This is a genomic window from Streptomyces sp. NPDC002643 (assembly GCF_053592555.1).
In genome coordinates, this window is the sequence record NZ_JBSFVY010000026.1 from 1 (window position 1) to 57,671 (window position 57,671).

At 71.4% G+C, this 57,671-nt stretch carries 45 protein-coding genes (1 of these 45 running past the window's edge); 23 read left to right on the top strand and 22 right to left on the bottom strand.

Features of this window, described 5'->3' with window-relative positions; genetic code table 11:
- Window positions 1-238: 238 nt before the first annotated feature.
- The 4 genes from ACWD4G_RS32490 to ACWD4G_RS32505 all read right to left on the bottom strand — a co-directional run bounded on the left by ACWD4G_RS32490 (window position 239) and on the right by ACWD4G_RS32505 (window position 5,730).
- Window positions 239-1,468 (bottom strand): phosphodiester glycosidase family protein, encoded by a 1,230-nt coding sequence (locus ACWD4G_RS32490; RefSeq protein WP_451299804.1) that lies wholly within the window; start codon window positions 1,466-1,468, stop codon window positions 239-241.
- A gap of 75 nt (window positions 1,469-1,543) precedes the next feature.
- Window positions 1,544-1,900 (bottom strand): DUF779 domain-containing protein, encoded by a 357-nt coding sequence (locus ACWD4G_RS32495; protein WP_451299806.1) that lies wholly within the window; start codon window positions 1,898-1,900, stop codon window positions 1,544-1,546.
- Window positions 1,901-1,979: 79 nt separating this feature from the next.
- The gene (locus ACWD4G_RS32500) at window positions 1,980-3,479 is read right to left on the bottom strand and encodes an alginate lyase family protein (protein ID WP_451299999.1); all 1,500 of its coding nucleotides are present in this window, start codon (window positions 3,477-3,479) and stop codon (window positions 1,980-1,982) included.
- A gap of 184 nt (window positions 3,480-3,663) precedes the next feature.
- Entirely contained in the window at window positions 3,664-5,730 is a 2,067-nt protein-coding gene (locus tag ACWD4G_RS32505) for a pectinesterase family protein (RefSeq protein ID WP_451299808.1), read from the bottom strand.
- Between the two features lie 396 nt (window positions 5,731-6,126).
- On the opposite strand from ACWD4G_RS32505, the gene ACWD4G_RS32510 reads away from it, so the two are divergent.
- The 5 genes from ACWD4G_RS32510 to ACWD4G_RS32530 all read left to right on the top strand — a co-directional run bounded on the left by ACWD4G_RS32510 (window position 6,127) and on the right by ACWD4G_RS32530 (window position 11,215).
- Window positions 6,127-7,125 carry a substrate-binding domain-containing protein gene (locus tag ACWD4G_RS32510; RefSeq protein ID WP_451299810.1) on the top strand — a complete coding sequence of 333 codons (999 nt, stop codon included), beginning with the start codon at window positions 6,127-6,129 and terminating at the stop codon, window positions 7,123-7,125.
- A 250-nt stretch (window positions 7,126-7,375) separates the two neighbouring features.
- Entirely contained in the window at window positions 7,376-9,811 is a 2,436-nt protein-coding gene (locus tag ACWD4G_RS32515; RefSeq protein ID WP_451299812.1) for a nitrate- and nitrite sensing domain-containing protein, read from the top strand.
- 46 nt (window positions 9,812-9,857) lie between these two features.
- On the top strand, window positions 9,858-10,289 hold the full coding sequence (locus ACWD4G_RS32520) for a roadblock/LC7 domain-containing protein (protein WP_451299814.1): 432 nt from the start codon (window positions 9,858-9,860) through the stop codon (window positions 10,287-10,289).
- 1 nt (window position 10,290) lies between these two features.
- Window positions 10,291-10,647: a DUF742 domain-containing protein gene (locus tag ACWD4G_RS32525; protein WP_451299816.1), complete on the top strand. Its 357-nt coding sequence runs from the start codon at window positions 10,291-10,293 to the stop codon at window positions 10,645-10,647.
- The gene (locus tag ACWD4G_RS32530) at window positions 10,634-11,215 is read left to right on the top strand and encodes a GTP-binding protein (RefSeq protein ID WP_451299818.1); all 582 of its coding nucleotides are present in this window, start codon (window positions 10,634-10,636) and stop codon (window positions 11,213-11,215) included. Before ACWD4G_RS32525 ends, ACWD4G_RS32530 begins: the two co-directional genes overlap by 14 nt.
- 16 nt (window positions 11,216-11,231) lie before the next feature.
- On the opposite strand, the gene ACWD4G_RS32535 is transcribed toward ACWD4G_RS32530, so the two are convergent.
- The 3 genes from ACWD4G_RS32535 to ACWD4G_RS32545 all read right to left on the bottom strand — a co-directional run bounded on the left by ACWD4G_RS32535 (window position 11,232) and on the right by ACWD4G_RS32545 (window position 15,347).
- Window positions 11,232-11,837 (bottom strand): TetR/AcrR family transcriptional regulator, encoded by a 606-nt coding sequence (locus tag ACWD4G_RS32535; protein ID WP_451299820.1) that lies wholly within the window; start codon window positions 11,835-11,837, stop codon window positions 11,232-11,234.
- A gap of 27 nt (window positions 11,838-11,864) precedes the next feature.
- A complete protein-coding gene (locus tag ACWD4G_RS32540) occupies window positions 11,865-13,925 on the bottom strand; it encodes a galactose-binding domain-containing protein (RefSeq protein ID WP_451299822.1) in 2,061 nt (686 codons plus the stop codon).
- A 306-nt stretch (window positions 13,926-14,231) separates the two neighbouring features.
- Window positions 14,232-15,347: a LacI family DNA-binding transcriptional regulator gene (locus ACWD4G_RS32545; RefSeq protein WP_451299824.1), complete on the bottom strand. Its 1,116-nt coding sequence runs from the start codon at window positions 15,345-15,347 to the stop codon at window positions 14,232-14,234.
- Window positions 15,348-15,843: 496 nt separating this feature from the next.
- Here ACWD4G_RS32545 and ACWD4G_RS32550 point away from each other — a divergent pair, with 496 nt between their 5' ends.
- Complete coding sequence (locus ACWD4G_RS32550) at window positions 15,844-16,386, top strand: ABC transporter substrate-binding protein (RefSeq protein ID WP_451299826.1); 543 nt, start codon at window positions 15,844-15,846, stop codon at window positions 16,384-16,386.
- Entirely contained in the window at window positions 16,370-16,714 is a 345-nt protein-coding gene (locus ACWD4G_RS32555; protein WP_451299828.1) for a hypothetical protein, read from the top strand. The genes ACWD4G_RS32550 and ACWD4G_RS32555 overlap by 17 nt, the downstream gene beginning before the upstream one ends.
- A 451-nt stretch (window positions 16,715-17,165) precedes the next feature.
- Here ACWD4G_RS32555 and ACWD4G_RS32560 read toward each other — a convergent pair whose 3' ends face one another.
- A complete protein-coding gene (locus ACWD4G_RS32560; protein WP_451299830.1) occupies window positions 17,166-17,546 on the bottom strand; it encodes a hypothetical protein in 381 nt (126 codons plus the stop codon).
- A gap of 215 nt (window positions 17,547-17,761) precedes the next feature.
- Between ACWD4G_RS32560 and ACWD4G_RS32565 the strand changes: the two genes are divergently transcribed.
- From ACWD4G_RS32565 to ACWD4G_RS32580, 4 genes are all read left to right on the top strand, one after another.
- On the top strand, window positions 17,762-18,631 hold the full coding sequence (locus ACWD4G_RS32565; protein ID WP_451299832.1) for a carbohydrate ABC transporter permease: 870 nt from the start codon (window positions 17,762-17,764) through the stop codon (window positions 18,629-18,631).
- Between the two features lie 13 nt (window positions 18,632-18,644).
- Window positions 18,645-19,043, top strand: coding sequence for a hypothetical protein (locus ACWD4G_RS32570; protein WP_451299834.1), 399 nt, complete (start codon window positions 18,645-18,647; stop codon window positions 19,041-19,043).
- A 109-nt stretch (window positions 19,044-19,152) separates the two neighbouring features.
- Window positions 19,153-19,311: a hypothetical protein gene (locus ACWD4G_RS32575; protein WP_451299836.1), complete on the top strand. Its 159-nt coding sequence runs from the start codon at window positions 19,153-19,155 to the stop codon at window positions 19,309-19,311.
- Window positions 19,312-19,355: 44 nt separating this feature from the next.
- Entirely contained in the window at window positions 19,356-19,880 is a 525-nt protein-coding gene (locus ACWD4G_RS32580) for an alpha/beta fold hydrolase (protein WP_451299838.1), read from the top strand.
- A 14-nt stretch (window positions 19,881-19,894) separates the two neighbouring features.
- Here the strand turns inward: ACWD4G_RS32580 and ACWD4G_RS32585 are convergent, their stop codons facing one another.
- Entirely contained in the window at window positions 19,895-20,266 is a 372-nt protein-coding gene (locus ACWD4G_RS32585; RefSeq protein ID WP_451299840.1) for an HGxxPAAW family protein, read from the bottom strand.
- 125 nt (window positions 20,267-20,391) lie between these two features.
- Between ACWD4G_RS32585 and ACWD4G_RS32590 the strand changes: the two genes are divergently transcribed.
- On the top strand, window positions 20,392-20,874 hold the full coding sequence (locus ACWD4G_RS32590) for a MarR family winged helix-turn-helix transcriptional regulator (RefSeq protein WP_451299842.1): 483 nt from the start codon (window positions 20,392-20,394) through the stop codon (window positions 20,872-20,874).
- A gap of 120 nt (window positions 20,875-20,994) precedes the next feature.
- Here ACWD4G_RS32590 and ACWD4G_RS32595 read toward each other — a convergent pair whose 3' ends face one another.
- Window positions 20,995-23,907, bottom strand: coding sequence for a glycoside hydrolase (locus ACWD4G_RS32595; protein WP_451300001.1), 2,913 nt, complete (start codon window positions 23,905-23,907; stop codon window positions 20,995-20,997).
- Between the two features lie 325 nt (window positions 23,908-24,232).
- Between ACWD4G_RS32595 and ACWD4G_RS32600 the strand changes: the two genes are divergently transcribed.
- Together ACWD4G_RS32600 and ACWD4G_RS32605 are read left to right on the top strand one after the other, a co-directional pair.
- Complete coding sequence (locus ACWD4G_RS32600; protein ID WP_451300003.1) at window positions 24,233-24,832, top strand: hypothetical protein; 600 nt, start codon at window positions 24,233-24,235, stop codon at window positions 24,830-24,832.
- 182 nt (window positions 24,833-25,014) lie between these two features.
- The gene (locus tag ACWD4G_RS32605) at window positions 25,015-26,745 is read left to right on the top strand and encodes a hypothetical protein (RefSeq protein WP_451299844.1); all 1,731 of its coding nucleotides are present in this window, start codon (window positions 25,015-25,017) and stop codon (window positions 26,743-26,745) included.
- A gap of 87 nt (window positions 26,746-26,832) precedes the next feature.
- Here the strand turns inward: ACWD4G_RS32605 and ACWD4G_RS32610 are convergent, their stop codons facing one another.
- From ACWD4G_RS32610 to ACWD4G_RS32660, 11 genes are all read right to left on the bottom strand, one after another.
- Complete coding sequence (locus ACWD4G_RS32610) at window positions 26,833-27,483, bottom strand: cutinase family protein (protein ID WP_451299846.1); 651 nt, start codon at window positions 27,481-27,483, stop codon at window positions 26,833-26,835.
- A 93-nt stretch (window positions 27,484-27,576) separates the two neighbouring features.
- Entirely contained in the window at window positions 27,577-28,890 is a 1,314-nt protein-coding gene (locus ACWD4G_RS32615) for a helix-turn-helix domain-containing protein (RefSeq protein ID WP_451299848.1), read from the bottom strand.
- Window positions 28,891-29,012: 122 nt separating this feature from the next.
- Entirely contained in the window at window positions 29,013-30,095 is a 1,083-nt protein-coding gene (locus ACWD4G_RS32620) for an alpha/beta hydrolase (protein WP_451299850.1), read from the bottom strand.
- Window positions 30,096-30,150: 55 nt separating this feature from the next.
- Window positions 30,151-34,470, bottom strand: coding sequence for an acyltransferase domain-containing protein (locus tag ACWD4G_RS32625; RefSeq protein WP_451299852.1), 4,320 nt, complete (start codon window positions 34,468-34,470; stop codon window positions 30,151-30,153).
- The gene (locus ACWD4G_RS32630) at window positions 34,467-36,233 is read right to left on the bottom strand and encodes a fatty acyl-AMP ligase (RefSeq protein ID WP_451299854.1); all 1,767 of its coding nucleotides are present in this window, start codon (window positions 36,231-36,233) and stop codon (window positions 34,467-34,469) included. Before ACWD4G_RS32630 ends, ACWD4G_RS32625 begins: the two co-directional genes overlap by 4 nt.
- A 138-nt stretch (window positions 36,234-36,371) precedes the next feature.
- Window positions 36,372-37,847: an acyl-CoA carboxylase subunit beta gene (locus ACWD4G_RS32635; RefSeq protein WP_451300005.1), complete on the bottom strand. Its 1,476-nt coding sequence runs from the start codon at window positions 37,845-37,847 to the stop codon at window positions 36,372-36,374.
- 379 nt (window positions 37,848-38,226) lie between these two features.
- Window positions 38,227-39,162 (bottom strand): dioxygenase family protein, encoded by a 936-nt coding sequence (locus ACWD4G_RS32640; RefSeq protein WP_451299856.1) that lies wholly within the window; start codon window positions 39,160-39,162, stop codon window positions 38,227-38,229.
- Window positions 39,159-40,256, bottom strand: coding sequence for a maleylacetate reductase (locus tag ACWD4G_RS32645; RefSeq protein WP_451299858.1), 1,098 nt, complete (start codon window positions 40,254-40,256; stop codon window positions 39,159-39,161). Before ACWD4G_RS32645 ends, ACWD4G_RS32640 begins: the two co-directional genes overlap by 4 nt.
- Window positions 40,253-41,548 carry an MFS transporter gene (locus ACWD4G_RS32650; protein WP_451299860.1) on the bottom strand — a complete coding sequence of 432 codons (1,296 nt, stop codon included), beginning with the start codon at window positions 41,546-41,548 and terminating at the stop codon, window positions 40,253-40,255. The genes ACWD4G_RS32645 and ACWD4G_RS32650 overlap by 4 nt, the downstream gene beginning before the upstream one ends.
- Window positions 41,545-43,134 carry a bifunctional 3-(3-hydroxy-phenyl)propionate/3-hydroxycinnamic acid hydroxylase gene (locus tag ACWD4G_RS32655; protein WP_451299862.1) on the bottom strand — a complete coding sequence of 530 codons (1,590 nt, stop codon included), beginning with the start codon at window positions 43,132-43,134 and terminating at the stop codon, window positions 41,545-41,547. Before ACWD4G_RS32655 ends, ACWD4G_RS32650 begins: the two co-directional genes overlap by 4 nt.
- 8 nt (window positions 43,135-43,142) lie before the next feature.
- Window positions 43,143-44,141 (bottom strand): amidohydrolase family protein, encoded by a 999-nt coding sequence (locus tag ACWD4G_RS32660; protein WP_451299864.1) that lies wholly within the window; start codon window positions 44,139-44,141, stop codon window positions 43,143-43,145.
- Between the two features lie 308 nt (window positions 44,142-44,449).
- On the opposite strand from ACWD4G_RS32660, the gene ACWD4G_RS32665 reads away from it, so the two are divergent.
- On the top strand, window positions 44,450-45,250 hold the full coding sequence (locus ACWD4G_RS32665; RefSeq protein WP_451299866.1) for an IclR family transcriptional regulator: 801 nt from the start codon (window positions 44,450-44,452) through the stop codon (window positions 45,248-45,250).
- 122 nt (window positions 45,251-45,372) lie between these two features.
- Here ACWD4G_RS32665 and ACWD4G_RS32670 read toward each other — a convergent pair whose 3' ends face one another.
- On the bottom strand, window positions 45,373-46,170 hold the full coding sequence (locus tag ACWD4G_RS32670) for a PaaX family transcriptional regulator (protein ID WP_451299868.1): 798 nt from the start codon (window positions 46,168-46,170) through the stop codon (window positions 45,373-45,375).
- 217 nt (window positions 46,171-46,387) lie between these two features.
- On the opposite strand from ACWD4G_RS32670, the gene ACWD4G_RS32675 reads away from it, so the two are divergent.
- The 8 genes from ACWD4G_RS32675 to ACWD4G_RS32710 all read left to right on the top strand — a co-directional run.
- On the top strand, window positions 46,388-47,923 hold the full coding sequence (locus ACWD4G_RS32675) for an FAD-dependent monooxygenase (RefSeq protein ID WP_451299870.1): 1,536 nt from the start codon (window positions 46,388-46,390) through the stop codon (window positions 47,921-47,923).
- A complete protein-coding gene (locus ACWD4G_RS32680; protein ID WP_451299872.1) occupies window positions 47,920-49,983 on the top strand; it encodes an acetate--CoA ligase family protein in 2,064 nt (687 codons plus the stop codon). The genes ACWD4G_RS32675 and ACWD4G_RS32680 overlap by 4 nt, the downstream gene beginning before the upstream one ends.
- A gap of 172 nt (window positions 49,984-50,155) precedes the next feature.
- Window positions 50,156-51,802: a (2,3-dihydroxybenzoyl)adenylate synthase gene (locus ACWD4G_RS32685; protein ID WP_451299874.1), complete on the top strand. Its 1,647-nt coding sequence runs from the start codon at window positions 50,156-50,158 to the stop codon at window positions 51,800-51,802.
- A complete protein-coding gene (locus ACWD4G_RS32690) occupies window positions 51,792-52,952 on the top strand; it encodes a cupin domain-containing protein (RefSeq protein WP_451299876.1) in 1,161 nt (386 codons plus the stop codon). Before ACWD4G_RS32685 ends, ACWD4G_RS32690 begins: the two co-directional genes overlap by 11 nt.
- On the top strand, window positions 52,949-53,782 hold the full coding sequence (locus ACWD4G_RS32695; RefSeq protein WP_451299878.1) for a fumarylacetoacetate hydrolase family protein: 834 nt from the start codon (window positions 52,949-52,951) through the stop codon (window positions 53,780-53,782). Before ACWD4G_RS32690 ends, ACWD4G_RS32695 begins: the two co-directional genes overlap by 4 nt.
- Window positions 53,779-54,489 (top strand): maleylpyruvate isomerase family mycothiol-dependent enzyme, encoded by a 711-nt coding sequence (locus ACWD4G_RS32700; protein WP_451299880.1) that lies wholly within the window; start codon window positions 53,779-53,781, stop codon window positions 54,487-54,489. Before ACWD4G_RS32695 ends, ACWD4G_RS32700 begins: the two co-directional genes overlap by 4 nt.
- Window positions 54,490-54,559: 70 nt before the next feature.
- The gene (locus ACWD4G_RS32705; protein ID WP_451299882.1) at window positions 54,560-55,288 is read left to right on the top strand and encodes an alpha/beta fold hydrolase; all 729 of its coding nucleotides are present in this window, start codon (window positions 54,560-54,562) and stop codon (window positions 55,286-55,288) included.
- Window positions 55,289-55,414: 126 nt separating this feature from the next.
- A protein-coding gene (locus tag ACWD4G_RS32710; protein ID WP_451299884.1) for a histidine kinase crosses the window boundary here: on the top strand, window positions 55,415-57,671 show its 5' portion. Its footprint extends 158 nt past the window's final position; the window shows 2,257 of its 2,415 coding nt (coding positions 1-2,257); it begins with the start codon at window positions 55,415-55,417; the stop codon falls past the right edge of the window.

A 57,671-nucleotide genomic window follows, 5' to 3' on the forward strand; every position in this document is an offset into this window, starting at 1 on the left:
GGTCACACTGGCGCCGCCGCCATCAACACCGCGCCCGCCTCAGCCACTACCGCCGACGAGGCCACCGACCCCCATAACTGCGGCTGCAGTATTAGGGGCGCGGGGAACTGCGCGAGCAACCACAACGAACTCGCGCTGAACGCACCCACCCCAGCCACCCCCTCGGGGGTCGAAGGGGCGTAGCCCCTGGGGATGGGACGGGTAGGGGCGGCGGGGCGAGGAACTCTTGGTGTCAGCGTCAGGGCTTTGTGAAGACGCCGATGCCGTTCGGTACCGGGCGCTCCTCACCGGCGCTCGGGTGGTTGCGTACGGTCACCGCGTCAGCGCCCGGTGCCCTGGCGACCAGCGTCGACGAGCCGCCGCCGTCCAGGCTCAAGGCGTCCGTCGAGCCCAAGTCGCGCAGGGTGGCGGCCACTTCGGCGATGGTCAGGCCCGTGCGGTAGGCGGCGGAGCCGTCCAGGGCGAGGAGCAGCAGCTTGCGGCCCTCGGCGGCGATGCCCGCCGCAGTGCGCACCGCCGAGGTGCTGTCGTCCAGGCCCGGCAGCGGACGGCCGCCCCGCAGGACCGGGTAGCCGCCGAGGGCGAAGTCGTACGGGGATTCGGTGGCCGAGGCGACCAGGCGGTGGCGTACCGTCACCGAGTCGCCGGTGGAGAGCTTGCGCAGCCACTGGGCGCCCGCCTCACGGCCGACCAGCACGGTCGTACCGGAGGCGATCGCTCCGCTGCCGGGCGCGTCGGCGGTGCTCACCACACGGCCGTCCCTGACCACCACCTCGGTGGTGTCGTCGCCGCACGGCGCCGCCCGGTCGGTGTCGGTGCCGCACACGGACCGCAGCCGGGAGACCGTGCCCCAGTCCGAGGTGAACGCCCCCACCGAACCGACCGGCAGGGCGTACTGGTTGAGGCCCCCGAGCGGCCGGACTCCCCCGACCGTGGTGACGGAACCGTCGAGGGTGATGCTGTCGAGGCGGGCGTGGCCGTCGGCCGTGACACCGAGGACGTCCCTGGTGGTCGTACCGGGCGGCAGGGCCGGGCCGAAGCGTTGTCCATTGGGGACGGCCGCCTTGAGTGCGCGGCCCTGGGCGATCGCCGGGCCGACCGACGCGCCCGTGGCGGTGACCCCGGGATGCTGGGCCTCGCTGATGTTGAAGAAGTCGCCGTTCACCCCGGCGACCGCGCCCGCCGAGGTCGCCAGCCGGGACACGGTCGCGCGCGAGGCCACCTTCCCCGGATACAGCAGGCCGACGCCGACCTGGCGGCTGCTCAGATCGACGCTCAGGACGTGCGCCCGCGTCAGGCCCTTGGAGGCCTCGATGTCGAACCGGGTGTACTCGATACCGGGTGCGATCCTCACGGCCTTCGGCACGGCGCCGGCCGGTGCCGCGCCCGCGAGGGCCGCACCGGCCAGCACACTCCAGGCCGAGAGAACCGTCAGTACCGTTCTGAACCGTGCGCCACGACGAGTCACGGTGCCCCCTGAAGTCTCGTCAACCGTCCCAGGACTCAGGGCGAGTGGACCAGACGAGGACCGGTCGCACGGCGACTACGCCTCGACTACGCGCGAACGGATCAGGAAACGCACTCCTTCGGGTGCTTCCAGTGAGAAACCGCTGCCCCGGCCCGGAACGACGTCCACGATCAGCCGGGTGTGGCTCCACACCTCGTACTGGCTGCGGGACATCCAGAAACCGACGGCCTCGTCGACTCCGTCCACCCGCAACTCCGCGAGCAGGACGTCCGAGTCGCCGGTACGGAGCTCACCGTCCGGGTAGCACATGGGCGCACTGCCGTCACAGCAGCCGCCCGACTGGTGGAACATCAACGGGCCGTGGTCCGCCCGCAGCCGCCGAACCAGATCGGCGGCCGCGGGGGTCAGCTCTACGCGTGGGACCGCATCCATGGCCGCGATTGAACGCCGGGGCAGGTTGCGAGGACGTTGCGTGGGGCCGAGGTGCCACGGCTGCGGGTCCGGATCGGTCCTAACTGTGGGCGCCGCCGTCCTGGCGGTTGGTGTTGCGGCGGCGGAGCAGGAGGAGACCGCCCGCGAGGGCCGCGACGCCGCCCGCGGCGGTCCAGGCCGCGAAGTCGCTCGTACCGGTCGCGGCCAGGTCCTCCCCGCGACCGCCCTGGGCGCTCGCGGAGGCCGACGTGCCGCTCTTGTCCGTACCGGCGCCGCTGCCGCTGCCGCTGCCGGAGCCGTCGCCCGAGCCCGAGTCGGCCGCCGAGCCCGCCGCCTTCGTGGACGGCGACGGAGACGCCTTCGCCTCCTCGGCCGTCGCCTTGTCCCTGGTGAACGCCAGGGTGCCGAAGCCGAGCTGGTCGTAGCCGCCGCTGTTGGGGCCGTAGTCGCCGCCACCGCCCTCGGGGGCCGCCTTGGCGGCGATGCGGGTGAGGTACGAGGCGTCGAGGGCGCGGCGCTTGGTGTAGTGGTTGGCGATCATGGCCCAGATCGGGCGCATCATGTTGGGGTCGACACCGGCCGCCTGGGACGCGGTCTCACGGCCGGACCAGCCGTTGACGGCGCCCTTGGCGCGGGTGTTCTCGGTGTAGGCGACCTGGCCGCCCATGGCCCACTTGGCCACGTACTGGGCGCCCTTGAGGAAGCGGTTGTCGTCGTAGCCGTAGAGGTCGATGCCCTGGTTCCAGGCCATCTCGCAGAAGGTGCCCATCAGGCCGACGCCCAGCAGCGCGTGGCCCTGGTCGCGGCCCGCCTCCAGCCACTCGGCGAGGCCGTCGTCGTGGACGACGGGGATGGCCTTCTTGACGGCGCCGAGGCCCTCGCCGTTCTTGAAGTAGTCGACGGCGCGCGCCACCTGGGCCTTGTCGTCGCAGAAGATGCCGGCGGCCAGCACGCAGGCCATGTTGGCGAGGTCCCAGTTGGGCCAGTAGTTGGTGATCACCGCGCCGTTGTGGCGGACCAGGAAGTCGTCGCTGATCGGCGCGAAGACCTCGCTCAGCATCGTCGTGAAGCGGTCCAGCTCGAACTCGTCGTGGTCGCGGACGAGTTCGGCGGCGTTGGCGAACTGGTAGCCGTACAGGCCCGCAGCGAGGAAGCGGTCGGCGCTGCCCTGGACGCTGGTCAGCGTCCCCGACCAGGCGTTGAGGATGTTCACGGCGGTGTCGGCGTGGGCGGTCTCGCCGGTGACGTGGTAGCGCAGGGCGTTCTGGTACGCGGAGTGGATGTCCTTGTAGAGCTGTCCGTAGTTCTGCGGGGAGCCGCCGCCCCGGTACACCGTGGCGACCGGGCGGGGGGTCCAGGAGCTCTGGGAGTGGGGGTTGGCGGCCAGCTTCGCGAAGCCCGCCTTGTAGGGCTCGGCGCCGGCCTTCACCTTGGCCGCCATACGGGCCAGGTCCGCCTTGGTGTGGAGCAGACCGGGGTGGGCGTAGCCGCCACCCGCCGCCGCGGCCGGTGTCGCCACCGCGCCCGTGCCGACGCCGAGCCCGGCCGCGCCCGCGGCGGTTCCGGCGATCTTCAGCATGCTCCGGCGGCTGATCTGTGCTGTCACGGTGGAGGTCCTTGAGGTCTCGGGTACGGTTCGCGCCCGCCGTCCGCGTCGGCCCGCGCGGGGGAGGGGCTGCGAACAGGAGACGCACCTGCCCCGGCGGCGATAACAAAAACCCGGGGCGGTGCGTCTGTGTGCGAGAAGTACGTGCGCTACCGCGTCAGGCGCCCGGCGTCCAGCCGCCCAGCCAGTCCGCGACCTCCTGGTCGGCGGCCTGGGCGTCGGTCAGCTGCGGGCGGTTGCTGCTCGCGGCGCCGGCGCCGGGGCCGGTGTTCCTGTACTCGGCGAAGCGGTCGTCCTTCCAGGAGAAGCCGCCCATGTCGGACCAGGGCGTGGACTTGATCGCGGCGCTGAGGGTGGAGTTGCGGACCGTGGTCTGCGGGTCGACGGTGGTGTCGCCGCCGGGGTGCCAGTTGCGGCCGAGGAAGAAGCTCGCGTTCGCCACGTCACCGTTGACGGTGGACCGGTTGATCAGGATGCCCTTGCGGTTGCCGGGTGTGCTGGGCGCCGTGATGTACCCGGCGGAGGTGCCGTCCCAGCGCTTCTTCAGGGTGATGATCGACTGGTCGACGACGGCGGTGGCCCGGCCGAAGATGAAGTCGACGTTGCCCGTGATGTACGAGTTGGTGAGGTAGACCCGGCCGAGTGCGTCCTTGGACGCGCTCTCCAGTTCCAGGGTGTCCTGGTCGCCGTTGACGATGAGGCTGTCGAGGACGATCCGGTCGGCCTGGGTCAGCAGCGCGACCGCCTGGTGGCCGGAGAGGTTCTGGTTGGCGCCCTCGTCGAAGTCGTTGGTGACGGTGAGGTTGCGGACCTGGGAGTCGTCGGACTGGATGGACATCGTCGCGCTGCCCGGGGTGCCGTAGGTGCCCGAGCCGTCCGGCTTCTGCATCCCGGCGGCGTTGCCGTACACGATGGTGGTGTCCTTGCGGCTGCCGCCGGAGCCCTGGATGGTGACGTGCGGCTTGTTCGAGGGGACCTTGACGACCTCGCGGTACGTGCCCGGCTTGACCGAGATCACCACGCGCGAGGGGTTGTTCGCGGGCACCGCGTCGACGGCCTTCTGCACGCTGGTGAACTGCCCGCTGCCGTCCTTGGCGACGGTGAGCGTGGTGGCCGCGGCGGCGGTGGTCGTGGCCGTCGTACCGATCGAACTACGCGGTCCCGCACCGGACTTGAGGAGGGCGGGCACGTCGGCAGCCTTGTCGAGGGTGTAGGCGTAGTACGTCTTCGGGTCGAAGGCCGTGCCGCCGCTCTCGTTGCGGCCGGAGGTGCCGGAGAAGACGTTGCCGCGCTGCACCAGAGCGGCCGTCGCGTCCTTGGTGACGGGGTTGTTCATGCCCTGGAAGTAGCTGTTCTCCAGGACCATCCTGGTGTTGCCGCGCGCGTAGTTGCCGTACGAGGACGTGATGTCCGTGCCGGCCACGTCCTCCAGGAAGTTGTTGTAGAGGTGCGCGTGGGCGACGTTGTCGGTGGACGGGTTGCGCTGCTCGGTCTCGCGGAACCAGTTGTGGTGGATCGTCAGGTCCGCGGTGGTGTTCTCGGTCCAGCCGATGCCGAAGGTCTTGTTGTTCTGGCTCAGCTTGTTCCAGGAGACCGTGACGTAGGTGGTGTCCTTGCGGCTGTCGATGAGGCCGTCCGCCATGTGCCGCAGATCGTTGTGGTCGATCCAGACGTGGTGGGCGCCGTCCATCTGGACGGCGTCGAAGTCGTGGTCCTTGTCGTTCCAGGTGCCCTGGTAGGAGTCCCGGATCGTCAGATTGCGGATGATGACGTTGTGGACGCCGGAGCCGAGGAAGAAGCCGCCGCCGACGATGTGCCCGGAGGTGCCGGAGCCCACGATCGTCTTGTCGGAGGCGACCTTGATCTCCTTGCCCACCGGGTTCATGTTGATGGTCGCGGCCACGACGATGACGTAGGGCTCGGCGGCGGTCGCGTACTTCTCCAGGTCGGCGAGGGTCTTCACGGTGACCGTCCTGCCGTCCCGGCCGCCGTAGGTCCCGTTCTGACCGAGGGCGTTGACCGAGGCGAAGCCGTCGGCGGTGTCGGCGGCCCAGGCGGAGGTCGCCGCCGAGGCCACGGGCTGGGCGTCCTCGCCGAACACTCCGAAGACCGTGCCGTAGGCCATGGCGCCGGCGGCGGCCAGGGCCAGGGGTGCGCCGACGACCAGGGCTGTCTTCCTTCTGCGGTGGCGGGCCTTGCTGCGGTTGTCGCTCACGCGTCGCATCCGTTCCATGGGGAGGGGGGTGTCAGCCGGGCAGTCGCCGCGGGGAGCGAAGAGGTTGCCGCTCTCTTCCGCGAATTTCCGCCAGGGGTGGGGGTTTTGGGACGGGGCCGGGAGGATGGCCGGGAATCGCCCCTAGCCGACGGTGCGCGGCCCGTGGTGCGGGGTCGGTCGGCGTCCGGTGATTTCACGCCGCCATGGGTGACACGTGCGCGCTGAACAGCGCTGCGTAGTCACAGCAACACATCGATTCTGTTGCTCACTTGACTACCGGGTGTCACACACGATTGGCTCCGCACAGCGAAAGTCAGCCAGTCGTCGCACGTCATCGCGGTGATCGTGGGGCTTCGCCCTCCTCTTCCGTTCCGTCCCGGTCGCACAGCGAGGTGCCTCACCCCCATGAATCCGCCCCCCGCGCCCCACTCCTTCTCCAGAGTCCTCCGTGCCGCGGCCCTCGTCGCCGCCGTCTGTCTGACGGTCGCCGGCTGCTCCGCCCTCGGTGGGTCGGACTCCGACGCGGACGGCGGGGCGGACGGCGGTATGAAGGTGGCCCTCATATCCCACGGTGCCGAGGGGGACGCCTTCTGGGACCGGGTGCGCAAGGGCGCGGAGGACGCCGCGGCCAAGGACGGCATCGAGCTGACGTACGCCAGCGATCCCGACGCCGCCGGACAGGCGCAGCTGGTGCGGGACGCCATCGCCGACAAGGTCGACGGCATCGCGGTGACCCTGGCCAAGCCGGGGGCCATGCGCGACGCGATCGCCGAGGCCCGCGGGGCCGGTATCGCCGTGGTGGGCCTCAACTCCGGTATCGACGCCTGGGAGGCGCAGGGCCTGCTCGGCTTCTTCGGCCAGGACGAGTCCGTCGCCGGCCGGGCGCTCGGCGACCAACTGGACACCCTCAAGGCCCAGCACGCGCTGTGCGTCATCCACGAGCGCGGCAACGTCGCCATCGAGGCCCGCTGCGCCGGAGTGCGCAACACCTTCGGCGGGCAGACCGAGACCCTCTACGTCGAGGGCACCGACATGGACGCGGTGACGGCCGCGATCGCCGCGAAACTCCGTCAGGACCGCAGCATCGACGAGGTCGTCACCATGGGCGCCCAGTTCGCGCTCGCCGCCGTGGACTCCGTCGACGATTCCGGCAGCAAGGCGAAGGTGGCCACCTTCGACCTCAACGACGATCTGGTGAAGGCCGTCCAGAAGGGCGATGTGCAGTTCGCCGTCGACCAGCAGCCGTATCTCCAGGGCTATCTCGCGGTCGACGGGCTCTGGCTCCATGAGGCCAACGGCAACATCAGCGGCGGCGGGGTCGAGCCCGTGCTCACCGGTCCCGCGTTCGTCACCAAGAAGAACATCGCCGGGATCGCGGAGTTCGCGGCGAACGGTACCCGTTGACGCGCGTGAACGGACAAGTGGAACCTCCCATTCGGGCACAGGGCCGTCACAGAAACCAAACAACCGGAATGATCATGTAACGGCGACGCCAAGCTTTCGGGCTCCCCCCGCACGTGCGTTCACTTGTGCGGATAACATCCTGCGCATCCCCTGTGCGCCGTACCGGACAGGCGACCACCCACCACCCCGCGGTCCCTGTACCCCCCGACCCTGAACCGCCACCCCTCCCGCTCACCGCCCAAGGACGACGATGCCCTCACGGACCGGCGCCCGGCGCCGTCTCGGCTCCATACGTCTCTCGCTGATCCTGCTGGCTCTGATCCCCAGCGTCACGCTCACCGCGAGCTGGGCCGTGACGACGACCCAGATGTTCTCCGAGGGACTGCGGCTGCGCTCACAGACCGGACTGAGCAGGTCCACCGGCGCCATGGGAACCGACGCGACCCTCGCCCTCCAACGCGAACGCGCCCTGTCCGCCGCCTACATGGCGAACCCCAACAGCGTCGTCGGGACCGCCCTCGACGAACAGCGCGGGATCACGGACCGCACCGTCGCCAAGCTGGCCGCCAAGGCCGACGAGATCAACGGCGCCCCCGACCGCATCGGCGACCGGCTCTACTCCGTCATGGCCGGAACCGGCAGCCTTGAGTACTACCGCGACCAGGTCGACAACCCCACCGACATCACCCCCGAGCAGGCCCTCGACCAGTACTCGGCGATCATCGACGTCCAGATCCACGCCTTCCAGGAACTCTCCCAGGTCGACGACGGAGACCTCACCTCCCAGGCAGGCCCCCTCGTCACCCTCGAACAGGCCGCCGAGCTGGTCTCCCAGGAGGACGCCCTCCTCACCCTCAACTGGCCCTCCGGACAACTCGACGAGGCCGGCCGCAACCGCTTCGCCCAGGTCGTCAACGCCCGCCGCTGGCTCGTCGACAACCAGCTCGTCCCCTCCCTGGAGGGCGAGGTGAAGACCCAGGTCGAGCGGATCGTCCAGGACAAGGACTGGCAGGCCCTGCAGAAGGTGGAGGACCAGGTCCTCTCCGCCCCCACCAAGGGCACCGGCATGTCCCGCCGGACCCAACTGCCGGACTCCCAGGCCCGCTGGGACGAGGCCATGACCACCCTGTCCGCCCAGTACGAGCAGCTGATCCGCGCCCAGACCCGCGCCCTTCTCGACCGCAGCGGCGAGGAGGCACGCGGCCTGCTGATCACCGCCGGCTCGCTCAGCGCCGGCGGATTCGCCGCCCTGCTGCTGTGCGTCCTGATGTCCTGGCGCATCACCCGCTCCCTGTCCCGCCGGCTCACCGGTCTGCGCGGCGCCACCCTCAGCCTCGCCCAGGAACGGCTGCCCGACGTCGTGGCCCGCCTGGAACGCGGCGAGAAGGTCGACGTGGACGCCGCCGCGGCCCCCCTGGACTACGGCACCGACGAACTCGGCCAGGTGGCACGTGCCTTCAACATCGCCCAGCGCACCGCCGTGCACACCGCCGTCGAACTCGCCGACACCCGGCGCGGCTTCCAGCGCGTCATCCTCGGCATCGCCCGCCAGAGCCAGAACCTCGTCAACCTCCAGCTGACCAAACTCGACAAGCTGGAGCGCCGGCACCAGGACCCCGAGATCCTCAAGGGCCTCTACGAACTGGACTCCACCGCCAGCCAGCTGCGCCGCTACGAGGAGAACCTGGTCATCATCAGCGGCGAACGCCCCGGCCGCACCTGGACCGAACCCGTCGCCCTCATCGACATCCTGCGCAGCGCCGTCGGCGAGGTCGCCGAGTACCAGCGCGTCGAGGTGCACGCCGACGACGAGGTGTGGATCGCCCCGCCCGCCGTGGCCGACGTGATCCACCTCCTCGCCGAACTCATCGACAACGCCACCTCCTACTCGCCCGCCCCCAGCCCCGTCGGCGTCCGCGCCGCGATCGTCGCCAAGGGCCTCGCCATCGAGGTCGAGGACCGCGGACTCGGCATGTCCGAGGAGGACTACGCCGCGTTCAACGCCCAACTGGCGGTGCCCCCGCAGTTCGACGTGGTCGCCCTCGCCGACGACCTCCGCCTCGGCATGTTCGTCGTCGCCCGCCTCGCCACCCGCCACGGCATCGGCGTCACCCTGCGCGCCTCGCCCTACGGCGGCACCACCGCGATCGTGCTGATCCCGCACGACATCGTCGTACGCGAGGCCCCCGACCCCGCCGACGACGGCACCGACGCCACGGAACAGCCCGTACGCACCTCCCTGGTGGCCGCCCGTGTCACCGCCGCCGAGACCGTACGGACCGACCGCGCCGACGACCGGGAGACGGCAGAACGCGGCCGGGACGGCCGGGCCGACCGGCACCGGGACGACACCCTCGCTCCCGAACCCCCCGCCCCCGCCGAAACCGGCGCCCGACCCGCCCGCAAGCCCCCGACCAAGGCCAAGGGAGGCCGGATGCCACTGCCGCGCCGGGTGCCGCAGACCAGCCTCGCCGCCGAGCTGAAGGACGAGACGTCACCCGGGCCGAACGGCACGGACGGCGACCCGGACGACGACTTCACCGCCGAACGCGCGGCCTCCTCGCTCGCCGGATTCCAGCGCGGAACGCTCCAGGCACGTGACGACGACGCCGAAGTCGAGTACGCAACCGGTGAGGAATCCGCATCCGAAGACACAGGAGACCGGGTCCCCGCCTCCGGCACCTGACGTCCCCCGACTCCCCTCCCGCAGACCGCTCATGAAGGACACACAGATGACACGCCCCATCCCCGCCACCCACAGCCAGCTCGACCAGCTGCTCACCGGACTGGTGGACCGGGTCGCCGAGGTCGACCACGCCGTCGTGCTCTCCGAGGACGGACTGGTCGTCAGCAAGTCCACCGCGTTCCTCCGCGACGACGCCGAACGGCTCGCGGCCACCGCGTCCGGCCTGATGAGCCTCAGCAAGGGCGTCAGCATGGACTTCCGCGGTGGCCCCGTACGCCAGCTGCTCATCGAGATGGGCAACGCCTTCCTGATCCTCACCAACGCCGGCCCCGGCGCCAACCTCGCCGTCCTCACCCGGCAGGGCGCGGACGTCGGCGTGGTGGCGTACCAGATGAACATGCTGGTGAAGAAGATCGGCGAACACCTCAGCGCGGCCCCCCGCGCCGGCGTCGCCGCCCTGGCCGACAGCGGCGAGTGAGGTGAACGGAGGCGACGAGGCGGGCCGGCTGGTTCGCCCGTTCACCCTGACCGGCGGCCGGACCAGACCGAGCCGCGGTGACTTCACCCTCATCACCACGGTCACCGCGGTCGACCCGCAGCCCACCGGCGGCGCCCGCCCGCAGCCCGAGCATCTGCGCATCCTCAGGCTGTGCGCCAAGCCGATCGTGGTCGCGGAGCTGGCCACCGGGCTGGACCTCCCGGTGAGCGTGGTCGCCATCATGCTCTGCGATCTGCTGGAGGCGGGCCGGATCACCGTCCGCCAGCCCCGCCTCATCTCCCGCACCCCCGACCTGGACCTGCTGAAGAAAGTGAGGGACGGCCTTGGCCGGCTCTGACCCCATCGCCCAGGGGACCTCGGCGCCCGACGCGGTGAAGATACTCATCGCCGGCGGATTCGGCGTCGGCAAGACGACCATGGTCGGGTCGGTCAGCGAGATCGTCCCGCTGCGCACCGAGGAACCCCTCACCACCGCCGGACTCGGCGTCGACGACCTGGACGGCATCCCCGACAAGAAGGCCACCACGGTGGCCCTGGACTTCGGCCGTATCACCATCGGCGACGACCTGGTCCTCTACCTCTTCGGTACGCCCGGCCAGCAGCGCTTCTGGTTCATGTGGAACGACCTCGCGATCGGCGCCCTCGGTGCCGTCGTCCTCGTCGACGTCCGCAGGCCCGAGTCCAGCTTCGCCGCGATCGACTTCTTCGAACGCCGCAAGATCCCCTTCGTCATCGGCGTCAACGGCTTCTACGGCGAACACCCCTACGACCCGGACGAGATCCGCGACGCCCTCACCCTCCCCGAGGGCACTCCCGTCCTCCTCTTCGACGCCCGGGAACGCACCTCGTGCAGGGACGTCCTGATCGCCCTGCTGGACAACCTGATCGCCGCCTCGGCCCGCTGAGCCCCGCTGAGCCCGCTCAGGGACGGACCTCGTCCCGTACGAGAGAGGCCACATGGTCGGTGATCGTGTCGAGGATGTCCGACCAGGCCGAGTCATCGCCCAGGACCAGGAAGTTGAGGGTGAGACCGTCGGTCATGGCCGCCAGATAGCGCGCCAGCACCGGTACGGGGACCGTCAGTTCGAACTCCATCGACCGCCGCAGCTGTTCGATCAGCTCGGCGTAGGTGTCGCGGTACATCTCGTACTGGCGGCGGGCCAGATGCTCGAAACCGGGCTCGCGCAGGGCGTACTGGGTGAGTTCATAGGTGAGCATGTGCTCGCCCGGATGGGCCGCCACATGGTCCCAGTACGCCTGGAAGCCCGCGCCGATGGTCTCCCTGAGCGTCTCCCTCGGCCGGATCGCCTCGCGGACCAGCGCGATGTAATGGCCGGTGATCGTCGTGATGACGGATTCCAGCAACTCCTGCTTGGAGTCGAAGCAGTAGTGGAAGACGCTCAGGGACACGCCCGCCTCGGCCGCGATGGACCGGGTCGTCGTCCTGGGGACGCCGTCCCGGGTCATCGCGCGGATCGCGGCCTCGGTCAGCTGTCTGCGCCGCTCGGCCGACGGCAGGCGTGCCATGCCGGTGTCCTTCCCCCGTTGTCCAGGTCAGCCGCTGTACACGCCGACCTCGTACAGGGAATAGCCCCAGTCCGTACCCCGGTCCACCCCCTGCATACGAACATATCGCGCGGTCACGGCGGAGAAACTCGCCGTGTCCAGACCGCCGTCGCCCGAGGTGGTGGACCAGACCGTCCGCCAGGCCGAGCCGTCCGTGGAGACATCGATCCGGTACGACCTGCCGTAGGCCCGCTCCCAGTCGAGCGTGACCTTCTTGATCGCGCGGGAGGAGCCCAGGTCGACCTGCCAGTACTGGGAGTCGCTCCAGTCGCTCGCCCAGCGGGAGTCGTCGTCGCCGTCCACGGCCCGGCCCGGCGAAAAGCTGGTGACCGGGTTGGACTCCGACGAACTGGCCGTCGCCGTACGCCCGCTCGCGAGGTTCACCCCCGCCTGATGGGCCTCGGAGGCGCCCCAGGTGTCGAGATAGGACTCGGCGCCCCGGAACAGATCGTCCACGACGCCCTGCCCGTTGACGTTACGGATGTCCTCGATCCAGTCCGGGACCATGCCGACATGGGCGGCGCCGTCGGTGTTGTAGTCGAAGACGCGCTCACCGGTGGTCTGCTTCGAGATCGTGGAACCGCCGTCGACGCTTGTGAAGGGGTACGTCACCGGGTTCGACGCGTCGGTGCCGCGCGGGTGGGGGTGGTCACCGATGCCGTTGAAGTCGGTGCCGTAGCCGTAGCCCACGCCGTACTCGTCCCGCAGCGCCTCGGTGCGCTCGGCCTCCTCGCCGAACTCCTCGGAGCCGTGCATGTACTGGGCGATGAAACCGCCGAGGGAGTAGACCCGCTCGGTCCAGTCCAGGTCCATCCAGCTGTGCGAGGAGAGGACGCCCGGGTAGCCCGCGGCCTCGAACATGTCGAGCGCCTGACCGGTCGCCTTGACGCTCATATGGTCGATCTCCAGCATCATCTTGCGCTTCATCAGGCCCTCGACCGCGTACTCGCCGAGTTCGGTGAGCCCGCGCACATTGCACTGCGCGTCCTCGTCGTACTCCGGGACCTCGGTGCCGTCCGGCAGGTCCTCCTCGGCCTCGGACGCGGCCGTGCCGATGGGGTTGTCGTGCATCGCGCCCGTGCACTTCTCGGTCTGCCAGAAGGTGCCCGTCGACAGGAACTGGCCGACGTTGATGGCGGTTCCGAGCCCGCCCTCGTCGAAGCGGACACCGCACAGCGCGTTGTCGAACTTGTGGCACAGGAACATGCTGCGCACACCCAGGTCGTACAGCTCGTCGAGACCCGCGTCGATGTCCTCCTTGTCGCACTGCGCGATGTCGAGGATCTGCTTGCAGCCGAACGGCTCGGAGGTCTCCACACCCAGGATCACCGCCAGCTTGCCCTGCTCGATGACCTCACGGGCCTGCTCGCTGTCGGTGACGATCCGGAACCAGCCCTTGCCGGTGCCGCCGTACATCGCGTCGATGTAGTCCTGCAGGTCGTACGTCAGCTTCGCCTGCAGACGGATCGACGTCATCTCGTCACAACTGCGGTCCTTGAACGGGTAGATGGAGCAGATCATCCCGTTGGTCACCAGGTCGTTGACCAGCACGCGCTGCCCGCCGCGCCAGGCGCGCTCGATCCAGGCGTAGTAGTTGGCCTGGTGCGTCATCGAGTCGTACGCCGGCCAGTCCGCGAACGTCGGCCAGCCGACCGGGTCGTGCTTGCCGTCGCCGCCGTGGGTGATGTAGTCGAAGATCGCGAGCGTGCCGTCCGGGTAGTGCTCGGGACAGTCCCGCAGCGCGTCGGCGATGCCGGACGTCGAGAAGACCTTGCCGCAGATCAGCCGGCCGCCGAACGCCTCGCCCGAGAACAGGTGGTTGTGCGCGTCGATGAAACCGCGCACCTCGCCCGCCGCGTTCGTCCCCTTGAACGGCTCACCCGTGACATTGATCTGGGCGTCGGGGGAGGGGCGCGAGGTCGGCGTCCACCAGTCGGTGGCGGCGGCCGAAGTCGACGCGGGGGTCAGCAACATGCCCATCGCCGTGAGGAACAGCGTCAGAACCAACAGGGGTCTGCGTCTGCCGAACGCGCGTCGAGTCCTCGTCATCACTCACATCCTTGGTCGAGGGGATGGCCCAGTCGATGAGCGAGCCTGACCCTCCGAGCCCGTGAGCGACCACGACGCTTTAGCTCGTTGTCATGGCTGGCACAAGCGATGTGACGAGAATCGCTTTCCCGGGAACACGAGTCAATAGTCCGGGACAGATGACCTGATGAAGCCGAGGAGTGAGGGAGAAGGTGAGAGTTCGTCAGAGATGTGTGAACCAGGCGGGGTTGACGGGGGCGCTGGCGTCGCATGTGGTGCACCGGTGCGGTGGCCGCGACCGCGGCGCGCGGTACGGCCGCCGCACCGTCACCGCACTGTGCGTACCGACTGCCGGATCACCAACTGGGTGCTCAGCACCACATGGTCGTCGCCGCCCATGCGTTCCTCGCGCTCCAGGGCCAGCCGGACCGCCGTGCGGCCCAGATCCTCGTACGGCACCCGGACCGTGGTCAGCGCGGGGGAGAGGTCGGCGGCGAACGGTACGTCGTCGAAGCCGACCAGCGAGACATCGCCGGGGACGTCGAGACCGGCCTCGCGCAGCGCGGCCAGCGCGCCCGTCGCCACCATGTCGGTGCCCGCGAACACCGCCGTGAACTCCAGCCCCGCCGCCAGCGCCTCCCGCGTGCGCTGATACCCCGAGACCCGGGTGTACGGGCCCGGCACGTCCAACTCCTCCACGTACTCAACGCCGTGCGCCCGCAGCGCGTGCCGGAAGCCGTCCCGGCGCTGCTCGCTCGTGCTGAGTTCGTTGACCCCGCCCAGGAAGAGGACGCGGCGGTGTCCCGCGGTGAGGAGGTGGTCGGTGGCCTGGAAGGCGCCGCCGCGGTTGTCGTAGCCGACGACGGTGACCGGGAGGTCGCCGGGCAGCGGCGGGCGGCCCACGAGCACCAGCCGGGAGCCCGCCGCGTCCAGCGCCGTCGCGTACTCGGCCATCCGGCGCTGATAGCTCTCGTCCTGCACGGCGCCACCGACCAGGACGACCGCCGCCGCGTGCTGCTCGCGCATCAACTGCACCAGATCGTCCTCACGGGACGAGTCGTCGTGCGTGGCGCAGACCAGGCTCAGCCGGCCCCGGTCGGCCGCCTCCTGCTCCACCCCCGCCGCGACATGCGCCAGCGAGGGCCCGGTGATGTCCTTGATGACCAGCGCGACCGGGCCCGCGACCCGGCCGGAGAGCGCCTTGGCGTGCACGTTCACCACGTAGTGCAGCGACTCGACCGCCGCCATCACCCGGGCCCTGGTCTCCGTGGACACCGGGTAGTTTCCGGCCAGTGTGCGGGAAACGGTTGCTACGGAGACCCCGGCCTTCGCGGCGACATCACGAATCGTGCTGGGGCGCTCGCCACCCGCGGAGCTGCTCCGTCGACGTCTGGTCCCGCCGGATTCGGCCTTCTTTCGGCGACCGTTTTCATTTGCCGTCACGGATTCGACGTTACTGCATCCGAGGCCTGTTGCGCTGGTGGAGGGGGCAAATGGTGTCCGTGCTCGCGGTAATCGTTTACTCGGGAGGGGTGGGTGGGGCGGGTTCTCGGTGTGTGCGTGCGTTCTGCGGGCCGGGATCGGTGAGGACTCCTGCTGGGGGGTGGGCGGGGGCGATGTGGGGCTTCGGTAAACGTATCCCTTCCTTGGAAAGTGCCTCGCTGCCTGGTCGCGGGCCGATTGAGGGGCGCGACCTGCCCTGCGCGAGGGGTGCGAGGTGGGGTGAAGGCATCAGGAGGGTCGTTCACAGGTGTTCGATGCGAACTTGCTGGAAGCTTCAAAGGAAAAGCCTCCCGCCTCTTGTGGTCTCGATCACCCTCGTTCTGCGGTCCACGGCAAACGGTTACTGTCCTCGCGCCGGCTCCCCACGGCAGTGCGTCGCCCTGTTCCCTCCGTGGAGGACCCGATGTCCAAGTTCCTTGATTGAACCCTTGTCCCTGTGGCGGCTGCCGCCTCCCTCTCGCTCGTACTGGCCGCCTGTGGAGGTGACACCGACTCCTCGGCGTCCCCGAAGACCGAGGGGAAGGTCACCCTGGAGTTCTGGAGCTGGACGGACGGCATCGAGGCCCAGACGAAGGTGTGGAACAAGGCGCACCCGGAGACGCAGATCAAGTTCGTCAACGCGGCGGTCGCCGCCTGGAACGCGGTCAGCCCCGGCGGGACCACCTTCGGTATCCCGATGGGGTCCTCGCCGCTGTTCACCGCCTATCGGGCCGACCTCTTCGAGAAGTACGGCATCGAGGCGCCGAAGACCTGGGACGACCTGATCGCGGCCGGCAAGAAGGTCCAGGAGCAGGACAAGGACGTCAAGACCCGGCAAGACCATCGCCATGACCACGTCCACCTGGCAGTTGCCCATCTACGACACCAACTTCCCCAAGTCCAAGGGGAAGTGGCAGCTCGCCGGCTCACCGGTCTTCGACACCACCGCGCCGCAGACGTCCAGCAACTTCGACACCACGGCCGTGCTCAAGGGGTGTGAGTACCCCGACCGGGCCGCCGAGTTCGCCGCGTGGCTCAGCAGCAGCGAGGAGTCGCTGACCGCGCTGACCGACCCGGTGTCCAAGTCCGGGCTCTTCCCCGCGGTCACGGATGTCTCGCCGTATGTCGACAAGATCATCCCGACCGAGATGTTCAACGGGAAGTCCGACAGCGCCGAGGTCATCACGACCGCCGCGTCCCGGGTGGGCGAGCAGTGGCAGTACGGGCCGAACTACGCCGCCATGTACTCCGAGACGCGGAAGCAGTGGGGCAAGGTCATGAAGAAGGAGCTGACGGTCGAGGAGATGCTGACCGGGCTTCAGAAGTGACCGTGGATGACCTGAACGGCAAGGGAATCAAGGCGGTTGCCGGATAGAAGGGGTGGCTGGGGCGGCAGGTTCGTCCGCGCGACCGTCGTGGTTGCTCGCGCAGTTCCCCGCGCCCCTGAAAGACCAGGCCCTGCGTGCCTGACAAGGGCCCTTCGGGCCGATGAAAAGCGGGGCGCAGCCCTTGCTTTTCAGGGGCGCGGGGAACTGCGCGACCAGCCCCCACCCACCCGCACCCGCCCTACAACCCTCACCCCCCACCCCCTGACGCGGGGGCGCACCCACTCGGAGAGCTTCGTGTCCACCCTCACGCGACCAACCGTCGCGAAAACCGGCTCCCCGGCCCGGCGGACCTCCCCCCCCGCCGGGCCGGGAGACGAGGCGCCCACAAGGGGCTGCTGTTCATGCTGCCCTTCCTCCTCGGTTTTCTCTTCACCTATGTGCTGCCGATCGCCTACGCCTTCGGCCAGAGCCTGCACGAGAAGCGGAGCAGCGGGCTCGGCTTCGGGCCGACCAAGGTCGTGTTCACCGGATTCGCCAACTTCGCCTCGGTGCTCGGTGACGACGGCTTCTGGTCGAGCATGCTGCGGACGCTGCTCTTCGGCGGCGTACAGATCACCGTCATGCTGGGGATCTCGCTGCTGCTCGCGCTGCTCCTCGACGGGGTCGCCGCGCGGGCGGCGCGGTTCTTCCGGGCCGCGCTGCTCATCCCGTATGTCATTCCGGCGGTCGTGTCGACGTTGATGTGGCTGTTCCTGTACAGCCCCACGGGCAGTCCGCTGCTGGTCCTCGCCGAGCGGGCCGGTACGGATATCGCGTTCTTCGGCGGGCTCAATACCTATCTGTCGCTGGGCAATCTGCTCACCTGGCAGGGGATCGGGTTCAACAGGGTCCTGATCTCCGCGTCGCTCCAGGCCCTGCGCGTGAGCTGTACGAGGCGGCTCGGCTCGACGGGGCGCGGGAGTGGCGGATCGCCTGGTCGATCAAGGTGCCCAACATCACCGGCATTCTCGCCTTCGTCTTCTACAAGGTCACGAACAGGAAGATGTCATGAGCAGCGGCCTGGCCACCGGGGGCGGAGTACGCCCCACCCGTCGCGCGGTGTTCCTCACCACCGGGCTCCTCGTCCTGTTCCTGGTGTACTCCCTCGCGCCCACCTGGTTCCTGATCGTCTCCGCGACCAAGGACCAGACGGATCTCTACTCCACCTTCGGGCTGTGGTTCTCCGACCTCCACCTGGGCGACAACCTCCAGGCCATCTCCGCGTACCACGACGGGGTGTTCTTCCGCTGGATCGGGAACTCCCTTCTCTACTCGGGGCTCGGCGCGGCCGGTTCGACGATCGTGTCGCTCGCCGCCGGTTACGGGCTCGCGAAGTTCGTGTTCCGGGGGCGGGGCGCGGTCTTCGCCGTGATCGTCGGGGCGTCGCTGCTGCCGAGCACCCTGCTGGCCTTCCCGCTGTATCTGGTCTTCGCCGAGATGGGCATCACCGACACCATCTGGTCGGTGCTGATCCCGTACTTCATCAATCCGTTCGGGGTCTATCTCGGCAAGGTGTACGCGGACAGTTCGGTGCCCACCGAGTTGATGGAGGCCGCCCGGATCGACGGCGCGGGCGAGGTGCGGGTCTTCTTCTCGATCGCGCTGCGGCTGATGAGGACCGGCGGCATCACCATCTTCATGCTCGACTTCATCAACATCTGGAACAACTTCTTCCTCCCCCTGTTCATGCTCAACGGCGAGCGCACCTTCCCCGTGACCCTGGGCCTGTACATATGGCTCCAGCAGGCGCAGACCGCCCGTGACATGAACGCCCTCGTCCTCACCGGTTCCCTGCTGTCGATCATTCCGCTGGCGATCTTCGTGTTCGCGCTCCAGAAGTACTGGCGCAGCGGAATCCTCGTGGGCAGCCTCAAGTAAAGGATCACCCGCCGTGTCCGACACTCCTGGGGCGCGTGCGCCCGGACGCCGTGAAGTGCTCAAGTACGCCGGTACGACCGGTGCCGTCGCCGCCGGTCTCGGCTGGTCCGCTGCCGCACCGGCCGCCGCCTCGCCCATAGCAGAGTCTTCCGACTTCAGGCAGACGGAGTGCGGGCCGCTGCACCTCGTCGTCTTCGGCGACGCCGACTCCGAGGCCGCGCACGAGCTGACCGCCACGCTCTCCGACACCGTCACCGGCGGCCTCGGCCAGAGCGCCCGTGTCCTCAACCCCATCGAGTCGGCGAGCTACTGGGGCGGCACGCTGAAGTTCGACGTCACCGTCAGCCCGACCGGCACCACGTACGTCACGCCAGGTCGGCCACCAGGACGAGGGCGCCGTCGACAGCCTTGACATCCTGGACACCGCACCCCGCACACCCGGCCGCTTCTTCTTCCACACCCTGCCGCTGCCGGAGAGACTGACCGCCGGCAAGCGGAAGGTCACCCTGGAGATCCGCGCCATGGGGCGCATCTGGTCGTACGGCCAGAACCCCGCGCAGCTGTACCGGAACATGACGACCAGGTCCCGGGGCATCTACCGGATCTACACGCACACCGAGCCCTACTTCGTCCCACCGAAGGGTGAAGTGCAGGGCCCCGCCCCGATCTGGCCGCGCTGATCGAGGCGGAGGGCGTCGGGCCGGTCGTCGCCGTAGGGCACTCGATGGGCGGTCAGGTGGTCAGCCTCCTGGCCGTCCATCACCCGGAGCGCGTCCGCTCCGTCGTCGCCCTCGACCCCGCCCATGGTGCGCACGGTGTCGAGGTGGAGCAGATCCCGGCCCGGCTCGCCGCGTACGAGCGGCGGGGCGCCCGCGAGGCCGCCGACTTCGTCGCCGGGGCCTTCTCCCCCCAGGACCCGCCCGGTCTTCGTACCGCCCACATCCGCACCGCGCTCGGCACCCCGGACCATGTCATCGCCCAGTCGTACGCGGGGATGTACACCGACCCCGGAGCCGTCGGCATCCGAACGCACAGCGAGGCGTACCTCCGCCGTCGCCGCCGACCGGCCCTGACCGTCTGGACCTCGGCGGAGGCCGCCGCCTGGGAGCGCGGCCTGCTCCCTGTACCGGGCTCCCGCGTCGAACACTGGCCCGACAGCGGGCACTACCTGCACGAGGAACACCCTCGGCGCACGATCGACCTCATCGGCGAATGGGCCGAGCGGGACGGGCGGGCCGCGCGGCGGTGAGGGCCGTCAGGCCGTCAGTTCGCCGAGTCCGCCGCGGAGACCGTCGGTGCGACGGTGACCGCGGGCTCCGGCAGGGCCGTCGCCGGGGTGTTCGTGGCGCGGCGGCCGGCCAGGCGGCAGCCCAGGCAGTCGGGGTGACCACCCCGTGCCGTACGGTCGCGGTCGCGCATACGCCACTGGTCGCGGGGGCGGGGGCCCGGCGGCTTGCCCCAGCCGGCGAGGTGGAGCGCCCAGGTGACCAGAAGAGCCACCACCGAGATCGCCAGCCCCAGCGGGATGCCCGGGGCCCAGCCGCAGACGCCCATGCCGGCGGCCAGCGATCCGACCGAACCTATGGCGGTTCCCGTCCATCCGGCTACGGTGTGGCCGTCGTCGTACAGACTCACGCGCGCTCCCCTCATGTCCCTGACATGCCGGGGGGCGGCACCACGGCATACCGTGGCCACGCCCCGGCGCCGCACTACGATGTCTTAGCGAGTAAGGAATCTAGCCCCGTCAGAGGTGTTGCGCAATGGAGCCCGAATCCCGTCCCACGGCGGCCGAGTACCACCCCGCCATCCCGGACGCGATCCGCGCCATGGACGGGCTCATCGTGACGATGCTCGTCGGACAGCAGGAGTTCGCCCGGGGCCTCGGACTGAGCTCCACCGACCTCGTCTGTTTCGCCTACGTGCTGGAGGCCGGGGACCAGCCGGTCACCGCCGGTGATCTGGCGGTCCGCGCGCATGTCACCACGGGCGCGATCACCGGTGTCCTCAACCGCCTGGAACGCGGCGGCTATGTGACCCGGCGGCCGGACCCCGCCGACGGCCGCCGGGTCCGCGTGGTCGCGGTCCCGGCCGCCGCCGAACGGGTGCGGGCGATCTACGAACCGTTCTACGAACGCCTCGTGGAACTCTTCGCCCAGTACCGCCCCGACGAGATCGCCCTCCTGACCGACTGGTTCACCAGGGCCGGTGAGGTGGCGCGCGTCCATCTGGAGGAGTCGCGCTGAGGCCCCAGGGGGCGGATCGGGACGGGAGTCGCGCGGCTCGGGACGGGAGCAGGGCGGCTCAGGTCGGGTTTCGGGGCGTGCGGCGCCGCCGGCCTCGATGAACCCGGCGGCGCCGCCCGGCTACTCGCCCGGGGCCTTGGCGTACACCTCGACCTCGGCCATCGTGATGTAACCCCCCTGACGGGCCGTCATGACCACGCGGACCTCGGTCACCGGACCCGTCGTCGTCAGCGGGACGTCGATCACGGGTGTCCCCTCGGTGCCGACCGGGACGGAGGCGCTCGCGTCGCTCCAGGTGCCGTCGGCGGTCGCCCTGACCTGGACCTTCAGGCTCTCCGGGAAGGAGACGTTGCCGCCGTCGCGGTAGAAGTGCGTCACCACCCGGGTCAGGTCACGGGCCTTGGGGAGGGTGAAGGTGATGGTGTCGGAGGGGTTCTTGGTCCCCGACCTCCAGTTGGACCATGCCTTCTCGGCGGTGTTGCCGTTGCGCAGCCGCTCGGCGGAGTAGCCGCTCTCGGTGTACGTGGCGCCGACGGTGACGCCCTGATCGGGTGCGACGTTCGTCTCGATCGGCTCGGTGACCTCCACCTCGACGGTCGCGTCGATCGTCGAGCCGTCGACGATCCGCGCGGTGCCGGTGAGGGTCACGGTGCCGATCTCGTCGAACGCGCCGTCGGGCGCCGGGTCCCAGGTGACGGGGAGGTCGGTCCGGCCGTCATTCGCGCCGATGCCGACGACCGTGGTGGGCAGTTCGGGTGTGCCGCCGACGTAGGTCTTCGCGGAGCCCGGCTCGGTCGAGACGATCGTGTCGACGGTGACGACCGCCTTCGCCCGGTGCTTCCGGCCCAGCGGGTCGGTGGCCTCACCGCGTACGCGTACGGTGCCGGGCTCGCGCCAGGCGCGGTCCGAGGGGAGGTCCCACACCACCGGCAGGGCGCCCCGGGCGCCGTCCCGGTACACCGGCGTCACCGTGGCCGGGAGTTCGGGCCGCAGCCCGGGGACCGTGAACGCCTTGGCCGTCTCCGTGCGCAGGACCGTTTCATCGGTCACCGCCCAGCGCTGGTTGCCCGCCGAGGTCGGGGTGTACGTCGACACCTTGGCGCCGTCCGCCGTGGACTGGCCGGTGACGTCGATCAGCCGACCGGTGGCGGCGTTCACGAAGGTCCAACTGCCGTCGCCGGTGGTCGACATGATCCACTGCGCGGCTTCGGGGACCTCGCCGTCGGCCGACTCTTCGAGGACCGCCTGGTTGTCGCGGACCGCGAGGCGCTTGCCGGTCGACGCGTTGGTGAGGGCGTACCGCTCACGGTTGTCGTGACCGGGCGTCAACTGCCGCACCGACCAGAGCTGTTCGGCGCTCGTGGCGTCGGTCGTGCGGATGACCACGCCGGTGCCGTCCTCGGACGGGGTCAGCGACTTGCCGCTCTGGGCGCCCTGGAGACGGTAGGCGTGGCCCTGCTGGACCAGGGCGGCGTCCTTCGCCACTCCGCTGACGCCGTTCACGAGGAACGTGGTCACCGACTTGGCGGGGACGGTGAGTGTGGCCGAGCGGTCGGTGACGCGGACCGGGGTGCCGCGTACGAGGGCGCCGTCGGCGCTGGTCACGACCGGGGTGACGGTGGCGCCGGGCGAGACCTTGCCGAAGCGGGAGAGGTCGAGGGTGACCGGGCGGGCCGTCGTACCGCCGTTGATGTGGACGACCGTCGCCGCGCGGCCGTTCTTCTTCACCGCCGCCACGCTGGACGGGTCGTCGACCTTGACGAAGTGGTCGCCGGGCCGGATGTGATGGGTGAAGTTCCGGATGGTGTCGAACTTGGAGTTGGCCTGGATCGGGCAGCTCTCCAGGGTGTCGTCGGCCGTGCAGTTGAACGGGATGTGGATGCTGCCCCAGTTCTTGCCGGCCGCGGCCTGCGGGATGGAGTCCTCGATCGGCTGCCAGAACACCCAGGCCGACGGCTCCAGTTCACGCATGTCGTCGACCATGCGGGTGGCGATGCCGAGCCCCGGCTCCATGCTGGTGAAGTCGGTGCCCGTGCCCCAGGTGCCCTCGACCTCGCTCATCCAGAGCTTTTTGTCCGCGCCCTTGGCGATGTCCCGGGCGCTGGTGCGCATTCCGGTGCCGTAGGTGTGGACGTTGAGCTGGGGGACGGCGGCGCGGGCGGAGGTGTCGTAGCCGTTCCAGTTGGTGGTGAAGATCGTGGGGTTGGTCTCGTCCATCGCGGAGATCTCGGCGTCGGTCGCCGCGCCGTCGAGCGCCTTGTCCAGGGCGAGGACCACCTTCTGTTGCAGCCCCGGTCCCGCGTGCGCGCCCTCCTGGCGTCCGCCCGTGGGCTGCCCGTCGGCGCCGAGCTGGGTGCCCCAGTAGTTGGTGTTGGGCTCGTTCAGCGGGGCGATGGTGTCGAAGTCGATGCCGTGCCGCTTCTCCAACTCCTCCGTGACACGCACCAGATAGGTGGCGAACTCGTCGACGCGGTCCGCGCGGATCTGGTCCGTGCTCGCGTCGAAGCCGCCGGAGACATAGCCGCTGACGGTCTGGAACCAGGGCGGTGAGTTGCTGAACGCCTCCCACTTGGTGACCTTGTCCTTGACCTGGTCCAGCCACCAGCGCTGGCCCGAGTCGGCGTCCCAGTTCCAGTGGTCGGGGTTGTCCGGGTCCCACCACTCCATGTCCTCGCGGGTGGTGCCCTCGGGTGCCTTCCAGAAGCCGTCCATGGTCGCGCCGGTCTTCATGTAGTCCTTGCGGACATCGGGCGCGTTGCCGCCGCCGATGTTGTAGCGCGCGATGTTGAGGCGGAGACCGTCCTCGCCGAAGAGCATGTCGACGAGCTGTCTTCGGATGGGCTCCGGATAGTTGCCGGTGGCGTTCGCGAACCAGACGAGGCTTGTACCCCATCCTTCGAACTCCTGCTGCCGGTACGACGGATCGATCCGCACGGTCACACCGCTCGCCGCCGCCGAGGGCGAGGCGTCGGCTGCCGTCGCGCTCGTGACGGGCGCCGTCATGAGACCCGCGCCGAGCACCACGGGGACCATGGGCGCCAACGCCCGGACGATGCGTATCCGTTGGGACACGGCACTCCCTTCCACACCACAGAGCCGAAACTCACTAACGAAAACTCAGAGACAAACACAACCGATCAGAAGGAATCGCGTTCAGGGCATGCTTGATGACGAAAATGGACACGTCAAGACATCGGGCGGGTTCGGGCGTGGGGTGGAGTGGTGGAGTCCGTTGACATGCCCAGAACACACCATTAGCATCCGTGAAACTTTGAAAGCGCTTTCTCCTCTCCGTGCCCCACCCCACCGTCGCCCCCACCCGACGGGCACCCCCGCAGGAGGACCCCCGATGACTGCGATGAACTCCCCACGCAAGAAGGCGGTCGTGGTCGCCCTCGCCGCCGCGCTGCTGGCCGGACCCGGTGTCGCCCAGGCCGCACCCCAGTCGGCGCCGGTCCGGCAGGAACAGGCCGCAGCCGCCACCATCACCTGGACCCTGGTACGGGCGAGCAACCCCACCCAGGACCAGCTCACCGCCTACAACCTCATCACCGGCGCCATGAACGCCGCCGTCGCCCGCTACAACAACCTCAGCGACCTCGGCAAGAACATCACCGTGTACTACGAGCCGAGCGTTCCCACCGCCGACGGCAACATCAACGGGACCATTCGCTTCGGCAACCGCAGCTATATGACCGAGCGGACCGCGCTGCACGAGATCGCGCACACCATCGGCGTGGGCACCAGCTCCGGCTGGTCACGGCTGGGCGGCTCCGGCACCTGGACGGGGGCTCAGGCCACGGCCCTGGTACGGCAGTACGACGGGTCCAGCGCCAAGATCTCCACCGGCGGCGGCCACTTCTGGCCGTACGGGCTGAACTACGAGAGCGAGTTCTCCGGCACGGCGGCCGACCGGCATGTCAACATCGTCGCCGCGATGGTGCGGGACGGTATGTGACGGGCTTGAGCCACCGGGCCCGAGCCACCGGGCCCGATCCACCGGGCCCGATCCATCGGACCCGAGCCGTAAGGGCCTTGACGTACAGGGCAGTTGGGGTCCGATGACAAAGCGGAACCGGTCAGCTGCGTTCTTGTGAGCAAGGGCCGGGCGTGCCGTTCGCCCGGCCCTACCGTCCCCTCATGAACACAAGCCGCAGCAGAGGAAGAAGGCCGAGGACGCTGCGCGGTGCCGTACTGGCGGTACTGCTGACGAGCGGGGCCCTCACCGCGGGCGCCCCGGACGCGCGCGGTGAGAGCGCGAGAACCGAGACGGCCGTGGCATCGACCAGCCCGGTGACCGATGTCGTCGAGTCGGTGGTACGGGTGAGGGCGCCGCTGCCGGCGTCGTTCGGGGCGCGTCCGGCGGCCTGCGACTGGCTGTCGTATCTGCGCTACCGGGCGGTCGGCGGACCGGAGGAATCGGCCGACGCCGACCGGATACTCATCGCCCAGCCCGGGATTCTGGAGGGCGCCGGGGCCTTCGACAGCGTCGCCCGCAACACCGTGGCACGGGCCGCCGAACAGGGCCGGCACATCGAGTTCTGGGCGCTGGACCGGCGCTCCAACTGCCTGGAGGACCGCACCGGGATCGCCTCCGGCGACCAGCACACCGCCGTCGACTACTACTACCGGGACAAGACGGTCGACGGCCGTACGTTCGCCGGGTTCGTCGGCGACGGGGAACTGGGGTGGATGGCGGGGCTCGGCATCGAACGGACCGTGCGCGACCAGTACGAACTGCTCACCGCGGAACTGCCCGACCAACGGGTGCGTGAGACCAAGGTGTTGTGCGGCGGGCACTCCCTGGGCGGGGTGATCACCGGGTACTTCGCGACCGCCGACTTCGACGGCGACCCGGCGACCACGGCCGACGCCGGACACCGGCAGTGCGCGGGCTACTTCGCCCTCGACACCACCGTCTCCACCTCCCTCGCCGACCTCCAGGGCAGCATCCCCGGCGACACCAACCTGCCCGACATCGGCCTCGGATACGGCGTGGTCCAGTCCGGGCTGGACAGCGGGGTCCTCCCGCGCGCACTGTCCGCACCGGTGCTGCTCAACCCCGAGACGATGACCCTGCTGGGCATCGCCGGACTGGGCGCGCTCCAGGACCCGACCGGCGAGGCCGACCTGCCGGGCTATCTGCCGTCGAACGTGAACATCGAGGCGACCAACCGCTTCCTCTTCTCCGAGGACACCGCCGCCTTCCTCAGCGGCTCGCCCGCCGTGAAGGACTTCCGGCTCACCAACCAGGCCGTGCTCGGCGCCCTGCTGGACGACCACTCCGTACCGCTGGCGTTCCTGCAGTCCAGCGTGGGCTTCTTCGACGGCGGCCCCATCGCCGACAAGAACTTCCCCGTCGCCAACGGGGACGACGTCCCACCGGGGCTGTTCGGGACCGAGTACAAGGCCATCCCGGACCAGCCGCACGGGCCGCTCTACATCTGGCGGAACTACGACCGGGTCGGCGACCCCGACGACCCCGGATACCGGTCGGCCGACGGAACGCCGTTCACCGGTGCGGGCAAGGAGGTCACCGACATCCAGGAGCTGGCCCGCAGCCTCGCCGAGCAGCCGTTGGACTTCACCGAGCAGTACTTCCCGACCAAGCTGGTCACCGATCTCCAGCTCTCCACCTCGCCCCAGGTGAAGCGGCTCGTCGCCCACCCGGAGGGGCTGACCGCCAAGCCGACGCTCACCGTTCTCGCGGGTGACGGACTGCTGGCGGGGCGCGTCCCGGCCGACCTCGACCCCGTGATCGCCGCCGGGTACCAGCACCTCGACGTACTCACCGCCGCGACCGGGCAGAACGACGGCCGCCCCGAGCCGGTCTCGACAAGCCTGACGGAGTTCGCCATGGCTCCCCGTTGACCTTCGATCCGCCGAAGACCGTATTCCTCCCGCAGGGGGAAGGGCCCGGGAATCTCTCCCGGGCCCTTCCCGTCCGCCGGGGCCCGTCTACACCTTGCCCGCTGCGAAGGCGGCCGCCCGGTCGGCGTCGGCGGAGTAGCCGAGGTGGGCGCCGACGTCGGTGCCGCCGCTCTGGCAGATGGGGTCGCCGTCGGCGCAGAGGTCGAGGGTGCGGCTCTGGTAGGTGCCGGTGACGCTCTTGCCGAGGGCGCCGATCGGGTTGCCGAAGAGGAGCAGGGCGGCGACCTTCGGTTCGAGCGCGGCGGGGATCGTGGCCACGATGGGGCTGCCGACGACCGCGCCCTCGCTGCTGATACCGACGGAGTTGTCGACGACGTTCGCCCCCTGTGAATAGCCGACCAGAATGAACCGCTGATTCGGACAGGCGGCGGCCTGGCTCCGGACATGGTTCACGAGATCCGCGTTGCCCTGTGCGGCGGAGGTGGGGGAGAGGTCGGCGGGATAGTTCACCTTGTAGCTGGAAAGGCTCTTGCCGGTGATTTTCTGCTGCAACGCGGAATACACCGGGTCGCCGACGATGAAGCCGAGTGTGCCCGGCTCGAAGGTGCCGCGAGCGGAGACGACGTCGATGTCCGTGCAGGCGGCGGCCGTTGCCGCGGGTGCGGTGAGGGTGGCGAGTCCGGCCCCGCCGGCCAGGGAGAGCGCGGCGAGGGACAAGCGGATACGGCGGATACGCATGGGGGATCGATCCTTCGGGGTGAGGCGCGTGAGTGCGCGGACGCGCCGGTGGAAAAGGACGACCCGAAGGTATGCGCGTATCGGCGGCGGGTGTTATGGACGGGAATTCAGAAATTCCTCGGCCTTTTGTGCCGAGGTGAGGGCCAGTATCAGATCCAGCCGGGTGTCGGGATCGTGGAGGGCGGGCCCGAAGAGTTTCTCCAGCTGACGCAGGCGATAGCGGACCGTCTGCGGATGGATGTGGAGCCGGGTCGCCACATCTGGCACATTGCTGCCGCTGAGCAGCCACGCCAGCAGTGTCTCGGCGAGCCGGCCGCGCGCCCCCTCCGCCACCGAGTCCAGCGGTGCCAGCACCCGCGACCGGAGGGTGGCGAGCAGCGGTTCGTCACCGTGCAGCAGCAGCGTCGACAGATGGTCGGCGCAGTGCACCACACCCTGCCGGGGCAGAATGCCGCGCCCCATCAGCCCGAGCGCCCGGCACGCCCAGCGCAGCGAGCGGGCCGCCTCGGTCAGCGGGACCGTCGGACCGATCGCCGCCGGCCGCCCCCGCAACGCCAGGGTGAACGCACGGCCGCCGAACCGTCCCGAGCCGTCCGGGTCCGGAAGCAGCATGCGCGGCGGCCGGGACTCCATGTCCACCAGCGCCCCGGCCGCCGCCAACGGCCACTCCTCCTCGTGCTGTTCGGGCCGGGCCGCGAGCACGACGACCGCGACCCGCCCCGGCACCGGCCACCGGGCCGCGTGCGCCAGATCCCGCACCGCCTCCATCGCCACCGGCTCCTCGCCCAGCAGCAGTTCGAGCAGCCTTCCGCGCCGCCGCTCCAACTCCTCCGCGTTGTCCGGCCGCGCCTCCGCGTATCCGGCGGCAGCCGCCTCCGCCACCTCGTGCACGGTCCGGAACGCCAGCTCGCCCAGCGCCGCCACGACCGTCGAGTCCAGCCCCAGCTCCTCCACCGTGCGGCCCATCAGCCGCCACGCGTGCAGTCCGCCGACCCGCAGCGCCGACTGCAACGCGTCCAGGCCACGTCCCCTCAACGCCTCACTGCGCCCCAACTCGTAGTAGGTCGCGGCGATCGATCCCCCGTCGCCGCGTCCCCGGTCGGCGATGTGGTCGACGAACAGGGTCAACGCCTGGACGACCCCGCACCGCAGCTGCGCGCGACTCGTCCTGTCGACGGGCCGCGCGTACTCCGGCACCTGTCTGCGGACCTCCTCCTCCACCTCGTCGGCGACGGTCTCCAGATGGGCGTACAGCAGCTTGGCCAGATCGGGCGGTACGGGGCTGTCGGGCCGTACCGGACTGCGGGACGACGCGGGGCCGCCGGACGGGGTGAGGCCGGGCTCGGGGGTGCGGGTCGCGCGGTGGGGTGGGGCGGCGTCGGGGGACGGGGTGGGGGCGGTGGCCACGGTGGGCCCTCCTTTCACCCGGAAGAGGCTCGCCCGCGCGCTGTTGCCCGTGGGTCGAGGGGCAAGTCCCGGGTTGGACGGACGACTTCTGTGGTCCGTTCCGTGCCCCGACGGCAGCGGCCTCACTCCGGCACCCCCAGCGCACCGGCGAGCATCGGCCACGACGAGCCGAACTCCCGTTTCCAGTAAGCCCAACTGTGCCCGCCACCCGAGTAGTAGTGCGTCGTCACCGGGATGCGCAACGACGTCAGCGTGTCCGTGAACGCGTGCGCCGACGGCCACAGCGCGCTCTCCAACGCCTCCGGCAGCCAGTCACCCGTACCGCCGGCGACCCCGCTGCCGCTCGACACATACAGCGGGGTGCCGCGCAGCCCCTCCGCCCGGGTCCGAGGGTTGAAGTCCAGCCAGGCGAGGATGTTCAGCAGCGGATGGCCCCACAGCGAACGGGGCTGAAGGTTCTCGCGGGCCACGATGGCGTCGATCAGCGTGGGCATACCGGGGGCCATGGTGTCGAGGATGCCGCTGTACGAGGCCGCCGCCGCGAACGTCCCGGGGTGCCGCGCGGCGTGCGCCATCGCACCGTAGCCACCGGTCGACACCCCCGCGATCACCCGCGCCCCGGAGGCCCGGTACTCCCGTGCGAGTACCGCCGGTACCTCGCTGACCTGGAAGGTCTCGTAGTCCGGACCGTCGCGCCACATCGTGGGAATGCCGGTCGGCCCCGCGTCCGGCATCGCCACGATCAGCTCGCGGCCCTCCGTGAACGCCTCGATGTCCGTCTCCCGAGTCCACGACGTGTGGTCGTCATGGGCGCCGTGGAGGAGATACAGCACCGGGTACGTCCGCTCCGGCCGCGTCTCGAACGACGACGGCAGGATCAGCCGCACCGGGGCGCTGCGGCCCAGCGCGGTGGAGGGGAGCGAGACGTCGAGGGTGCGGGGGCCGAGCCGGGTCACCGCCTCGGGGGTGAGGGAGCCGGTGGAACGGGCGTGGGTGCCGTTTTTGGCTTCGGCCGCACGGGAGTCGGCGGCTGCGGTGCCCGTGGCAGTGCCTCCCAGCAGGGCGGCCAGGCCGGTGACCGCAGCGGCCCGGGTGATGGCACGCCGGGACACTTCGGGGGCGGTACGACCGGGCGTCGTGTCGGCGGCGGTGGGGCTGGACACGTCGGTGGCGGTACGGCGGGGCACGGTGGGCATGGCGGACATCGGGCGGCTCTCCTCGCGTGCGGGTCGGGTACGGCAGGGCTGGTCGCCAGGGGGTTCAGCGGGGCTCGTCGCCGAGTTCGCGCCGCAGCAGGGCGGCCAACTCGTCGACGTACGGCGGATCGAGCAGCGACAGATGGTGTCCCGGCACCGGTACGACGGTCAGACGCGGGCACGGCTCGTCCCAGCCGAGCGTCTCGTCGTCCCGCTCGTACGCCGGGTCGCGCACGGTGTGCGGCGCGGGCTCGGTGGCCCGGTACAGCACCACGCGCCCGTCGTGACGGCCCGGCCGATGGGCCTCGCCGATCCTCAGGTCCAGATACGAGGCACGCTGATGCGCCAGCGCGGCGGCCGGGATGTCCGTGGTCGCCTCGCACAGGGCGCGCAGCACACTGTCGATGCGCTCACCGTCGTCATCCATCGCTACCAACTCGTCGTAAGAAAGGGCGAGTTCGACCCCGTACACCTCGGCGACATGCGCGGCGAAGCCGGTGAGATGGGCCCGGACGCGGTCGGCCGCGCCGAGCCCCGGCGCCGGAAGGGGCCGTACGGAGTCGATGAGCACCACCAGCTCGACGTCCCGCCCGGCCGTGGCGAGTTGCCGCGCGGTCTCCTGCGCGACGAATCCGCCGAAGGACCAACCGCCGAGAAGGCAGGGGCCGTCGGGGTGGGCGTCCGCGATGACCTCGGCGTAGCGCCGGGCCTTCTCGACCACCGTCCGCGCCTCCTCGATCCGCTCCAGCCCGTACACCGGCCGCTGGTCGCCGAGCCGTTCGGTGAGCGGCCGGTAGACGTCGGTGGTGCCGCCCGCCGCGTGGACGAGGAAGAGAGGGGAGAGAGGAGGGCGGGTGCCGGTGGGGTGGAGGGGGCGCAAGGGGGAGAGGGAGGAGCGACCAGGGTGCGCCGGAGAGGGCGGGTGCGGGGCAGCCGGGCCGGGTGCGCGGGGCGTTCGGGCCGGGGGCCGGTGGACGCGGGTCGCCGTTTCCTCGATGGTGGTGGCGCCGAGGAGGTCGCGCAGGGGGAGTTCGATGCCCAGGTCGCGTTCCACGGCACCGCGGATACGGACGGCCATGAGGGAGTCCAGGCCGAGTTCGGCGAACGTGGTCGTGGGGGTCACGCGGGTCGGTGGATGACCGGTGACGGCGGCGATGTGGTGACAGAGCAGGGAGGTGCCGGAGGCGATGCCTTCGACCTCGGGGGCGGCCCGCGTGGCGTCGCCCTCCGCCTCGGACGCGTCCCCCGAGCCGCTCGCATCCATCCCACTCCCGCCCCGCCCGTCCGTCCACCAGTACCGGCGGTGTCGCCAGCGTGGTGCGGGCAGGTCGATGACGCGGCCCGGTGGCCGGTGCAGACGTAGTCCGGCGGTGTACAGGGCGCCCAGTTGGGTGAGGAACTCGGCGGAGGTGTCGCCGTCGCGGCGGAGGGTGGCGAGGGTGAGGGCGCCGGGGGCGGTGTCGGTGAGGACGTGGGTGAGGACCGGATGGGGGGAGATCTCGACGAAGGTGGTGTGGCCGTCCGCCGCGGCCGCCGCGACCGCTCGGTCCAGGCGTACCGGTCGCCGGAGGTTCGCGGCCCAGTGCGCGGCGTCGAAGACAGCGTCCCCGCGAGGGTCGTCGAGGACGGTCGAGTAGACGGGGAGCCGGGGGCGCCCGCCCCGGACGTCGGCCAGCGCCTCGGTCAACTCCGCGAGCAGCGGCTCGACTTGGGGTGAGTGCCCGGCCCCGACCACCCGCATCGCCCGGGCCGTGCGCCCTTCCCCCTCCAACCGGCGCACGAGTCGGGCCACGGCGGCCTCCTCGCCGGTGACGACCTTCTGGGCGGGGGAGGAGTGCACGGCCACGTGGACGTCCGGGAAGTTTCGTGCCAGGGCGTCGAGTTCGTGGTCGTCCAGGTCGACGACCGCCATGGCGCCGCCTTGGAGCCGGCTGAGCAGCCGGGCCCGTACGGCGATGACGCGGGCCGCGTCCGAGACCTCCAGGGCGCCCGCGCACACGGCCGCCGCCACCTCGCCCATGGAGTGGCCGATGACGGCGGCGGGCTCGACACCGTACGCGCGCCACAGGTCGGCGAGCGCCACCTGGAGGCCGAACAGCACGGGCTGGGCGACCTCCAGCCGGTCGAGGTCACCGCCGGACGCCAGATGGTCGTACAGCGACACCCCGCACTCGGGGGCGAGCCGGGCGTCCAGTTTCTCCACGGCGGCGGCGAACCCTGGCTCCTCACGCAACAGCCGACGCCCCATGCCGACCCACTGACTGCCGTAACCGGAGAAGACCCACACGGGGCCTTGCGCGCCGGCGAGGCCGGGCCGACGGCTGCCGCAGGCAAGTTGATCGGCGGGGTCGTGTCCGTGTGCCGGAGCGTTCCCGTCACCGCTGGCTTGGGGTCCGCCGCCGTCCGGCGGTCGGCGTTCTCCCGGCCTCTCGCCTCCGACCAGCACCCGCGCATGCGGCTGTTCCTGTGCCAACGCCCGTAGGCCCTCCCCGAGTTCGTCGATGTTCCCGGCGACGATCGCCGCCCGTGCCGGTCCCCGCCCCGTGCGGCGGGCGAGGGTGTGGGCCACGTCGGCGGGGTGGGCCGCTGTGCCCTCGGGGGTGGTCAGCCAGGTGGCCAGTGTGGCGGCGGTGTCGTGGAGGCGGGTGGGGTCGAGGTCGGAGAGGAGGTGGAGGCGGGCGGCCGGTTCGTCGGTCGGATGGGGCGGTGGTCGGAGGGGGCCGGGGTGCCATTCCTCCAGTACCGCGTGGGCGTTGGTGCCGCCGAAGCCGAAACCGGAGACCCCGGCGGTGGCCGTGCCGCCGTAGCGGGGCCATGGCTCCGGCTCGGTCACCACCCGCAGCCGTGGGTCGTCCACGGCGCTGCCCTCCTCGCAGTGCAGCGAGGGCGGGACGAGGTCGTGGTGGAGGGCGAGCACCGTTTTCACCAGCCCGGCGATACCGGCGGCCGACTCCAGATGACCGAGGTTGCCCTTGACGGAGCCGAGGAGCAGCGGCTGGTCGGGGTCGCGGCCGGGGCCCAGAACGGCCGCGAGGGCGCCCGCCTCGATGGGATCGCCGAGGGGGGTGCCGGTGCCGTGGGCCTCGATGAGGTCGATGCGGGCCGGATCGAAGCCCGCTCGGGCGTAGGCGGTGGTCAGGAGGGCGCGTTGGGCGGCCGGGTTGGGGGCGAGGAGGCCGTTGGAGCGGCCGTCGGAGTTGACGGCGGTGGCGCGGATGACGGCGAGGACGCGGTCGCCGTCCCGCTCGGCCTCGGAGAGGCGCTTGAGGAGTACGGCCGCACAGCCCTCACCGCGTCCGATGCCGTCGGCCGCCGCCGAGAAGGGTTTGCACCGGCCGTCCGGTGCCAGCGCCCCCGCCCGCCGGAACGCCACGGTGACGCTGGGGGAGAGCAGCACATTGACCCCGGCCGCGATCGCCAGCTCGCTCTCCCCCGTGCGCAGACTGACACACGCCTGGTGCACGGCGACCAGCGACGACGAACACGCCGTGTCCACCGCCATGCTCGGCCCCCGGGTGTCCAGGACATACGCCAGCCGGCCCGCGGCCACGCTCAGCGCGCCGCCCGCCGGAGCCCAGGGATCGACCGCCATCGGATCGGCGCCGGTCAGCGAGCCGTACTCGGGTGCCGAGATCCCGACGAACACCCCGGTCGCCGTGCCCGCCAGGGAGTCGGCCGGGACGGCGGCATGGTCCAGCGTCTCCTGGACGACCTCCAGCAGAATCCGCTGCTGCGGGTCCATCACCGCCGCCTCACGCGGAGTGATCCGGAAGAAGTCCGCGTCGAAGCCGGCGATGTCGTCGAGAAATCCGCCGTACGGGGGTGCCTCGGTGGGAGGTACGGCCGTGAAGTCCCGCCACCGGCCCTCCGGCACCCGCCCGATCGCGTCGACGCCCTCGCACAACAGCCGCCAGTAGTCGGCCGGGCCGCGCACACCGCCGGGCAGCCGACAGCCGAGCCCGATGACGGCGATGGGTTCGCCCGGAGTGCCCTGCGCCGCCGGTGTCCATGCGGCAGCGTCGGCCGCATGGCGCCGGTCGGCTGCGATCAGCAGAGGGTCGGTCGCCGTCGCGGCACCCGGCGCTGTCGCGTCCCCCCGCGCCGCGGGCTCCGCCGCCACCGCGCACAGATACGCCACCAGCGCCTCGCCCGTCCCCGCCTCCCACAGCAGGGTCACCGGCAGTTCGCGGCCCACCGCGCGGGACAGTTCCCCGGCCAGCACGACCGCGTCCCGCGAGGACATACCGAGGTCCGCCAACGGCTGGTCCATCGGGACGTTCTCGGCGTCCACACCGCTCCACGCCGCGACCTGCTCCGCGACCAACTGGCGCAGCACGCCTTCCTGGGGCGCCCCGACGGGCCCGCCCACCCCGAGATCCGTCATCCCTCCGCCCCCTCCGCGTAGCCCCCCGCCAGATACCGCTCGCGGGTCCGTGACCGGGAGACCTTGCCGCTGGACGTGCGGGGGACGGTGCCCGGCGGTACGAGGGCGATGTCGGCGAGGCGCAGCCCGTGGCGGGCGGAGACGGCGGCGCGTACGGCACGGCGGAGGGCGGGTACGTCGATGTCGGCCAGGGCCTCGCCCCGTACGTGCTCGGCGACCACGACCACCCGCTCACCGGCGGAGTCAGGCGTGTCCGGTGTGCCGAACGCGGCGAGGCGGTCGCGTCGTACGGAGGGGTGGGCGTCCTGGACGGTCGCCTCGATGTCCTGCGGGTAGTGATTGCGGCCGTCCACGACGATCAGGTCCTTGAGCCGCCCGGTGACGATCAACTGGCCGTCGAGAACGGTCCCCAGGTCGCCCGTGCGCAGCCACTCGCCCCGCTCGGCCGTCCCCTCGGCGAACGTGGCGCCGAAGACCCTGCGGGTCTGCCGGGTCTGATTGCGGTAGCCACGGCCCACATTGGGGCCCCGCACCCAGATCTCCCCGATCTCGCCCTCCGCCAGCGCGGCCCGGGAGACCGGGTCGGCGATCCGTACCCGCTGGCCCGCCGGGGCGCCGCACCCGGCCAGCAGCACCGCCCGGGGGTCGTCCGGCCGTGCGACCAGCGCCTTCCCGGTGGCGAGGGCATCGCGGTCGAGGGCGAAGCGGCGGGGCGGTTCCCCGGGCCGGGCCGCGCTGACGAAGACGGTCGCCTCGGCCAGCCCGTACGACGGACAGTGGGTGCCCGGGGCCAGTCCCTGGGCCGCGAACGCCTCGTGGAAACGGTCGGCGGTGCCGGGGCGTACCGGCTCGCTGCCGTTGATCAGCGCGTGGACGCGATCGAGGCGCAGATCCGCCTTCTGCGCCTCGGTGACCGCCGACGCGCAGTAGTCGTAGGCGAAGTTGGGCGCCGCGCTGAGCGCCCCCGGATTCGCGGCGAGCAGCCTCAGCCAGCGCACGGGCTCGCGCAGGAACGCCACCGGCTCCATCAGCACCGACGGCAGCCCCCGCACCACCGGGGCCGCGACACTCAGCACCAGCCCCATGTCGTGGTACAGCGGCAACCAGCCCACACATGTCACCGGCCGCACATCCGCCCCGTAAGCGGCCAGCGCCTGACGGGCGTTGGCGACGACATTGGCGTGTGTGATCTCCACACCCGCCGGGAGCCGGGTCGAACCGGAGGTGTACTGGAGATACGCCACCGCGTCGCCCTCCGGCGCGACCGGCTCCCCACCCTCGGCGGCGGTATCGGGCACCTGGTCGACGGCCACGACCCGTGTCGTGTCGTTGATCCACAACTCCCTCACGGCATCGCGTAGTCGGCCCGTCGTCACCACGACCGCCGGGTCGGCGTCGGCCAGCACCGCCGCCAGCCGGTCGCCGTGACCGGGCGGAGCCGACGGGCCGGGCGGAAACAGCGGTACGGCGACGAGCCCGGCCGAGAGCGCGCCGAGGAAGGCGGTGATGTACTCCGTGCCCTGCGGACACAGCACCGCCGCCCGCTCCCCGGGCTCCGCCACCTCGGCGAGCCGCGCGGCCACGGCACGGACCCGCTGGTCGAGGCGGCGCCAGGTCAGGGTGCGGTGGACGCCTCGTGAGTGCGGCGCCGGATGGTCGACGAAGGTGAACGCCCGGCGGTCCGGGGTGGACCGGGCCCAGTGCCGGAGGTACTCCGGCAGGGCTCTGAACGGGGGCGGGAGCGGGGGGCGGCGGCTGTCCATGGGGATCGGGGTCCTCAGATCACGGGAATCGACTGGGGGGGGGGATCGACTGGTGGGTGGGGCGGGTGAGTCGGGGGAGGGGCCGTGCGCGGCGGCTCGGCGTTCGGGGGTGGCTTCCGGCGATGGCTTCCGGCGGCTTCAGAGGGGGATGTTGCCGTGGCGGCGTTCCGGCAGGGGGGCTCGTTTGCCGCGCAGGGCGCGCAGGGCGCGGCTGATGTGGGCGCGGGTGTCGCGCGGGGCGATCACGGCGTCGACATAACCGCGCTCGGCGGCGGGATAGGGCGTGCCGTGTGTGCTCTCGTACGCGGTGACGAGGCGGGCCCGCAGCGCGTCGGGGTCGTCGGCGGCGGCGAGTTCGCGGCGGTGCAGTACGCCGACCGCGCCCTCGGCGCCCATGACGGCGATCCGGGCGGTGGGCCAGGCGAGGTTGATGTCGGCGCCGAGATGCTTGGAGCCCATCACCGCGTAGCCGCCGCCGTACGCCTTGCGTACCACCACCGTGACCTTGGGGACCGTGGCCTCGGCGTACGCGTACAGCAGTTTGGCGCCGCGCCGGATGATCCCCGCCTGCTCCTGGCGGACCCCGGAGAGATAGCCGGGAACGTCGGCGAAGGTCAGCAGGGGGATGCCGAACGCGTCGCAGAACCGTACGAAGCGCGCCGCCTTCTCGGAGGCGTCGATGTCGAGGACCCCGGCCAAGCGCAGCGGCTGGTTGGCGACGACCCCGACCGTGCCGCCGTCGACGAGCGCGAACGCGCAGATGATGTTCGGCGCGAACAGCTCCTGCACTTCGAGGAGTTCACCGTCGTCGACGACCGCCCGCAGAATGTCCCGCATGTCGTACGCCTGCCCGAGCCGGTCCGGTACGACCGTGTCGAGGCAGCGGCCCGATGGTGCCGCGCCGGGCGCGTATCGCGGGGGCGGCTCCAGGTTGTTGGCGGGGAGGTACGAGAGCAGGTCGCGTACGGTGTCGAGGGCGTCGATCTCGTCGGCGGCGAGGAAGTGGGCGTTGCCGTTGACGGTGTTGCTGGTGCGGGCGCCGCCCAGTTCCTCGGCGCCGGTGCGTTCGCCGGTCACCGCCTCGATGACGTCGGGGCCGGTGACGAACATGTGCGAGGCGCCGTCCACCATCACGGTGAAGTCGGTGACGGCGGGCGAGTAGGCGGCCCCGCCCGCGCAGGGCCCGAGGACCACCGAGATCTGCGGGATCACCCCGGACGCCCGTACATTGCGGCGCACCAGCTCGGCGTAGAGGGCGAGCGAGGCGACACCTTCCTGGATACGGGCGCCACCGCCGTCGTTCAGGCCGATCACCGGACAGCCCGTCTTCAGCGCGAGGTCCATCAGCGCGAGGGTCTTCTCGCCGAAGGCCTCGCCCATGCTGCCGCCGAAGACCGTGGAGTCCTGGGCGAACACACAGACCGGGCGGCCGTCGACCGTGCCGTGCCCGGTGACCACCCCGTCCCCGTACGGCCGCCGGTCGTCGTCGTACGGCTGCCGGCCGCCCCCGGTGGGGCGGGCCCGCACGAACAGCCCGGTCTCCGTGAACGACCCCGCGTCCAGCAGCAGATCGATCCGCTCCCGGGCGCCGTACTCCCCACGCCGCCGCGTCATCGCCGGAGCGATGGCCCAGGCATGCCGCGTCTGCAACTCGGCGAGGCGATCGGCCGTGCGGTCGATTCTGCGGTCCGTTCCGCGGTCGGTCGTGCGGGTGGGTAAGTGATCGGTCCTGCGGTCGGCCGGGCGGGCGGTCCTGGGGTCGGCTGGGCCGCCGGTCGTGCGGTTCGCCGGGGTTGTCGTCGCGTCTGGCGTCACAGCCACCTCCGAAGGGGCTTTCGAATATGGCAGTGCGCGAGGTGCGGGCCGAGCCCATCGCCGTCCCTTTTGCGGGAGATGAGTCCTGCGGGGCCGACGTTCGTGCGGGTATGACAACGGGGCGCACGAGGCGCAGGTCAGCGGTGTGACCGGAGGCCCCGTACGCGCCGGGCGCAGTTCACGAGGCGTCGGCTCCGCTCGATGCCTCCTTCCGCAGGACGATGTCGAAGGTCGTAGAGGTCCATGGGCCGTCGAGTCGGCGCCCGTCCGGCGTCGGGGTCCCGGCCGGATGGCGGTGGAACGGGCGGATCAGTGACTCCTTCACCCCGAACACCGAGTCACGGTCCAGCCAGGGATCGCCCGCGACGAAGATGTGGGTGATGAGCGGGTGGAAGCCGGGTGCCGTCACCTTGAAGTGCAGATGCGGCGCCCGCATCGGCGAGCGGCCGGCCCGGTCGAGGAGGCGGCCGACGGGGCCGTCGTCGGGGATCGGGTACGGCGTCGGGGTGAGCCCCCAGAAGCGGTAGCGGCCCTCGGCGTCGGTGAACAGATGTGCACGCCCGGCGAGTTGGCCGGCGCCGCCCTCGTACTGGACGTCGTACATCCCGTCGTCGTCGGCCTCCCACACCTCGATGCGGGCGCCCGCGACCGGGTTGCCGGCGGTGTCCGTGACCCGGCCGACGACCCACGCCGGTTCACCGCTCGCACCGCCCGCGATGTCCCCGCCGAGTTCGACGCGGGGTGAGTCCTGGACGAAGAACGGGCCGAGGACCGTGGACTCGGTGGCGGCCTCACCCGAGCCCGACGCGTTCACCGTGCCCGTCCCCGGTTCGTTCACCGCGACGGTCAGCATCGAGATGCCGAGGACGTCCGAGAGCAGGACGAACTCCTGGCGGGTGTCGGTCGTGAGGTGCCCGGCCGCCGTGAGGAACGCGATCGCCGCGGACCATTCGTCCTCGGTGAGCCGGGTCTCGCGCACGAACGCGTGCGCGTGCCGGACGAGGGACCCCATCACCTCACGGAACCGGTCGTCCCGCGCGCCGTCGAAACTCGCGACGACCTTGTCGGTCAGTTCCCGCTCACCGGCCTTCTCGGCCAGTTCCCGCTCGGTCATCGGTCCGTTCTTTCGTGTACCGGCACCGGGATGTCCCCGCGCCACGCGCGCCCCAGCAGCGTGCGTATCTCGTCGCGGGTCACCGGGCGCGGGTTGGTGGCCGGGATCTGGGCCATGACCAGGTCGGCGGCCCGGTCGAGTTCCTCCTCGGGGAGCCCCAACTCAGCCAGGGAACAAGGGGGTTCGAGCCTCGCGTAGAGGTCGAGGAGCGCGCCGAAGGGGTCGGTGGGCGAGTTGAGTGCCGCGCCCAGGCGCTGTGCGGCGTCGGGGGCGGAGGGCAGGTTCAGACCGACCACATGGGGGAGCACCACGGAGTGCAGGGCAGCGTGTTCGAGGTCGTACGCGCCCCCGAGGACGTGGCACACCTTGTGGTGCAGCCCGGAACCGGCCCCGGCGAAGGCGACCGCCCCGAGGTAGGTGCCGAAGAGGATGTCGCGGCGGGCGGCGACGTCCTGGCCGTCGGCGACGATGCGCGGCAGCGCGGACGCCAGCGACCGGACGCCCTCGACGGCCAGGGCGGAGCTGATCGGGTTCTGCCGGGGTGCCCACCACGCGTCGACGCAGTGGGCGAGGGCGTTGAGCCCCGAGGTCACCGACAGCCGGGCCGGCAGCGACAGCATCAGCGTGGCGTCGTAGACGACGACACGGGGGAGCACCTTGGTATCGACGCCGGTGCGCTTGTGGCCGTCCTCGGTGAGGCCCCAGACGGGGGTGGCCTCGGAGCCGGCGTAGGTGGTGGGCACGGCGAGGATCGGCAGGCCGGTGGTGAGCGCCGCCGCCTTCGCGGTGCCGGTGGTCGAGCCGCCGCCGACGCTGAGCAGCAGGTCGGCGGAGTGCTCGTGGGCGGCGGCGCGGACGGCGCCCGCGACCTCGGCCGGGACGTGGGGCCGGACCCCGCCGAAGATCCCGACGACGGGGAGGTCCTTGCAGAGGTCCTCGGCCAGGGCGCGTTCGGCGTCGGCCGCGATCACCAGGACCCGGCGGGCGCCGAGCCCGGTGACCTCGGCCGCCACATCGTCCCGTGCGGTCCCGGAGCCGAAGACGACCCGCTGACCCCACGACTCGTACACGACCGTCGAGTGGACGGGGCTCACGGCGTCACCGTCGCCCGGGCGCGGGGCACGGCGCCCGCCGCGACCGCCCCGATGAGCGCGGGGACGGCGAAGGCGTAGAAGGCCCACTCGATGTCGGCGCCCGAGCTGAGGACGAACGCGCCGAGCGAGGGGCCGACGATCGCGCCGAACCGGCCGATGGACAGGGCCCAGGCCAGACCGTTGCCGCGAACGGCGTCCGGATACCTGGTCACGATGAACGCGTTGCCGAGGATCTGCGAACCGATGAAGCCGAAGCCGCTGATGAACATCAGCACGAACATCACGGCCGTCGGCGGGCGGGTGCTCATCGCGATCAGGCTCAGCGTGCCGACCAGGAACGCGACGACCACGACCCGCTTGGCGCCCAGCGCGTCGGCGACCCGGCCGCCGAGGATGGCGCCGAAGCCGACGCCCAGCCACATCGCCGCCGTCTGCAGCAGCGCCGAGCCGAGCGAGAAGCCGGCGGCCTGCATGATGCTGGGCAGCCAGGTGCTGATGCCGAAGACCAGCAGCAGCCCGCAGAAGGACATGGCCCAGAAGAGCACGGTCGACACCGCGAGCCCGCCCGTCAGCAGCGAGCCGAGGCCCAGCCAGCGGCCCGGGTCGGAAGCCGGCGCCGCCTCCGCCGGGGTGAGACCGAGCCGCGCCTCCACCTCGCGTGCCTCGTCGGCGCGGCCCGTACGGCGCAGATGGAACGGGCTCTCCGGAAGCTTCAGCAGCAGCGGCACGGCCGCGAACACCGGCACCACACCGATCACATACAGCCAGCGGTACGACACATCGGGGAGCAGGGCGGTGCCCAGCAGCGGGGAGAGCAGGGCACCGGCCGCGTAACCGCTCATGATCAGGGCGACATTGCGGCTGCGGCGGTTCGGTTCGCTGAGGTCGGCGACGAAGGCGTTGATCGTCGGCAGCACGACACCCAGACCCAGACCGACGATCAGACGACCGGCGCCGAAGGACGGCACGCCGCCCGCGACCGTGCAGACCGCCATGCCCACGGTGAACACCGAGGTCCCGGCGAGCAGCAGCCGTCGCGGCCCGGTGCGGTGGACGAGGGCCCCGGCGAGGCCCGCGCCGATGAGCATGCCGATGCCGACGAGCGAGCCGATCGTGCCGGCCTCCGCCTTGTCGATGCCGAGCGAGGGGTCACCCAGGAGCGCGGGCACGGTGACGCCGTACACGGCGAGGTCATAGCCCTCCAGAGAGGAGACGATCCATGCGGCGACCAGCATGAACGCGGTCGCGGGCACTCTTCGGACGGTCGGGCGTACGACGGACGGAGCGGTCATGGCCGGGTCCTTTCTCCGACGGTGGCAGGAGCCTGTACCGGCTCGACTGCGGTGGCAAGGGTCTTCAGGAGCGCCGGGGCGTCCGTGAGGGAGGCCACGGTGCCGAGGATGTAGAAGTCGGGCCGCCACAGGACGGCGGCGCTGCCGGTCTCGTCGAACCAGCGCCCGTAGACGCCGCCGGCATCGGTGAACCCCTCGGTGGTGAGCCGGCGGTCGGTGAGGTGGTGGACGCCGACACCGAGCCGGGCGGCCTCGGCCATGGCCGGGGCGTCGAGCGTGGCGCCTGCACGGCCGTCGACGAGGAGGACGAAACCCCGGCCGAGTACGGCGTCGAAGAGCCCCTCGGTGCCGTGCGCCTCGACCCGGCCCTGCGGCATCAGCTGCCCGGCCTGCGGGGACGTGTCGCGCAGACCCGGACCGAGACCCGGGAAACGCATCTTCTCGGGGCGCCCGTTCGCCTCGCGCTGCGCGATCAGCCGGGCGTCGCGCTCGGCGGCGGCCACCGGGTCGCGCATGGTCTGCACCCGGCCCAACTCGATGCCCTTGGCGATGATGGCCCGCACATGGGGCTCGCGTTCGCTCTGGTAGGTGTCTAGCAGCGTTTCGTCGGCGCCGCGCAGCACGGCGTCCAGCTTGAACGCGAGGTTCTGCGCGTCCCGGATGCCCGAGCACATGCCCTGCCCGAGGAACGGCGGCATCTGGTGCGCCGCGTCCCCGGCCAGCAAGACCCGGCCGCCGCGCCAGCGCTCCGCGACGAGCGAGCGGAAGGTGTAGGTGGCGACCCGGATGAGGTCGGCCTGGCCCCGGTCGACATGGTCGGCGACCCGCGCCCACACCCGGTCGGGCTCCCGCTCGACGGGGAAGGACTCCGCCGAGTCGAGCATGAAACTGAACCGGTGGTGCTCGGGGCCCAGCGAGATGATCGAGATCGGCTGCTTCGGGTCGCACACCTGGCGGGCCTTGGGGATGTCGGCTCCGCCGTTCTCCTTCAGCCGGAAGTCGCAGACCATCCACGGCTCGGAGAACCCGTAGTCCTCCTGCCCGATCCCCAGCCAGTCCCGGGTGAAGCTGTTGCCGCCGTCGCAGGCGACGACGTACCGGGCGGAGACGACGCCGTCCGTTCCCTCGACCCGGATGTCCACGCCCCGATCGGTGTGGTGGAGTCCCGTGACCCGGGAATCCATCCGGATCTGTACGTTCCCCAGACCCCGGACCAGACCGTCGAGGGCGTCCTCCAGGTACGGCTGGTACATCATGTACCACTCCGCCCAGCCCTGGCCGCCGACGGCGGCGAAGTCGTGCTCGATGAGCAACTCGCCCGCGCCGCCCAGCCATTCGTAGTTCCGCTGGACGTGCAGCGTGGGCAGCAGGGCCTGGGAGAGACCGAGACGGTCGAACGTGCGCATCGTCTCGTCGTCGAAGATGGCGGCGCGCGGCAGGTTGTAGAGGGTGGGGTAGCGCTCCAGCACGATCACGTCATGGCCTGCCCGACCCAGCAGTGCCGCCGTGACCATGCCCACCGGCCCGTACCCGATGACGGCGACGTCGTACATGTGCGTGCCCTTCCGTTCCGGTTCCTCGGACATCCGATGCCTCAGACACCGGCGTACGCGGGTGCGGGCGCGGGGTCGGTGGTGAGGCCGAGGAGCTTCTCCGCGTTCCGGTGGCCGATCTTCAGCCGGTCGGCCTCGCTGATCGGCGCGTTCCGCAGGAACCTGGTGGCCGTCTCGATGTCCTCGAAGGGGTAGTCGGTGCCGAAGAGGATGTGGTCGGCGCCCATCGACAGCAGCGCCGTGAGCAGCGGCGCGGAGTCGCAGACGCCGCTGGTGGTGATGTAGAGGTTGTGCCGCAGATACTCCGAGGGGCGTCCCCGCTTCAGTTCGATGCCGTGGTGGGCGTGGAAGTCCCAGCGGGAGTCCATGCGCCACATCACGAACGGCAGCCCCTCTCCCATGTGGCCGAGCAGCAGCTTGGCGCCCGGGAAGTCGTCGAAGACCCCGCCGAAGATCAGCCGCAGGACGTGGGTGGCGGTGTCGATGCCCCAGCTCCACATCGGCCCGACGAGTTCGGGGTGGCCGGACAGGACGTGCGCGGTGTCGACGCCGTTGGCCGGGTGCAGATAGAGCGGTACGCCGAGGTGTTCGGCGCGCTCCCAGACGACCCTCAGCTCGGGGTCGTCGAGATAGCGGCCGTGGGTGTGCGCGTTGACGAGGGCGCCGCGCAGCCCGAGCTGGGTGACCGCGCGCTCCAGTTCGTCGGCGGCGGCCTTGGGGTCCTGCAGCGGCAGGGCGGCGAAGCCGGAGAAGCGGTCGGGGTGCTCGGCGATGACACCGGTGAGGAAGTCGTTGACGGTGATCGCCTGGCGTACGGCGGCGGCCGGGTCCTTCTCCGCCTGGAGGCCGGGGGAGTTGAGGGACAGGACCTGCATGTCCAGGCCTGCCGCGTCCATGTCGTCGAGGCGTTCCTCGGTGAGGTCGAGGAGCCGGCGGGAGGCCTCCGCCCAGGCCTGGGGCTGGGCGATGGAGGCGGTGGACGCGCCGTGGCCCACCAGGTCGGGGGTCACGAAGTGCTCTTCGAGGCCGATCAGCTTCATTGCGGGGTTCTCCTCGGGGGATCGCGAGTGCGGTCGAGGTGAGACGAGCGGGGATGTGGCGCCTGGTCGTCGCAGCCGGGGGGCGCAGTGGGGGAGGGCGCCTCAGCGGGTGGCTGCGGGGACGGGCCGACAGGGCCTAGGGGCGGCGGAGGAGCAGCGGGTGTGGCGGTGAGTGCCACCGATGCGCAGTTCACCAGAACGTAATGCGTTCCGCAATAGTGAATGTAAGATCGGTTCGCGAACGGTTCCGACCGGTCGCGCCGATAGGCTGATCACGTTCCATCACCGGCAGGGGAGAGGGCCACGCCGTGACCACGACCGACCCAGAGGAGAAGCCCGACCCCAGGGAGAACGGGGAGCGCCAGGGCATCCAGTCCGTCGAGACGGCCATGCGGGTCCTATTGGCGTTGGAGAGCGGCGGCGGCGCGCAGAGCCTGTCGGCGATCGCCCAGGCCAGCGGAATGCGGCCCAGCAAGGTCCACCGCTATCTCGTCAGCCTCGGCCGGATCGGGCTGACCTCACAGGACCCCGCGTCCGGGCTCTACGACTTCGGGGCCGCCATGCGACGCATGGGCGCCGAGGCGCTGCGCCGCACCAACGAGGTGGCGGTCGCGGGCGGACACGCCATGCGGCTCCGCGACCGCACCGGCCACTCCGTGAACCTCGCCGTCTGGGGCGACCGCGGCCCGATCGTCGTCAGCTGGGCCTACGGCACCCGGCCCCTGCCGCTGACCGTGCGCGTCGGCGCCACCCTGCCCCTGGTCACCTCGTCGGTCGGCCGGGTCTTCCTCGCCCATCTGCCCGAGAGCCTCACCGACGAGGTGCTCCGCGACGAACTGCGCGGCAAGGAGGCCGACTGGCCCGCCGAGCGCCTCACGGCCACCCGCGAACAGGTCCGCGAACAGGGCCACGCCGAGACCCGCGGCAGCGTCATCCCGGGCATCATCTCGATCGCGGCCCCCGTCTTCGCCGCCGGCGACCCCCTGCCCCTGGCCATCTCGGTCGTCCTCCCGGAGAGCGCCGGAATCCCGGACCACCTGGCCGAAATGACCCGAGAACTGCACACGACGGTGACGGAGGCATCAAGAGAGCTGGGCCATCTGGCCTAGGGCCCCTGAAAGGGGCGCGGGGCGAGACATTATGCGGCTCCGCCGCGTGGGCGCGACAAGCCACGACGGCGCAGCAGTCGCCAGACGACAAAGCGAGGCACATCAAAAGGCGCCCCCAGTTCCTAGCGCAGCACTACCTCGTCGTAATACGCCTCCGCAGACGGCCCCAACACATCATGGGCCTCCATGAACATCTCATACGCCTCCCGCCCCACCCACCCCGCCGGCAGCAACTCGGTCGGCAGATCAGGATCGCGGAAGGGAAACTGGCGGTAGTCGTACGTCAACCGCATCCGCTCCACCAGAGCCTCCTCGGGGCTGAGATGCCCGCCCCGATACGAGGGCATCCGCCCGCGATAGGTGCGCAGCAGCTCGCGATAGTCCTCGTTGAGGGCATCGAGGTCCCAGCCGCGCGCCGCCATCTCGCGGTCGACGGGCAGCCCGCCCGACTGGCAGCGCAGGGTGTCGAGGCGTACGGCGGGCTCGTCCGCGAACTTCTCCCGGACCTGCCGCAGCCGGTCGTGCGGGGAGACATAGGTGGACGGGGCCAGCGGGCCGAAACCCAGCCAGGCCAGCTCCTTGCGGATGCGGTCGCGTACGCCGCGCTCGGTCTCCGGGACCGAGTAGATGACCATGTACCAGTGCCGGTCCCAGTCGGCGGGCGCCCGGTCGAAGATACGGGTACGGCCCTCGTCGAGGAGCTGGAGACTGCGCTTGTTCAGAGCGTAGACGGTCTCCCTGCCCTCGCGCCGGACGTCGAACCAGCCCTCCTTGCGCAGCCGTGCCAGCACCACCCGAACCGTGCTCTCACCGACGCCGAAGCAGCCCATCAGGGTGGTGAGCGTGCGCATCCGGGCGGCGCCGCCGCGATAGCGGACGTAGTCGCCGAACAGGTCGAAGACGATCGATCGAGGCTTCACGGAACCGACTATGACACACGGACGGCCGTCGTGAAGATGAGTCGCGCGCCCGAGATGACCCCTGTACTGACCTGATCAAACCCTGGTGGCTGGCCATGACCAGCCCTGACGGCGCTTCCCGAAATCCGCTACAAATTATTGACGCCCGTGTATCTATTGACACAGGATGCTCGCGGGTCCGACGCTGGGCCCAGAGTTCGACATGGAGGCTGAGGCCATGGTTTCTCGGATCGCTTGTGTCGGAGGCGGCCCCGGTGGGCTGTTCTTCGCGGCGCTCATCAAGCAGGCCGATCCCTCGGTGGAGGTGACGGTCTTCGAGCGGAACCGCCCGGAGGACACCTTCGGCTTCGGCGTGGTGTTCTCCGACGCGACCCTCGCCGCCATCCACGCGGCGGACCCCGTCCTGCGCACCGGCCTCGCCGAACACGGCCGGCACTGGGACGACATCGAGGTACGGCTGAAGGGCCGGCGCGTCCGCTGCGGCGGCAACGGCATGGCCGCCATCACCCGCAAGACCCTGCTGCACCTGCTGCACCGCCGCGCCGAGGAGGTCGGCGTCGACCTCCGCTTCAGCCACGAGGTTCCCGGCGACCCGGCACAGCTGGCCGACTACGACCTGATCGTGGCCGCCGACGGTGCGAACTCCCGCTTCCGTGACCGTCTCGCCGATGTGCTCGTACCGGAGGTGGAGGTCGCGACCGCCAAGTTCATCTGGTTCGGGACGAGTTATCCCTTCGACGGGCTGACCTTCGTCCACGAGCACGGCCCGCACGGCACCTTCGCCGTGCACGGCTATCCGATCGGCGACGGCGTCAGCACCTTCATCGTGGAGACCGATGAGGAGTCCTGGCGCCGGGCCGGACTCGACGAGTTCGACACCACACAGCCACCCGGGCCCAGCGACGAGAAGACCAGGCACTACCTGGAGAAGCTCTTCGCCGAGCAGATCGACGGCCATGAACTGCTGGTCAACAACTCCCGCTGGGGCAACTTCCGCACCCGCCGCACCCGCCGCTGGCACAGCGGCAACGTCGCACTGCTCGGCGACGCCGCCCACACCGCCCACTTCTCCGTCGGCTCCGGCACCAAGATGGCCATGGAGGACGCCATCGCCCTCGCCGACAGCCTGACCGCCCACCGCGACGACCTTCCGGCCGCGCTGGAGGCGTACGAGGCGGCGGCGCGGCCCTCGGTGGAGAAGATCCAGGCCTCCGCCCGGCCCAGCCTGTCCTGGTGGGAGCACTTCGGCCGCTACCACGACGCCTTCGAACCCATCCAGTTCGCCTTCCACTTCATCTCCCGCAGCATCGGCAAGGGACGGATCGCCCGCCGGGACCCGGAGTTCATCGACACGGTCGTACGCGACTGGCGGGCCGCGCACGAGGGACACGACCCCCTGGAGACACCGTTCCGGGCGGGCGAGCGGCAGTTCACCGGCCGGCACCTGACGGGGGCGGAGCTGGCCGGACTGCGTGGCGAGGGCTCCGACTGCCTGTGGCTCACCGCACCGGACGAGGAAACCCAACTCCCCTCGGTGTACGAGGAGTTGGCGCGAGCTGCCGACGCTACGGCCCCGCCCGCCCTGGTCGCCGTACACGGCGGAACCCCCCTCACCCGCTCCCTCCTCGCCGAACAGGCCCGGCTCGGGCACCGCGTACCCGCCCTGATCGTGGAGGACACCATGGACGACGACCGCGCCGAGACCCTGCTGCTCTCCGGCCGCGCCGACCTGGTGGGAGGGGAGCGGGCATGACGACCGACCTGACCCCCCTGCTCGCACCCGAAGGTGTCGCGGTGATCGGCGCCTCGCGGCAGAGCGGGAAGCTCGGGGCCGCCATGGCCCGGTCGCTGGCCTCCTTCCCCGGCGCCCGCGCCCTGGTCAACGCACGCCGACCCGATCCCGGCGAGGGCGTGTACGCCTCGGTCGCCGAAGCCGCCGCGCACCTCGACGGGCGGCTGGACCTGGCCGTGCTGTGCGTACCCTCGGCCGGCTGCGCCGAGGCCCTGACCGAGGCGGCCTCGGCCGGCTGCCGTGCCGCACTGGTCTGCGCCGGCGGTTTCGGCGAGGCGGGCCCCGAGGGCGAGCGCCACGCCGACGAACTGCGCCGCGTCGCCCGGGAGACCGGGGTCCGGCTGCTCGGCCCCAACACCTCCGGCTTCTTCGCGCCCCACCTCGGTCTGACCGCCAGCTTCGTACCGGCCGCCGGACAACTTCCCGCCGGGGACATCGCCGTCGTCGCGGCCAGCGGCGGCGTCAACCACGCGCTCTCCTTCGACCTGGTCGCCGCGGGCAACGGCATCAGCCTCGGCGTCGGCATCGGCGCGGGCCTCGACGTCACCGCCGCGGACATCCTGGAACACCTCGTCGGCGACGACCGTACGACCGCCGTCGCGCTGCATCTGGAGACCGTCCCGGACGGGCCGCGCCTGGTGGCGGCCGTCCGCGCGGTGGCCCGCGTCAAACCGGTCGTGGCGCTGGTCGTCGGCCGCAGCGACATCGGTGACTTCGCCCGCTCGCACACCGGCGCGCTCGCCACGTCCTGGCGCACGACGCGGGCCGCGCTGCGACAGGCCGGGGCCGTGGTCGTGGACGACGAACGGGAACTGGTGGACGCGCTCACCGCGCTGTCCCGCATCCGGCTGCGGCCCCTGCGCGATCCCGGGCTCGGCATCGTGACCGCCCAGGCGGGGCCGGGGCTGCTGCTGGCCGACCGCGCGGGTGTCGACGGCATCCGCGTACCCGAGCTGGCCGCCACCACCCAGGACGCGCTCGGCGCACTGCTGCCGCCGCTCACCTACCAGCGCAACCCGGTCGACACCGGCCGCCCCGCCGAGACCTTCGCCCGCGTCCTCGAAACCACCGCCGATGACCCGGCGATCGACCTCCTCTCCGTCTACGCCCTGACCGAGCCCGACAGCGTCGACCTCGCCTCCGCCGCCCAGGACGCCGGCCTCGGCCCCGGCTCCCCGGCCGTGGTGGTCGTCGGCGGCCTGCCGGAGGACATCGCCGAGCAGCGGGCCCGCCTCCACAAGACCGGAGTCCCGGCGCTCCCGGGCCCGGCGTCCGCCGCCAACGCCGTACGGGCACTCGTGACGGACGCGCGGCAGAGGGTGGTGCGGGAGGAGGCGGACGAGGCCGACCCGGGCACGGTGGGCGAGGCCGTACCCGCCGGTCCCCTCGACGAGGACGCCGCGAAGTCGTACCTCTCGCGGCTCGGTATCCGCACCCCCCACCGCGTGGCCTGCGACTCCCGCGCCGACGCCCACCACGCCCTGCGGCAGCTCGGCGGGCCCGTGGCCGTCAAGGTGCTCGACGCCGCGATCCTGCACAAGACGGAGGTCGGTGGCGTCCATCTCGGGGTCCGTACACCCGAAGAGCTGGACGCGGCGCTGGACGCGATCGGGGACGGGCGGCGCTATCTCGTCGAGGCGATGGCCCCGGCGGGTGTCGATCTCGTGCTCGGGGCGCGACGGGACCCGGTGTTCGGGCCGGTCGTGCTGGTGGGGCTGGGCGGTACGGCCGCCGAGGCGCTCGCCGATGTGGCGATCCGGCTCGCCCCGCTGTCCGTGACCGAGGCCGCCGATATGCCCGGCGAACTGGCCGGGCGGGCCCTGCTTGACGGCTGGCGCGGTGGGCCGGTGCTGGATCGCTCCGCGTTCGGCCGGGTTGTCGCCGGGCTTGCCGCAGCCCTGGCCGCGAGTCCCGAGACCGCCGAGATCGAGATCAACCCTTTGCGGCTCACCGCTGATGGGCTGATCGCCCTGGACGCCGTGATTGTGCCCATGACCACTGAGGAGAACGACCATGGCTGAGTCCTCCGTTGGAAGTGCCGCCACAGGGCGTCAGTTGGCTGCGGCGCCGTCTGGGCTGGTCGCGCCCACGCGGCGGGGCCGCACAATGTCTCGCCCCGAGCCCCTTCGGGGCGCTGGTGCTGGACCGGAGCGGAATCGGCCCGACCTGCCTCAGCCGAGCAGCGACGGTGTTGTGCCCTGGCCGGCCGAGTACGCCGAGCGCTACACCGCGAAGGGCTACTGGGAGGGCGTCGCCCTCGGGGATCGGCTGCACGCCGCCGCCGACGCGTCCCCTGACGCGGTCGCCGTCGTCGACGGTGACCGGCGGCTGACGTACCGGCGGCTCGCCGAGTGCGCGGATGCCACCGCGTTGCGCCTCGCCGCGCTGGGGCTTCGACCGGACGACCGGATCGTGGTGCAACTGCCCAACACCGTCGAGTTCGTGATCCTCACCTACGCCTGTCTGCGCCTCGGTGTCATCCCGGTCATGGCGCTGCCCGGCCATCGCAGACACGAGATCGGGTACCTCGTCGAGCACAGCGAGGCGGTCGCCGTCGCGGTGCCGGACGTCCTGAAGGACCACGACCATCAGGCGATGGCGTTCGAGATCGCTGACGGCTCGTCAACCCTGCGTCATGTGCTGGTCCTTGGTGACAAGGTCGGCGACGGTGCCGTGGATCTGCGCGAGCTGTGCGCCGCCGCGCCGGAAGCCCCCGAACGGGCCGCCGTGGACACGTACCGCCCCGACAGCCGTTCCATCGCCGTCTTCCTACTCTCCGGTGGTACGACCGGCCTGCCCAAGCTCATCGCCCGTACCCACGACGACTACCTCTACAACGCCCGCCGCAGCGCCGAGGTCTGTGAACTCGGCCCCGACACGGTCTACTTCGCCGCCCTGCCCCTCGGGCACAACTTCCCCCTGGCCTGCCCCGGCCTGCTCGGCACGCTGCTGAACGGCGGCCGGGTCGTCCTCGGCTCCCCGAACCCGGACAAGGCGTTCCCGGTCATCGAGCGCGAGGGCGTCACCGTGAGCGCCCTGGTGCCGGCCGTCGCCCAGCGCTGGCTGGACCACCACCGCGAACACCCCGGACACGACCTCGGCTCCCTGCGGCTGCTCCAGGTCGGCGGCTCCCGGCTCGCCGACCATGTCGCCCGCCGGGTCCGCCCCGAACTGGGCTGCACACTCCAGCAGGTCTTCGGCATGGCCGAGGGACTGCTCAACTACACCCGCCTCGACGACCCCGAGGACGTCATCTGCACGACCCAGGGGCGCCCGATGTGCGAGGACGACGAACTCCTCGTCGTCGACGAACTGGGCAACCCGGTCCCCGACGGAACACCGGGCGTGCTGCTCACCCGGGGCCCGTACACGCCGCGCGGCTACTACCGGGCCGAGGAGCAGAACGCCCGCGCGTTCACCGAGGACGGCTGGTACCGCACCGGTGACATCGTGCGGCTGCTGCCGGACGGCAACCTCGTCGTCGAGGGCCGCGACAAGGACATGATCATCCGGGGCGGGGAGAACATCTCCGCCGAGGAGATCGAGAACTTCGCCTACCAGACCCCCGGTGTCGCCCGCGCCGCCGCCGTGGCCATGCCCGATGTCCACCTCGGCGAACGGGTCTGCCTCTACGTCGTACCGGAGCCCGGGCACACGGTCACCCTCGACGACATCCACCAGGTGATGGAGCGCGCCGGATGCGCCCGCTTCAAATTCCCCGACCGGCTGGTGAACGTCCCCGAACTCGTCGCCACCAAGGTCGGAAAGATCGACAAGAAGGCCCTGCGCGCCGACATCGCACGCCGCCTCGACGCCGAAGGAACCCCCGATGACCACTGACGCCCCTGACACGGCCGTGGGCGCCGCCCCTGACGCGGCCATGGACGCGGTCACCGACGCGGCCACCAGCGTGCCCGTCATAGCCCCGGACGAGAAGGACCCCGAACTCCGCGAGCTGTACGACGGGTTCGCGGCGGCCGGGCTGATCCCGCTGTGGACCGAGATCGGCGACCTCATGCCGCTCACCCCGCGCCCCGAGGCCGTACCGCACGTCTGGCAGTGGGACACCCTGCTGCCGCTGGCCCGTCGCTCCGGCGATCTGGTGCCGGTCGGGCGGGGCGGTGAGCGCCGGGCGATCGCGCTCGCCAACCCGGGGCTGCCCGGACGGCCGTACGCGACCCCCAATCTGTGGGCGGCGATCCAGTATCTGGGCCCGCGCGAGGTGGCCCCGGCGCACCGGCACTCGCAGGGCGCCTTCCGGTTCATCCTGGAGGGCGAGGGGGTGTGGACCGTCGTCAACGGCGATGCCGTCGAGATGCGGCCCGGCGATCTGCTGCTGACCCCGTCCATGCACTGGCACGGGCACCACCATGTCGGCGACGAGCCGATGGTCTGGCTGGACGGCCTCGACATCCCGCTGGTGCACCGCCTCGACGCGGGCTTCTTCGAGTTCGGCGAGGACGGGGTGTCGGACCGGTCGACCCCGTCCCGGTCCCGCAACGAACGGCTCTGGGGCCACCCCGGGCTGCGCCCGATCGGGGCCCCCGACACCGCCAACTCACCGCTCATGGCCTACCGTTGGGCCGACACCGACGACGCCCTGACCGCCCAGCTGGAGCTGGAGGACGAAGGTCACCCCGGAGTCATCGAGCCCGGCCACGCGGGCATCCGCTTCACCAACCCCGCCACCGGCCGCGACGCCCTCGCCAGCCTGCGCACCGAGATGCACCGGCTGCGGGCGGGCACCACGACCGCCACCCGCCGCACCGTGGGCTCCTCCGTCTGGCAGGTGTTCCGGGGCAGCGGCACCGTCACCCTCGACGACCGCGTCATCGAGGTGTCCACCGGCGACCTCGTCTCGATCCCCTCCTGGTGCGCCCTGACCCTCGCCGCACACACCGACCTCGACCTGTTCACCTTCAACGACGCGCCCCTCTACGAGGCGTTGAACCTCGCCCGCACCGAGACCACCGGGAGCACCTCCGCATGAAGCTCGCCACCATCCGCACCGCCGACGGCACGGCGGCCGTCCGTCTCGACGGCGACCGGGCCGTGGAGACCGGCGCCCCCGACGTCGCCGCCCTGCTGCGCCGCCCCGACTGGCGTGCACACGCGGCCTCGGCCGACGGCCCGGCGCACGACGTGGCCGCCCTCGACCTCGCCCCGGTCGTCACGACCCCCGGCAAGATCTTCTGCGTCGGCCACAACTACCGCACCCACATCGCCGAGATGGGCCGCGAGATGCCCTCGCACCCCGCCCTCTTCGCCAAGTTCGCCAACGTCCTGCTCGGCGCGCGTGACGACATCGCCCACCCGGGCGAGACCGAGCAACTGGACTGGGAGGCCGAGCTGGGCTTCGTCATCGGCTCCCGGCTGCGGCGCCGCGCCACGACGGAGGAGGCGGCGGCGGCGATCGCCGGCTGCACGGTCGTCAACGACATCTCCATGCGGGACTGGCAGTGGCGCTCACCGCAGTGGCTCCAGGGCAAGGCATGGGAGGCCAGCACCCCCGCCGGGCCCTGGCTGGTGACCGGCGACGAGATCGACGACGCGGCCGACCTGGAGATCCGCTGCGAGGTGGACGGCGAGGTCATGCAGCGCTCCCGCACCTCCGACCTCCTCTTCACCCCCGCCGACATCGCCGCGTACATCAGTACGTTCACCACGCTGGAGCCCGGCGATCTCGTCCTGACCGGTACGCCCGGCGGGGTCGGCGCGGCCCGCGACCCGAAGGTGTTCCTGAAGCCCGGTCAGGTCGTACGGACCGTGGTCGAGGGCCTGGGGGAGTGCGTGAACACGGTCGTCGAGGAGAAGCCGTGACCCCACTCGACCGGGCCGAGGTCCTGGCCTGGGCCGAGGAGGGACAACGCCGGTTCGAGGAGGCGGTCGACGCGCTGCCGCCCGAGGGGGTCGCCGCACCGTCCGCCCTCCCCGGCTGGACCCGGGGCCATCTCCTCACCCATCTCGCCCGCAACGCCGACGCGCTGGTCAACCTGCTGACCTGGGCCCGCACGGGGATACGTACGCCCATGTACACGTCACCCGGCCAGCGGGCGACGGACATCGAGGCGGGCGCCGGGCGTTCCCTCGCCGAACAGCGGGCGGACGTAAGGGAGTCCGCCGACCGTTTCCGCAAGGCCGCGGACGCGCTGTCGGACGACGCCTGGTCGGCCACCGTCACCAGCGGACTGGGCCGTGAGATCCCGGCGGCCGAGGTGCCCTGGCTGCGGGCCCGCGAGGTCTGGATACACCTCGTCGACCTGCGGGCGGGCGTCGGCATGGACGCCCTGCCGCCCGGCTTCGCCCGGGCCCTGGTGCGCGATGTCGCCGGGTGGATGGCGTCACGGGTCGACGGCGGCGCGGAGTTGGTGGCGGACGGCCACGGCTCCGTCGTGCTCGGCAAGCCGGCCCCCGGCGTCACGGTCACCGGACCGCCGTACGCCCTCGCCGCCTGGCTCACCGGCCGGGGCGGCACCGAGGAACTGCACATCACAGGTGAACTCCCTTCCCTTCCACGCTGGTTGTGACATAGACGTCGGCAATAGACGTCGGCAATAGGCGTCGGCAATCGACGCGATCGATCAAAGGAGATCGGCAATGAGTGAGACCTTCGTCCTGGTGACCGGGGCGTGGCACGGCGGCTGGGCCTGGCGTCCGGTCGCGAACGAGCTGAGGGCCGCCGGGCACGAGGTGCACGCCCCGACCCTGGCCGGGCTGGGCACCGACGACGACCGGCGCGGGGTGACCCTCACCGACTGTGTGAACAGCCTTGTGGAGTACGTCGAGCGGGCCGACCTCAAGGGAATCACCCTGGTCGGCCACAGCTGGGGCGGCTATGTCCTGGTCGGCGCGGCTCCGAGACTCGCCGCCCGTGTCCGGCGGCTGGTGTTCTGGAGCGCGTTCGTGCCGAACGACGGCGAGTCCCTGATCGAGGCGTGCCCACCGCACTACGGCGAGATGTTCCGCGCCCTGGCCGCCGCGTCCGGCGACGATTCGGTGACGCTGCCGCTGGAGGTGTGGCAGCGCGCCTTCATGCAGGACGCCGGTGAGGAGGCCCAGCGGGTCGTCCACTCCCTCCTCGTGCCGCAGCCCCTCGGCACGTTCACCGAGAAGCCCGACACCTCGGCGTTCACCGCGCTCGACATCCCCACCGCCTACGTCCTGTCCACCGAGGACGTCTCCCTGCCCGGCGAGTGGCACTGGGCCGAACGCTTCCCCGGGCGGCTCAAGAGCCCCCTGTTCATAGAGACTCCGGGCAGCCACGAGTCCTGCTTCACCCGCCCCGCCGAACTCGCCGACGCCTTCGTCCGGGCCTGCGCGGTGTAGGGCGGACCCGCCAGGGCTCCCGGTCGTCCCTCGCCGTCCGCTGTCGTCTGCAACCCAGGTAAGAGACCGAGATCCCCCTCCAGCCGGAGTCGGGTCCGTCGTCGGCGGACCTAACCTTGGTCCGTCATGAAGCGAATGGACGACCGGCTGGTCCCGGTCCTGTTGATCTGCGCCCAGGCCCTGGTGTGGCCCGGCGGCGCACTGGTGCGTGGGACGGTGCCGTCCGGGGCCGCGCTCGTGGTGGCGGCCCTGGTCGCCGGGGTGGTGACGGCGGCGCTCGCGCTGCGCCGGACCCGCCCGGCGACCACCCTCGTCGTGGTCGCGGCCACCTGCGCGCTCGGCGCGGGTCCGCTGCCGACGGGGGCGACGGCCGTCCTCGGCACGGCCGGTGTGGCGCTCGCCCTGTTCACGGTGGCGACTGAACGGGACACCTTCACGGCCGTCCTCGGCACGGTGACGCTCGCCTTCTGGCAGTCGCTGTTCGGCATCGGCCTGCACGGTCTCGGCGACTGGAACGGACTCGACCTCGTCCTGACCGCCCTGCTGTACGCGGCCACCTGCGGCGCCGGTCTCCTCGTCCGCCGAGGCCGGCGCGCACGACAGGCCGCCGAGGAACGGCTCAAGCGCGCCGAAGCCGAGCGGCATCGCCTCCCGGCGGTCGAACGGCGCCGTATGGAAAGGGAGTTGCACGACGTCAGCGCCCACCATCTGACGGCCGTCGTCGTCACCGCCGGCGCGGCGCTCGGGCTGCGCGACCGGCGTCCCGAACTCGCCGCGGAGGCACTGGACTTCGCGGTCGAGACCGGCCGCGAGGTCACCCGCGCACTGAGTGCCGTACGGGCCCCCGCGCCCTCGCGCGAGGACATGCCGTCGCCCGAGGAGCGGCTGCTCGATCTGATCGCCGGGTTCCGACGGCTGGACCAGCGGATCGACGACGAGATCGACCCCCTGCCCGAGGGCGCCGTCGCGGACGCGGCGTTCGGCATCGTGCGCGAGGCCCTCACCAACGTGGCCCGGTACGCCCCCGGCGCGCGGACCAAGGTGGTGTGCCGGTACGGCGACACCCGTACCGACGTCGTGGTCACCAGCGCGGCACCCCCGGCCGGTTCGGTGGCGCACGGCGCGGACCTCGGCGGTGGCCGCGGTCAGGGCTTTCTGCGGTCCAGGGCCAAGGAGTTGGGCGGCACGCTGTCCACGGGGCCCACGGCGGAGGGCGGTTGGGAGGTACGCGCGGTCCTGCCCGGCCGTACCGCCGCCCCGCCGGAGCGGTCCGTCACCCGTGGCTACCGTGTGGCCCAGCTGGCCGCCGCCGCGGGCCTGTGTCTGCAACCCCTGCTCCCCGCCCTGGTCATCCACCCCGAGCCCGCGTCCACCGAGGCGCATGTCTCGGCGGGCGTCCTGTTCGCTCTCCTGGCGGCGGCCCAGGCGGTCGCCCTGCTGTGGCGGCCACGCGCGCCCCGTTCCACGTACGCCGCCCTGCTCGGACTGGCCCTGCTCTGGCCGCCGGCGATGACCATGGGCGACTACACGGGCCCGGTGCTGCTGCCTCCGCTGCTGGGCATGCTCGCCACCTGCGCGGCCCTCGCCGGGGACACCATGGATCGGCAGGCGGGAGAGCGGCCCACCGACCGTGGCCCACGCGCCCTCCTGCGGTCTGCGGGCCCGTCCCTCGCGGCCGTCGCCGTGCACGCGCTCGCCCTCGCCGTCGCCCTCCTCGACCGGGGTACGACCGTCCCCGCCTGGGCGGTCGTCGCGGGCTCGGTCGCCGGGGCCGCCTCGGTGGTCGGCGCGGCCCGCTGGATCGGCTACCTGCGCGGGCGGCGGGACCGGGACGCCCGGGGCGCGCGGGAACGGAGGCTCGCCGTCTGGACCGAGGAGGCCGTACGGGACGCGTGGGCCGAGCGGCGGCGGATCGCCGCCGGGCTGGAGACGACCGTACTGGAGCGCACCGCCGACATGGTCACCGAGGCGGAGGCCGGCCGACTGGAGGTGACCGCCGACCGGGCCCGTGAGGCGCTGGCCGCGATGCGCGCCCTGCTCGACACCGTCCGGGCGGGCGACACCACGCCCGAACTGCGCCCCCAGCCCACCCTCCAGGCCCTCGATCTGCTGGCCCATCAGTGCAGAGCCACGGGACGGGACGTGCGGATACGGATGACCGAGCGGGTGCCCGAACGGCTGCCCACGGCGGTGGATCTGGCCGCGTACCATGCCGCCGAGACCCTGCTCGCGGCCGGCGGCGAGGAACCGGCCCTGCTGGAACTCGACGCGGACGACGCCATGTTGACGCTCACGGCCACCGGGGTCCCCCACGCCTCCGGCAGCGCCGTACGCGAACGGCTGGCGGCACGGGTCACCGCGGTCGGTGGCACCCTGGCCACCG

Excerpts from the sequence above, each read along its gene's own strand:
- ACWD4G_RS32620 (WP_451299850.1), bottom strand. The coding sequence starts at position 30,095 with ATGTCCGCCATGCCCACCGTGCCCCGCCGTACCGCCACCGACGTGTCC.
- ACWD4G_RS32655 (WP_451299862.1), bottom strand. The coding sequence starts at position 43,134 with ATGTCCGAGGAACCGGAACGGAAGGGCACGCACATGTACGACGTCGCC.
- ACWD4G_RS32705 (WP_451299882.1), top strand. The coding sequence starts at position 54,560 with ATGAGTGAGACCTTCGTCCTGGTGACCGGGGCGTGGCACGGCGGCTGG.
- ACWD4G_RS32605 (WP_451299844.1), top strand. The coding sequence starts at position 25,015 with ATGAACACAAGCCGCAGCAGAGGAAGAAGGCCGAGGACGCTGCGCGGT.
- ACWD4G_RS32565 (WP_451299832.1), top strand. The coding sequence starts at position 17,762 with ATGAGCAGCGGCCTGGCCACCGGGGGCGGAGTACGCCCCACCCGTCGC.
- ACWD4G_RS32540 (WP_451299822.1), bottom strand. The coding sequence starts at position 13,925 with ATGACGAGGACTCGACGCGCGTTCGGCAGACGCAGACCCCTGTTGGTT.
- ACWD4G_RS32650 (WP_451299860.1), bottom strand. The coding sequence starts at position 41,548 with ATGACCGCTCCGTCCGTCGTACGCCCGACCGTCCGAAGAGTGCCCGCG.
- ACWD4G_RS32695 (WP_451299878.1), top strand. The coding sequence starts at position 52,949 with ATGAAGCTCGCCACCATCCGCACCGCCGACGGCACGGCGGCCGTCCGT.
- ACWD4G_RS32640 (WP_451299856.1), bottom strand. The coding sequence starts at position 39,162 with ATGACCGAGCGGGAACTGGCCGAGAAGGCCGGTGAGCGGGAACTGACC.
- ACWD4G_RS32520 (WP_451299814.1), top strand. The coding sequence starts at position 9,858 with ATGACACGCCCCATCCCCGCCACCCACAGCCAGCTCGACCAGCTGCTC.
- ACWD4G_RS32505 (WP_451299808.1), bottom strand. The coding sequence starts at position 5,730 with ATGCGACGCGTGAGCGACAACCGCAGCAAGGCCCGCCACCGCAGAAGG.
- ACWD4G_RS32575 (WP_451299836.1), top strand. The coding sequence starts at position 19,153 with ATGGGGCGCATCTGGTCGTACGGCCAGAACCCCGCGCAGCTGTACCGG.
- ACWD4G_RS32595 (WP_451300001.1), bottom strand. The coding sequence starts at position 23,907 with ATGGTCCCCGTGGTGCTCGGCGCGGGTCTCATGACGGCGCCCGTCACG.
- ACWD4G_RS32675 (WP_451299870.1), top strand. The coding sequence starts at position 46,388 with ATGGTTTCTCGGATCGCTTGTGTCGGAGGCGGCCCCGGTGGGCTGTTC.
- ACWD4G_RS32660 (WP_451299864.1), bottom strand. The coding sequence starts at position 44,141 with ATGAAGCTGATCGGCCTCGAAGAGCACTTCGTGACCCCCGACCTGGTG.
- ACWD4G_RS32495 (WP_451299806.1), bottom strand. The coding sequence starts at position 1,900 with ATGGATGCGGTCCCACGCGTAGAGCTGACCCCCGCGGCCGCCGATCTG.
- ACWD4G_RS32690 (WP_451299876.1), top strand. The coding sequence starts at position 51,792 with ATGACCACTGACGCCCCTGACACGGCCGTGGGCGCCGCCCCTGACGCG.
- ACWD4G_RS32635 (WP_451300005.1), bottom strand. The coding sequence starts at position 37,847 with ATGACGCGGCGGCGTGGGGAGTACGGCGCCCGGGAGCGGATCGATCTG.
- ACWD4G_RS32535 (WP_451299820.1), bottom strand. The coding sequence starts at position 11,837 with ATGGCACGCCTGCCGTCGGCCGAGCGGCGCAGACAGCTGACCGAGGCC.
- ACWD4G_RS32510 (WP_451299810.1), top strand. The coding sequence starts at position 6,127 with ATGAATCCGCCCCCCGCGCCCCACTCCTTCTCCAGAGTCCTCCGTGCC.
- ACWD4G_RS32610 (WP_451299846.1), bottom strand. The coding sequence starts at position 27,483 with ATGCGTATCCGCCGTATCCGCTTGTCCCTCGCCGCGCTCTCCCTGGCC.
- ACWD4G_RS32630 (WP_451299854.1), bottom strand. The coding sequence starts at position 36,233 with ATGGACAGCCGCCGCCCCCCGCTCCCGCCCCCGTTCAGAGCCCTGCCG.
- ACWD4G_RS32625 (WP_451299852.1), bottom strand. The coding sequence starts at position 34,470 with ATGACGGATCTCGGGGTGGGCGGGCCCGTCGGGGCGCCCCAGGAAGGC.
- ACWD4G_RS32580 (WP_451299838.1), top strand. The coding sequence starts at position 19,356 with ATGGGCGGTCAGGTGGTCAGCCTCCTGGCCGTCCATCACCCGGAGCGC.
- ACWD4G_RS32500 (WP_451299999.1), bottom strand. The coding sequence starts at position 3,479 with ATGCTGAAGATCGCCGGAACCGCCGCGGGCGCGGCCGGGCTCGGCGTC.
- ACWD4G_RS32590 (WP_451299842.1), top strand. The coding sequence starts at position 20,392 with ATGGAGCCCGAATCCCGTCCCACGGCGGCCGAGTACCACCCCGCCATC.
- ACWD4G_RS32680 (WP_451299872.1), top strand. The coding sequence starts at position 47,920 with ATGACGACCGACCTGACCCCCCTGCTCGCACCCGAAGGTGTCGCGGTG.
- ACWD4G_RS32515 (WP_451299812.1), top strand. The coding sequence starts at position 7,376 with ATGCCCTCACGGACCGGCGCCCGGCGCCGTCTCGGCTCCATACGTCTC.
- ACWD4G_RS32600 (WP_451300003.1), top strand. The coding sequence starts at position 24,233 with ATGAACTCCCCACGCAAGAAGGCGGTCGTGGTCGCCCTCGCCGCCGCG.